This is a genomic window from Neobacillus sp. NPDC093182 (assembly GCF_044754045.1).
Genome location: NZ_JBIVOI010000024.1, coordinates 1 through 57671, shown reverse-complemented (window position 1 = coordinate 57671; position 57671 = coordinate 1). Strand labels below are relative to the sequence as shown.

Genomic DNA, 57671 nt, shown 5'->3' with positions numbered 1-57671 from the left:
AGGTTCATCTGCTATGCCTCATAAACGCAATCCAATTGGGTCTGAAAACATGACTGGTTTGGCTCGTGTGATTCGCGGCTATATGATGACAGCCTATGAAAATGTTCCACTATGGCATGAGCGCGATATTTCACACTCTTCTGCAGAGCGGATCATTTTACCAGATGCAACGATTGCCTTGAACTACATGTTAAATCGTTTCGGCAACATCATTAAAAACCTGACAGTATATCCGGAAAACATGAAACGTAACATGGACCGGACACTTGGTTTGATTTATTCACAAAGAGTCCTTCTTGCGTTGATCGACAAAGGTTTATCTCGTGAAGAGGCTTATGATACCGTACAGCCAAAAACAATGGAGTCATGGGAAAAGCAAGTTCCTTTCCGCAGCTTGGTAGAAGGAGAAGCGAAGATTACCAGCCTGCTTTCAGCAGAAGAAATTGCAGACTGCTTCGATTACAACTACCACCTGCAGCATGTCGATACCATCTTTGAACGATTAGGGTTGAACAGCTAAAAGGAAAAGCGGAAGCGCCTTGAACAGGGGCGACAGGCATAAGACGAGCCGGCATGAAGGTTGTTCTTTAACCTTCTTGACGGATTGGCTTATGACCCCGAGCCCCTAGGCGCTGGAGCTAGACAAAAAATGAATATAGGGGTGCTTTAGCGCCCCTTACCTATCTGGAAGATTCCCAATATTGCGAATTAGGAGGCATCCTTAATGAGAGAACTACTTTATGAAGGAAAAGCGAAGCGAATTTTTAAAACAGATGATGAACAGACGGTTTTAATTGAATATAAGGATTCGGCAACTGCTTTCAACGGGCAAAAGAAAGCGGATATTACTGGCAAGGGTCGTTTAAATAACGAAATTACTAGTTTGCTATTTTTAAAGCTTAAAGATCAGGGAATTGAGTCACATTTTATTGAGCGATTATCAGAAACAGAGCAGCTGGTTAAAAAGGTAGCGATTATCCCGCTTGAGGTTGTCGTTCGCAATATCGCTGCAGGAAGTCTTTCAAAGCGATTAGGAATCGAAGAAGGTAAAGAATTAACAAAGCCGCTCGTAGAGTTTTATCTAAAAAATGATGATCTTGGGGACCCATTACTAACTAGACCTCATATCTACGAATTGAACATAGCAACAAAAGAGGAACTAAACACACTAAAAGAGAAAGCACTAAAAATTAATACAGTTTTATCAAGCTTTTTTAACGAATTAGGAATTAATCTTATAGACTTTAAACTTGAGTTTGGTAAAGACGCTGAAGGCAGCATCTTATTGGCAGATGAGATTTCACCAGACACTTGCAGACTTTGGGACAAAAAGACAAATGAAAAGCTCGATAAGGATGTATTCCGTCGCGACCTTGGTAGTTTAACAGAAGCGTATGAAACCATTTTAGCCAGATTAGGGGGAAAACAGCATGTTTAAGGTAAAGGTATATGTCACGTTAAGAGAAAGTGTATTGGATCCACAAGGTAAGGCAGTAACTCATTCACTGCATTCATTAAATTATCCAGAAGTATCCGATGTACGAATCGGTAAATATATGGAACTAACGATTGAAAAGTCAGAGCGCGAACTTGATGAAGTGATCAATGAGATTTGCAGCAAGCTATTAGCAAATACAGTCATTGAAGACTACCGTTATGAAGTAGAGGAGTGTGTTCCTCAGTGAAGTTTGCAGTCATCGTTTTTCCGGGGTCTAACTGTGACGTAGATATGTACCATGCGATTAAGGATGAACTTGGTGAACAGGTTGAATATGTGTGGCATGACACTGAGAGCTTAGATGAGTTTGATGGGATCTTACTTCCTGGCGGTTTCTCATACGGTGATTATCTACGTACAGGAGCCATTGCACGTTTTAGTAAAGTCATGCAGGCAGTCGTAAAAGCAGCAAAAGCAGGGAAACCGATTCTAGGTGTCTGCAACGGATTCCAGATTTTATTAGAAGCAGGATTACTGCCTGGGGCCATGAGACGAAATGAAAGTCTATCATTTATCTGTAAACCGGTTGAATTAAAGGTAGTGAACAATCAGACGATGTTTTCTGCTGCCTACACGCAAGGTGAAACCATTTCAATCCCTGTCGCTCATGGGGAAGGAAACTACTATTGTGATGAAGAAACGCTCGCTAAGCTTAAAGAAAATAACCAAATCGTATTTACTTACCAAGATAACCCGAACGGAAGTTTAGAAGATATAGCAGGAATTATCAATGAAAAAGGAAATGTCCTTGGGATGATGCCACACCCTGAAAGAGCCGTTGATGAGTTACTAGGCGGAGCAGATGGACTAAAATTATTTCAATCGATTGTAAGAAGCTGGAGGGAAGCAAATGTTGTTAAAGCATGAACCAAGACCAGATCAAGTAAAGACAGAAAAACTTTATCAGCAAATGGGCTTATCCGATGAAGAATTCACCCAGATTGAAAACATTCTTGGCCGGACACCGAACTACACTGAAACAGGCCTTTTCTCCGTTATGTGGTCTGAGCATTGCAGTTATAAAAACTCTAAACCAGTCCTAAGAAAATTCCCAACCACAGGTGAGCGTGTTCTTCAAGGTCCTGGGGAAGGGGCAGGAATTGTCGATATCGGCGATAATCAAGCGGTTGTGTTTAAAATTGAAAGCCATAACCACCCATCAGCCATCGAGCCATATCAAGGGGCGGCTACAGGTGTTGGCGGTATCATCCGTGATATCTTTTCAATGGGTGCCCGTCCAATCGCATTGTTAAACTCACTTCGTTTCGGAGAACTTGATGAATCTGCAAGAGTACGCTACCTATTCAAAGAGGTCGTGGCCGGAATTGCTGGCTACGGTAACTGTATCGGAATTCCGACGGTTGGCGGCGAAATCCAATTTGAACCATGTTATGAAGGCAATCCGTTAGTAAATGCGATGTGTGTCGGTCTAATTGATCATAAAGATATTAAAAAAGGCCTTGCCCAAGGTGTTGGCAATACAGTGATGTATGTCGGTGCGAAAACAGGCCGTGACGGTATTCATGGAGCAACCTTTGCTTCTGAGGAATTAACAGACCAGTCCGATGAAAACCGCCCAGCGGTTCAAGTGGGCGACCCATTCATGGAAAAACTTTTACTAGAAGCCTGTCTTGAGTTGATTCAATCAGATGCCCTTGTCGGTATTCAGGATATGGGTGCTGCGGGATTAACAAGTTCTTCAGCTGAAATGGCAAGTAAGGCGGGAATGGGTATCGAAATGAATTTAGACCTCGTTCCACAGCGTGAAACAGGTATGACTGCCTATGAAATGATGCTTTCGGAATCACAAGAGCGAATGCTGATTGTTGTTACAAAGGGAAGAGAGCAGGAAATTAAAGATCTATTCACAAAATACGATCTTGAAGCAGTTGCAATCGGTACAGTAACAGATGATAAAAAACTACGTTTGCTGCACCATGGCGAAATCGTGGCAGATGTCCCAGTAGATGCGTTAGCTGAGGACGCACCTGTTTATCATAAGCCATCAAAAGAGCCAATTTATTATCAGGAATTCCAAGCACTAAAAGTAGAAGTGCCGCAGGTTGAAGATGTAAAAGATACATTGAAACAAATTCTTAGCCAGCCAACTGTGGCAAGCAAGGAATGGGTTTATAATCAATACGATTATATGGTGCGTACGAATACAGTCGTTGCACCTGGATCAGACGCCTCTGTTGTCAGAATCCGCGGAACCCGTAAAGCATTGGCGATGACGACTGATTGTAACTCACGCTATGTATTTTTAGACCCTGAAGAAGGCGGAAAAATTGCGGTTGCAGAAGCGGCACGTAATATTGTCTGCTCAGGTGGCGAGCCATTAGCGATTACGGATAACTTAAATTTTGGAAATCCTGAAAAGCCAGAAGTGTTCTGGCAGATTGAAAAAGCAGCAGATGGAATCAGCGAGGCCTGCCGAGTTCTTGAAACTCCAGTTATTGGCGGTAACGTCTCTTTATATAACGAAACAAGCGGAACAGCGATTTACCCAACACCGGTAATTGGAATGGTTGGGTTAGTAACCGATCTTGATCATATTACGACTCAGAACTTTAAAAATAGCGGCGACCTTATTTACTTAGTTGGAGAAACAAAGCCTGAGTTTGGAGGCAGTGAGTTACAGAAACTGCAAAACGGACGGATTTTCGGTAAAGCTCCGGAACTTAATATTCAACTAGAAAAAGTAAGACAGAATCAAGTGTTAGCAGCTATTCGTGCAGGAGTTGTTCAATCGGCACACGACCTTTCTGAAGGCGGGCTGGGTGTAGCGGTGGCTGAAAGTCTTTTTGGCCAAGAAAAGCTTGGTGCAGCTATCACGATTGAAGATAACCCAGTAACTGCATTATTTAGTGAAACACAATCCCGTTTCTTATTAACTGTGAAAAAAGAACACCAAACAGAGTTTGAAAGTTTAGTAGCTGCCAAATTGATTGGTGAAGTAAATGATACAGCCGTATTAAAGGTGAATGGTGAGAATAACACGATTTTAGAAGCTTCTGTAAACGAATTGAAGGATGCCTGGAAAGGAGCTATCCCATGCTTGCTGAAATCAAGGGATTAAACGAAGAGTGCGGAGTCTTTGGTGTCTTTGGACATCCAGATTCTGCACAGCTTACCTATTACGGACTCCACAGCCTGCAGCACCGCGGCCAGGAGGGTACAGGGATTGTCGTATCCAATGGAGAGAAGCTTAGAGTTGTGAAAGGTGAAGGACTAGTTTCAGAGATTTTCACTGCGAACGTGATGGAAGAATTAAAAGGTACATCTGCGATTGGGCATGTACGTTATGCGACAGCTGGGGGCGGCGGTTATGAGAACGTCCAGCCCTTGCTGTTCCATTCGCAAACTGGAAGCCTGGCACTTGCTCATAATGGGAATTTAGTAAATGCCAATTTCTTAAAACATCAGCTTGAAACACAAGGGAGTATCTTCCAAACAAGCTCTGATACAGAAGTATTAGCTCATTTAATTAGGAGAAGCGGGTATCCCCAGTTGAAGGATCAGGTGAAAAATGCGCTTTCGATGTTAAAAGGAGCCTATGCCTATTTAATTTTAACAGAGAAGGAATTAATGGTTGCTCTCGATCCTCATGGATTAAGACCACTTTCGCTTGGCTGTCTTGGAGATGCCTATGTGGTTGCTTCGGAAACCTGTGCCTTTGATGTTGTTGGAGCAGAATACATCCGCGATATCAGACCTGGAGAATTATTAATCATCAATGAAGAGGGAATAACCTCAGAACAATTTGCGTTTAATTCGACAAAGTCTATTTGTACAATGGAATATGTTTATTTTTCAAGACCTGATAGTAATATTCAAGGAATCAATGTTCATACAGCCCGTAAAAACATGGGTAAAAGATTGGCAGTAGAAGCACCAATTGAAGCAGATGTAGTGACGGGAGTTCCTGATTCTAGCATCTCTGCTGCGATTGGGTATGCCGAAGCAGCAGGTATTCCTTATGAGATGGGATTAATTAAGAACAAATATGTCGGCAGGACCTTCATTCAGCCAACCCAATCGTTACGGGAGCAGGGTGTAAAGATGAAGCTTTCTGCAGTTCGCGGTGTCGTTGAAGGTAAACGTGTCGTCATGGTCGACGATTCAATTGTTCGCGGAACGACAAGCAAACGAATTGTCACCATGTTAAAAGAGGCAGGAGCCACTGAGGTACACGTTGTCATCAGTTCACCTCCGATAAAAAATCCATGTTTTTATGGAATTGATACTTCATCGAAAGAAGAATTAATCGCTTCAGATAAATCAGTGGAAGAAATTAGACAGCTGATTGGTGCTGATTCCTTAACGTTCCTAAGTACCGAGGGGATGGTAGGAGCAATTGTCAAAACGGAAGGAACAGAAGGTTTTTGCCTCGGCTGCTTTACTGGTAACTACCCAACTGAGATTTATCCAGATACACTCCAATATTATTACCAAAAATAGGAGGGAACATCATGGCGAATGCTTATACACAGGCAGGCGTAAACATTGAAGCAGGCTACGAGGCTGTTGAAAGAATGAAAAAGCATGTACAAAAAACAGCCCGAGCGGGTGTGATTGGAAGTCTTGGCGGATTCGGCGGAATGTTCGACCTGTCAGCACTTAACCTAAAAGAGCCTGTTCTTGTATCGGGAACAGACGGAGTGGGTACCAAGCTGATGATTGCCTTTTGGATGGATCAGCATGAAACAATTGGCATTGATGCAGTAGCCATGTGTGTCAATGATATCGTTGTTCAAGGCGCAGAGCCTTTGTTCTTTTTAGACTATATTGCTACCGGGAAAGCAAAGCCTGAAAAGATTGAAGCGATTGTCAAGGGCATTGCAGATGGATGTGAGCAGGCTGGCTGTGCACTTATCGGCGGAGAAACAGCAGAAATGCCTGGATTATATAGTGAAAATGAGTATGATCTTGCTGGATTTACGGTTGGTGCTTGTGAAAAATCCCAGCTGATTACAGGGGAAAATATTAAGCCTGGCGATGTGCTAATTGGATTGGCTTCGAGCGGAATTCACAGCAATGGTTATTCGCTTGTTCGGAAGGTTTTTAATAACTGGGCGTTAACAGAATATGTTGACGAGCTCGGCTGTACCTTGGGAGAAGAGTTACTAAAACCAACGAAAATATATGTAAAGCCTATTTTATCAGCGTTGAAAAAATTCAAGATCAAAGGGATGGCTCACATTACCGGTGGCGGTTTTATTGAGAATATCCCACGGATGCTTCCTACTGGACTTGGAGCAGCCATCTTTGAAAAAAGCTGGGACATCCCGCCGATTTTTAATTTAATTACTACTGTTGGACAAATCGACCAGCAGGAAATGTATAATATCTTTAATATGGGTATCGGCATGGTGATTGCAGTTGATAAGGATATCGCGGCTGAGATGATGGATCATTTAAAACAATGCGGAGAAACTGCCTATGAAATCGGTGTTGTAACGGCAGAAGAAGGCATTAGTATCGGTGGCCGCCGATGAGAAAGATTGCTGTTTTTGCCTCAGGAAACGGAAGCAATTTTCAAGCGATTATTGATGTCGTGAAATCGGGAGAACTTGAAGCGGACATCGCACTCCTCGTTTGTGACAAACCGGGAGCCTTTGCTGCCCGGCGTGCTGATGCCGCTCGTATCCCAACCTTTGCTTTTAGTCCAAAGGAATATAGCTCCAAAGAAGCTTATGAAAAGGCAATTTTGGAGAAATTAGCAAGCTATGGCGTCGAGTTTATCGTTCTGGCCGGTTATATGAGGCTGATTGGTCCAACATTGCTCGGAGAATATGCCGGCCGTATCGTTAATATCCATCCTTCTCTTCTTCCGGCTTTTCCTGGTAAAGATGCCATTGGTCAAGCCTTGGCTGCAAAAGCGGAATGGAGCGGAGTTACCATTCACTACGTTGATGAAGGAATGGACACTGGACCCATCATCGTCCAGGAACGCGTCCGCCTTAGTGAAAAGGAAACAAGAGAGAGTCTGCAAAAGAAAATACAAAGTATCGAACATAAGCTTTATCCATCTATCCTGCAAATGCTGTTAACGAGAGGGGAAGTTCAACGTGACGAAAAAGCGCGCACTTATTAGTGTTTCTGATAAAAATGGTATTCTCGATTTTGCTAAAGAATTAGTCAGCTTAGGTTTTGAAATTATTTCAACGGGCGGAACGAAAAAAGCACTTCAAGAACAAGGTATTCCTGTTCTCGGAGTGAGTGATGTTACCGGCTTTCCAGAAATATTAGAAGGACGTGTAAAAACGTTAAATCCGTTCATTCACGGGGGATTACTAGCCAAACATGATGACGAACAACATCAAAAGCAGCTAAAAGAACATAGCATTGACCCTATTCAAATTGTTTGTGTTAACCTTTATCCTTTTCAACAAACCATTGCAAAACCAGATGTAACAACTGAGGACGCGATTGAAAATATTGATATCGGCGGTCCAGCGATGCTGCGTGCTTCAGCAAAAAATCATCAATATGTAACAGTGGTCGTTGATCCCGTTGACTATACTAAGGTGATTGAGGAATTAAAAGCAGATGGCAGCACAACACTAGAAACACGCAGAAAGCTGGCAGCAAAGGTTTTCCGCCACACTGCAGCATATGACGCATTAATCGCTGAATACATGACAGAACTTACACAAGAAGAAACTCCTGAAAAATTAACCGTTACATATGAGCTGAAGCAATCGCTCCGTTACGGGGAAAATCCACATCAAAAAGCTGCTTTTTATAAAAAGCCACTAGGTTCAACGTTTTCCATTGCTAATGCAGAGCAGCTTCATGGAAAAGAGCTTTCTTATAATAATATTAACGATGCTGACGCTGCCCTGCAGATTGTGAAAGAATTTACAGAGCCTGCAGCAGTTGCTGTGAAGCATATGAATCCATGCGGTATTGGTACTGGAACGAATATTTTTGCTGCTTTTGAAAAAGCATTTGCTGCAGATCCAGTTTCCATTTTTGGCGGTATCATTGCTTTTAATAGTGAAGTGGATGCACAGACAGCTGGCAAGCTTCATGAGGTTTTCTTAGAAATCATCATTGCACCATCGTTCTCTGAGGAAGCATTATCGATCTTAACGGCGAAAAAGAACTTACGTTTATTAACGATTCCATTTTCAGGCGCAAAAAAACCAGAGATGAAGTTAACAACAATCGAAGGCGGACTTCTTGCGCAGGAACAGGACCACTTTACATTAGAAAATGCAACAATCTCTGTACCAACAAAAAGACAGCCAACTGAGCAGGAGTGGGAAGCATTAAAGCTTGGCTGGAAGGTCGTAAAACATGTGAAATCGAATGCAATAGTCGTGACGAAAGAAGATATGACAATTGGAATTGGTGCGGGTCAAATGAACCGGGTAGGTGCCGCTGAAATCGCCTTAAAACAAGCAGGTGAAAAAGCTGCAGGTGCAGCACTCGCCTCTGATGCCTTTTTCCCAATGGATGATACTGTCGAAGCCGCGGCGAAAGCGGGAATTACGGCAATCATCCAGCCAGGCGGTTCCATTCGCGACGAAGATTCCATCAAAAAAGCGGATGAATATGGAATTGCTATGGTCTTTACCGGAGTTAGACATTTTAAACATTAAAATGAGGTGAGATGGATGAAGGTTCTAATTATTGGCCGAGGCGGAAGAGAACATGCACTGTGCCGAAAGGTAAGTGAAAGCACGCTTGTAGAAAAAGTATTTGTTGCTCCTGGTAACCACGGGATGGAAGATGTCGCAGAACGTGTTGCGATTGATGAAAGTACCCATGAACAACTTATTCAATTTGCGAAGGAACAAGGAATTGGTTTAACAATTATCGGACCAGAAGTTCCTTTACTAGAAGGGTTAGCAGATAAATTTGAAGCCGAAGGTCTAGCTGTGTTTGGACCGCGAAGATTGGCAGCAGAAATCGAAGGAAGTAAATCGTTCGCAAAGGAAATCATGAGAAAATATGAGATTCCTACTGCCGATTATGCTGTATTTACTAACTACGAGGAAGCAAAGAAGTATATTGAAGAAAAGGGCGCTCCCATTGTAATCAAGGCTGACGGATTAGCAGCGGGAAAAGGCGTTACAGTTGCATTAACACTAGAAGAGGCATTACAAAGTACAGAAGAAATGCTCGTTGGGCAAAAATTTGGTGAAGCTTCAGCACGAGTGGTAATCGAAGAGTTTTTGAGCGGTGAGGAATTTTCCCTTATGGCGTTTGTGAATGGGGAAGTGGTTATACCGCTAGAAATCGCCCAAGATCATAAACGTGCCTTTGATGGTGATAACGGTCCTAATACAGGAGGAATGGGTGCATACTCTCCTGTTCCTCATATTGCCAATGAGACAGTTGAAACAGCAATTGAAACCATCCTTAAGCCTGCAGCGAAAGCAATGGTTCAAGAAGGAAGAAGCTTCTGTGGGATTCTTTATGCAGGGTTAATTGCAAGTGAAAAAGGGCCAAAAGTTATCGAGTTTAATGCCCGCTTTGGTGACCCGGAAACACAAGTAATTTTACCAAGGTTAAAATCTGACTTAGTTCAGACCATCTTAGATGTATTAGCCGGTGAAGCCCCAGAGTTAGTTTGGGACGAACAATCGATGGTTGGGGTTGTTGTTGCAGCCAAAGGGTACCCCGAGCAATATGAAAAGGGTGCTGTTCTCAATGGTTTATCTGATTTCACTAATGAGGTCTATACTTTCCATGCAGGAACAAATAAAAATCAAAACGGTGAATTTCAAACTGCTGGAGGAAGAGTACTCTTAGTTGGTGCAAAGGCTGAAAGATTAAAGCAAGCACAAGATATTGTCTACCGAGAGCTTGAAAAATTAACTTGTGATGGAGTCTTTTATCGAAAGGATATCGGCTTCAAGGCTATCGGGCGCGTTTTCTGTTAGAGCGGCGGATAAACACAAATAAAAGAGCAACAATACCACCGATTAAACTAATAAGTACAAACGACATATCTAATAAATATTCCCAAAACATGATAGAGTACCTTCCTTTCAAGGGCTGACCAACCACGGTCAGCCCGTTTATTTTTAGTTTAGATTTATTTATAAGTTGGCTGCTAATCGTTACCGTTGGTTCCGAAAAATCGTATCGTTACCAAAAACCCAAAAAAATCAAAGAGCAGGGTACGATTCCGGAATAATCCGTTGCCCTTATTGAAAGTGCATAAATTTATGTTGGGTTATATGGCAGTACCTCATCAACATCGCCATTTTTTGACCCATCCCCGAGTGCCAAGGGTTTTTCCTGTTCCATTTCCTGATATCTTTCGAATAGCGCTGTTACAGGGCAAAAACGAACGATTCCCTCCGCCACCTTCATTGCTCCACATATGGCAATAAACAAATAGGAATCTCTCCAAGGAAACTTTACCATTTTTGCTGTACTCCAAGATAAGACAGTAAGCCCAATTGTAATCCTTATTAATGCATTCAGGATCCCGATATTTTTAGTAACGTTCACATTGTTCACTCCTTCACAATTTTTTTACAGCGATTATCCAATTCTTTAATGCGTTAAATAATAAAATATGATAGTATAGAGATAAACTAATTTTTGTAAGGGCTTTCTTTATTGAGAAATCAACATTCTTACTAGATAAATAGCTTCTGAGAAAGGGAGGGTATCGTATGCTCGAACAACGTTATCGATGGAAAAATAAACATTTACGCATGCATGTATCCGTTTTAGATGGAAAAACTTCACCAACCATTTTATTAAAAAATGCCTTGTATTTAAATCAGACATTCCGCCAGTGGATGCGCGCGAATATTTGGATATATGAAGATCGGATTGTATATGTCGGCGAGAATTTACCGCCGAAATTGGAAAACTGTGAAATTATTGACTGTACGAATGAAATTCTTGTTCCTGGGTATATCGAGCCGCATGCCCATCCTTATCAATTATATAATCCCCATACTTTGGCGGCCTATGCATCACAGTTTGGAACAACGACAATCATCAATGACAACATGTCCTTGATTATGAATTTGAAGAAAAAGGAAGCGTTTTCTTTATTAAAGGACTTACGTTCCATCCCGACCACCATGTTCTGGTGGTGCCGGTTTGATCCGCAAACGGAAATTTTAAATGAAGAAGATGTTTTTTCACATAGCAATATTAAATCGTGGTTAGAACATGACGCTGTTCTTCAAGGCGGTGAATTGACAGGCTGGCCTAAATTGTTAGACGGCGATGATATGATGCTTCATTGGATTCAAGAGGCCAAACGGATGCACAAAAAGATTGAAGGTCATTTTCCTGGTGCCTCAGAGAAAACATTAGCGAAAATGATCCTGTTAGGTGCAGATAGTGATCATGAAGCAATGACTGGCGAAGAAGTATATAACCGTCTCATGCAGGGCTATATGGTTTCATTAAGATATTCCTCTATTCGTCCTGACCTTCCAGACTTGCTGGATGATATGAAACGATTAGGAATTGAAGCCTATGATCGTTTAATGTTTAACACCGATGGTTCCACATCCACGTTTTATGAGCAAGGTATCACCGATCAAATGATTCGGATTGCCATTGATAAAGGCGTTCCGGTGATCGATGCTTATAACATGGCTACAGTGAATATTGCACGTTATTACAATATTGACCATCTACATGGCAATATTGCAACTGGCCGTGTTGCAAATATCAACTTCCTGTCTAGTATCGAAAACCCTACGCCTCATTCCGTACTGGCAAAAGGTAAATGGGTAAAACGTGACGGACAAGTGGTCGAAGCTTATCACTCGATTAATTGGGATGATTATGGTCTTAAGCCAATGGAACTGGACTGGAATTTAAGCATTGATGATTTACAATTTTCCATGCCATTCGGAATTAAGATGGAAAATTCGGTTATTACCAAGCCGTATTCCATTGCGATTGATGCCTCTTATGATGAATTGTCAACAGACCATGATGAATGTTTCTTTACTCTGCTAGATAGAAATGGCAAGTGGAGGATTAATACATTATTAAAAGGATTTGCAACAAATCTTTCGGCATTAGCAAGTTCATTTTCCAATACAGGTGATATTATCTTAATTGGAAAAAGTAAACGTGATATGCTTGCAGCCTTCGAGAGGATGAAGGAGTTAGGCGGCGGTATTGTGATGGTCGAGGAAGAACAAGTGGTATGTGAGATTCCATTAAAACTGAACGGAATTATGTCAAACCTTCCAATTAAAGAATTAATGAACGAAGAAAAGAAATTACTTGTTGAATTGAAGGATCGTGGTTATTCCTTCTCAGATCCTGTTTACAGTTTGTTATTCTTTTCGGCAACTCATTTACCCTATATTCGAATCACCCAACAGGGTATGTACGATGTAATGAACAAAACTGTTCTCTTTCCGTCGATAATGCGTTAAACTATAAAAGTAATTAATTGGATAAAGTCGCCTCGAGAAAAGACGATAGGAGTGTTTTAAAAAAATGAAGAAATGGGCTGTTGCCATAACAGCTGTTCTTTTACTGCTCTCTGGCTGCAATGATAAAGAAAAGGCTAATGGACCAAAACTGCCGGAAAAAGAAGAAGTTGAAGAAGTGATACAGGAAGAGATAGAGAACGAACTCCCTTATCACTATCCATTAACAGGGGTGGGTTCAGAGACTAAGACAGATCAAAGAGCAGTGGCGGTTATGATTAATAATCATCCAAAAGCGAGACCTCAATCTGGTTTAAACAAAGCGGATATTGTTTATGAAATTCTAGCAGAAGGTGATGTTACTCGATTCCTTGCTGTTTTCCAAAGTGAAAACCCAGATAATATGGGTCCAGTTCGAAGTGCAAGGGACTATTACATTGATTTGGCTAAAGGTCTGGATGCTCTTTTTATCGCCCACGGCTATAGTGAAGAGGCAAGAGAATTGCTCGAACGCGACTTTGTTGATAATTTAAATGGTATGGTCTATGAGGGAACATTATTTAAAAGAGTGAGCTTCCGCGTGGCACCTCATAATTCCTATATTACGTATAAGAATGTTTTAAAAGGAGCCAAGGAAAAGAATTACTCGCTGAATCAGTCTCCGCCTGAGTTTCAATTTTTATCAGAGGAAGAGAGTAAATCCGTAGCGGGAGACGAAGCGAATTCAGTGATGATTTCATATTCTGCCAGCGGTGTTTTCAATTCGACCTATGAGTATGATGAATCGGTTGGAAAATACAAGCGCTTCTCTAATGGGGATCAAACCATAGACTATGAAACGAAAGAACCTATTCTGTTAGACAATTTGTTTATCATTGAGACTACTCATCAAGTCATTGATAAGGAAGCTCATAAGGAAATTGATTTAGAATCAGGGGGATCTGGTTACTTACTGCAAAAGGGTAAGGTAATGGAAGTAGAATGGAAAAATGATAATGGTATTATTGTTCCAATAAGAGATGGAGAAGTTGTTCCGTTTGTTCAAGGCAAGACTTGGGTGAACGTGGTTCCGACGAATCCTGGACTTCAATCCAGCGTTTCATTTAATGTAAACTAATCTTTAATTAAAGGGGTAAAATAAATGCAAATTAATAAGTTACGTGGAAAAGAGCTTGATCAGTTATTTCAAGCAGTTCTTTCACTGAAGGACCTTGAAGAATGCTATCGCTTCTTTGATGATTTATGTACGATTAATGAAATTCAATCATTGGCACAGCGTTTAGATGTAGCAAGAATGCTGCGTGAAGGAAATACCTATCATAAAATTGAGACTGAAACAGGTGCAAGTACAGCAACCATCTCTCGTGTGAAGCGCTGCTTGAATTTCGGTAATGACACGTATGAAATGGTATTAGAGCGAATCAAAACAGAAAACGTAACCGAAGAGAAATAATCCAAACCGAAGAGCCTGCTCTTCGGTTTTTTTAATCCAGCTCCAGCTCCAGCGCCTAGGGGTCATAAGCTTGTCTAGTTTCGGCTCCTTGGGACTCGAGTCATAAGCCGCCCCCCTGAAGAAGGCGCTTCCGCTTTTTTATATGGTTACAATTTCTATTAAGTAATTTAGTGTTTTCTTTTTTTATCGATTGAGCTAATGCTATAATGGTGTAATGTAAGATTTGAATGGGAGGATCTTGGGATGTACGATTTTCGCGAGTGGCGCCATGTGTTTAAACTCGATCCAAATAAAGAGATAAGTGATGAACAGTTAGAAAGAATATGCGAATCTGGAACAGATGCGGTAATCGTTGGAGGAACAGATGGGGTAACCTTAGAAAAAGTCCTGGATTTAATGGCGCGAGTTCGCCGCTACACCGTTCCTTGTGTCCTCGAAGTTTCAAGTATTGATGTAGTTACCCCTGGATTTGACCTTTATTTTATTCCGACAATTTTAAATAGCAATGATTCAAAGTGGATCACTGGGCTGCACCATCAGGCAGTAAAAGAATTTGGTGAAATTATGGATTGGGAAGAAATCGTCATGGAAGGCTACTGCATTCTGAACGAAGAATGCAAAGCCGCAAAATTGACTTCTGCCAATGCAAATGCTTCAACAGAAGAAGTAAAAGCGTATGCGATGATGGCAGAGAAAATGTTTCATTTGCCAATCTTTTATCTTGAATATAGCGGCACATATGGAGATGTAGAAGTGGTAGCTGAAGTTAAGAAAACCCTTGAGGAAACGGTCCTATTTTACGGCGGGGGAATTTCAACGCTGGAACAAGCAGCCGAAATGGCTGAGCATGCGGATGTTATTGTGGTTGGAAACGCGATTTATGATGATATCGAACAAGCTTTAGCAACAGTAAAAAGCGTTCGATGAAAATTTGCTTAATTGGATAGAAAGAGTTAAAATAAGAACAAATGTTTGGTATGGTGGTGAAGGAATTGCAATACTTATCAGAAAAGCTTTTAAATGGCTTAAACCCAGAACAACAAAATGCTGTAAAAGCAACGGACGGCCCGCTTTTACTAATGGCAGGTGCGGGTAGTGGTAAAACCAGAGTACTAACGCATCGTATTGCTTATTTAATTGTTGAAAAACGTGTAAATCCTTATAACATTTTAGCGATAACCTTTACAAATAAAGCCGCTCGTGAAATGAGAGAACGTATTGGAAAAATGATGGGCGGAGCAGCAGAAGAAATTTGGATCTCCACGTTTCACTCGATGTGTGTAAGAATACTGCGCAGAGACATCGACAGAATGGGCTTTAACCGTAACTTTACGATTTTAGATACAGGCGACCAGCAATCCGTGGTGAAAGGAATCCTTAAGGATAAGAACCTTGATCCTAAAAAATATGACCCGCGTGCGATTTTAGGCGCGATCAGCTCGGCTAAAAATGAGTTAATTGACCCGGAAGAATATGCAAAAACTGCTGGAGGCTATTTCGAACAAACCGTCAGCGATGTATATACAGAATATCAAAAACGGTTGCGGAAAAATCAAGCACTCGACTTTGATGATTTGATTATGATGACCATTCAACTGTTTCAGCGTGTACCTGAGGTACTTGAATATTATCAGCGAAAATTTCAATACATTCATGTCGATGAGTATCAGGATACAAACCGAGCACAGTATATGCTAGTTAAATTTCTCGCAAACCGTTTTAAGAACCTATGCGTAGTCGGAGATTCCGACCAGTCGATTTATCGCTGGCGTGGAGCGGATATTGCCAATATCCTTTCCTTTGAAAAAGATTATCCGGATGCAAAGGTCATTTTGCTTGAGCAAAACTATCGCTCTACAAAAAGGATTCTTCTAGCAGCGAATAAGGTTATTGAAAATAATGTAACCCGTAAGGCAAAGAATCTTTGGACGGAAAACCCAGAGGGTAACAAACTTGTTTACTATCGTGCAGACAGTGAGCAGGGAGAAGCTCAGTTTGTTGCGGGTAAAATTAAAGAATTAACACGCGAAGGCAAGTACAAGCTTTCCGACGTCGCGATTCTTTACAGGACTAACGCTCAATCCCGTGTAATGGAGGAAGTGCTGTTAAAATCAAATATTGAATACAGCATTGTCGGCGGAACAAAGTTCTATGACAGAAAAGAAATCAGGGACATGTTAGCCTATTTAAGGCTCATTTCTAATCCTGATGATGATATCAGTTTACAGCGTATTATTAATGTGCCAAAACGCGGAATTGGATCAAGCTCGGTGGATAAAATGGCAGATTTCGCTGCCTTGCATGATATATCTATTTTTCAAGCGCTTGATTCCGTTGAGTTACTTGGACTAAGTCCAAAAATTACTAAAGGCGCCAGAGAATTTAGAGATTTAATTAAAAACTATACGCAAATGCAAGAGTTTTTATCTGTAACGGAACTAGTTGAGGATATTTTAGATAAGTCGGGTTATCGTGAAATGCTGAAGGCAGAGAAATCAATAGAAGCCCAAAGCAGACTAGAGAACTTAGACGAATTATTATCTGTAACAAAAAACTTTGAAGAAGTAAATGAAGATAAGAGCTTAGTTGCTTTCTTAACGGATTTGGCATTAGTAGCTGATATTGATTCGTTAGATGAAGACGGTGAAAAAACAGATGCTATTACCCTCATGACCTTGCACTCTGCAAAAGGGTTGGAATTTCCAGTCGTATTCTTAATTGGATTGGAAGAAGGAGTATTCCCTCACAGCCGTTCATTAATGGAAGAAGCTGAGATGGAAGAAGAGCGCCGATTGGCCTATGTAGGAATAACTCGAGCTGAGCAGACCCTATTCCTGACAAATGCTCAGATGAGAACGTTATTTGGGCGCACCAGCATGAACCCTGCATCCCGGTTTATCCGTGAAATCCCGGAAGAACTTTTAGAAGGCGTGGAAAAAGAGGAACGCAGGAATACTCCGTTTGGTTCAAGAGGAGGGACCTCTTTTGGACGAAGTGCTTCGGGTTCAACCGGAACCTCTTTCGGACGAAGCACATCTGGTACAACCGGAACCTCTTTCGGTACACCAGTAACCAGAAAACCAGTCATGAGACCTATAGCTGCTTCCACTGGCGGGGATACTGTCGGCTGGAGAGTCGGCGATAAAGCTGAGCATGGTAAATGGGGCATTGGAACAGTAGTAAGTGTTAAAGGAGAAGGCGAAGGAACAGAGCTCGACATTGCATTCCCTAGCCCAACCGGAATTAAACGCCTGCTGGCTAAATTCGCGCCTATAAAAAAAGTATAGGAAGTTATCAAAGTTCAGTGTTGATTGGTGCGGAAGGTGAAGTTCTCGTGACAGGCAAAGACCGCCTGTCCCTGCGGTAATTATTCAAAGAAACTATCCTTTGTAGAGCGCAAATCAACACGGCCAAATTATAAAAAGAATTGCCCCTGTTATGGGGCTATTCTCGTATAATTTTACAATGAAAGGGCTGGATGTATGGACCTTCAAACAGCGGAACTGAAAATCAATGAACTAAGAAGCCTATTAAATCAATATGGCTACGAATATTATGTGCTTGATCAACCTTCAGTACCTGATGCAGAATATGATCGTTTAATGCAGGAACTCTTAGAATTAGAGTCAGCATTTCCAGAATTAAAATCACCAGATTCACCATCTGTTCGTATTGGCGGAGAGGTGCTGGATTTATTTGAAAAAGTAGAGCACCGAACACCAATGTTAAGCTTGGGTAATGCCTTTAACGAACAGGATTTAAAAGATTTCGACCGCCGCGTTCGTCAGGCAGTTGGAGATAATGTCTCCTATGTCTGTGAATTAAAAATTGATGGCCTAGCCGTTTCTTTACGCTATGAAAATGGCTTGTTTATCCAAGGAGCAACAAGAGGAGACGGAACCATTGGCGAAGATATTACCGCAAACTTAAAGACAATCAAATCCATCCCTCTGCGCCTGCGTGAGAATGCAACATTAGAAGTGCGCGGTGAGGCTTACATGCCAAAGCGTTCCTTTGAAGCGTTAAATAAAGCCAAGGAAGAACGCGGGGAAGAGTTAGCTGCAAATCCACGAAATGCGGCAGCAGGTTCATTAAGACAGCTAGATCCAAAAATTGCTGCAACAAGGAATCTTGATGTCTTTCTATATGGAATTGGCGGCGGTGATGTTAACGCAGCATCCCACAGTGAAGGATTAGATTACTTAGACCATCTTGGCTTTAAAACAAATAAAGAGCGCCGAAAATGCCCTGCGATAAACGAGGTTATTGAGTATGTAAATGGCTGGGTCGATAAGCGCCCGCATTTACCATATGAAATAGATGGCATTGTGATTAAGGTAGATTCGTATGAGCACCAGAGTAAGCTTGGAACAACAGCGAAAAGCCCGCGCTGGGCAATTGCCTATAAATTCCCCGCTGAAGAAGTCGTTACAACTCTTTTAGATATTGAATTAAGTGTTGGCAGGACCGGTGTTGTCACACCAACGGCCATTCTTAAACCGGTAAAGGTAGCTGGTACCACCGTCCAGCGTGCCTCTTTGCATAATGAAGACTTAATCCGCGAAAAGGATATTAAGATTGGCGACCAAGTCGTGGTTAAAAAAGCAGGAGACATCATTCCAGAAGTAGTCAATGTTCTTGCAGAACAACGAACTGGAGATGAACGTGACTTCCAAATGCCAACGCATTGTCCAGAATGTGAAAGCGAGCTTGTTCGATTTGAAGGAGAAGTTGCATTACGTTGTATTAATCCGAAATGCCCGGCGCAAATCCGTGAAGGTTTGATTCACTTTGTATCACGCGACGCAATGAATATTGAGGGTCTTGGTGAAAAAGTAATCAGCCAGCTTTTTGCGGAAAAACTAATCTCGGATGTTGCTGATATTTATAAGCTCACACGCGATCAGCTAATAGCCCTTGAACGCATGGGGGAAAAATCTGTTACCAATCTTTTAAAAGCGATAGAGGCTTCCAAAGGAAATTCGCTGGAAAAACTATTATTTGGTCTTGGAATTCGCCACGTGGGTGCAAAAGCGGCGAAAACACTTGCTCAAAGCTTCGATACAATGGAAAAACTGGCTAATGCCAAAAAAGAAGACTTATTGGCGATCAATGAAATTGGTGATAAGATGGCAGATTCTATTGTTGCTTTTTTCGAGCAGGAAGAGGCTGAGGAACTGTTGAAGGAACTAGTTTCTGTCGGAGTCAATATGGAATATAAAGGTGCTAAACCGGTTTCTGTTGAGGAATCAGACAGCATTTTTGCTGGAAAGACAGTAGTTTTAACAGGGAAACTGGAGCAGCTCTCTCGAAATGAAGCCAAGGAGAAGATTGAAGCACTCGGAGGGAATGTATCAGGAAGCGTCAGCAAGAAAACGCACCTTGTTATTGCTGGCGAAGACGCTGGCTCAAAACTTACCAAGGCGCAGGAGCTGGGAATTGAAGTATGGGACGAGGAGAAGCTTGTACTAGAATTAAATAAATAAGAGGTGTATCGACGTGAGAAAACTCTCATTGCTCGCTCTTTCCCTTATCTTACTGCTTAGTGGATGTGCACCAAATTTTCAAAAGCAGGAGAACGTTGTCCAAACAAAAGAAGAGGCGGAAGAGAAAGCAATTATTCCGAAATATAATATTTCCGACAACTATTATCGGACGATTTTACCGTTCGAGCCTGGGGAAGCACGCGGTTTAATAGTTGGAAATATTAATACTAGATATGACATTAATGAATTTGAAACAGGATTGATGAGGATTGCTCAGCATCAATTTGACCCCAAAACCTATTTGTTCCGTGAAGGACAGGAGTTAAAGCGTAATACCGTGAGATTGTGGCTGAACCGCAAATTTACACCAGCTCAATTAACTGAAGAGGGTTTAAAGGAAAGTGAAAACATTGGTTTAAACCCGCTTATGGAAGACGGGGCAGATTTTAGGGAAGGGAATACTAACAGTCCTATTTACTTAGCCCATATCTTAGAACATAATTACCTGATTAAAGGAGAAAACGATACTGTAAAATTAGGCGGTGTCGTGATTGGATTGGCATTAAATTCCGTTCATTATTACCGTACAGCAGTGGGTGAACCTTATTTTGAGAGGGAAATCGATTTTGCTGAAATGGAACGGGAAGGAAAGAAGATTGCCGAGGAAGTCCTTAAGCGCCTGCGGGCCATGAAAAATCTAAAGGATGTTCCGATTACCATTGCTCTGTTTGAACAGCAAAGCAGGTCATCTGTGGTGCCTGGCACCTTTTTTACCTATACCAATGTCGATAAAGGAAGCTCAACCATTAATACCTGGGAGCCGGTGGCTGAAAAGTATTTCCTATTTCCATCTACAGAGGCACAAGAGGCACACCGTGATGACGTAACTGCATTTTTAAACTTTAAGCAGGATGTGGAGGAGTATTTTCCAAACTTTAATGGTGTAATTGGCCGCGCCTTTTATATTGGGGATCAATTTACTGATTTAGATATCACCATTCCGATTCAGTTCTATGGGAAATCTGAAGCCATTGGTTTTACTCAATATGTAACAGGGCTTGTCCTAGAGCATTTTCCAGATTATATATCCGTTTCGGTAAGTGTCACCTCTGTTGACGGACCTGAGGCATTAATCGTCCGCAAGGCAAATGAGGCTGAACCGTTTGTGCATATATATTAACCTGGCGAAAATTATCAAGACGTAACTTAAAAATTCTTTATAAATAAAGGACAATACATATTTTAGTATCACTAATATGTGTTGTCCTTTTGTTTATTTATTTGCACAGCACTCCACTTGTGGGCCAGTATTGTCGAAAAAATATCTAAAGGAATGTCCTTTTATTTAAGTAATTGAAGATAGACAACCTTGCCTCTTTTAAAAAGATAATAGTAAGGCAAGGTTTCTTTTAATATTTTTTTAGCCTTCCACTGCTAATAATATAAAACATTTACTTTATTACACTTGATACATGTTTCATAATATAGATTGATTTTAAAATGATGATCACAATTTTGTTGTATTTCTACTAAACGTTTTTCCAAAAAGGCAAGATGAATTTTCAACTGAGTAATTTCCTCTTCAATTTTTTGGATCTTCACCGAAATAGCCTCCCAAGAAAGTTATTGATAAATGTTACCCCCAGATTGTTTAAACTCTGTAGCTTTTTCCTTCATACCCTTTTCGATAGCTTCATTCGCCTCAAGCTTGTTTTCTTTCGCGTAATTACGAATATCTTGAGAAATTCTCATGCTGCAAAACTTCGGTCCACACATTGAACAGAAATGTGCCGTTTTTGCACCTTCTGCAGGTAACGTCTCATCATGATATTCCAAAGCTCGTTCAGGATCCAATGATAAATTAAACTGATCTCTCCAACGGAATTCAAAACGAGCTTTTGATAAGGCGTCATCTCTTTTGTGTGCACCTGGATGTCCTTTTGCTAAATCAGCAGCATGTGCAGCTATTTTATAAGTTATAACACCTTCACGTACATCATCTCGGTTTGGTAGACCTAAATGTTCTTTTGGTGTTACATAACAAAGCATAGCCGTACCAAACCAACCAATCATGGCTGCACCAATCGCGGATGTAATATGATCATAGCCAGGAGCTATGTCAGTTGTAAGTGGACCTAGAGTATAGAAAGGAGCTTCCTTACAAATCTCCAGTTGTTTGTCCATGTTTTCTTTTATAAGGTGCATAGGTACGTGTCCTGGACCTTCAACCATTACCTGTACATCATGCTCCCAAGCAATTTTTGTTAATTCTCCAAGAGTTTCTAATTCCGCAAATTGTGCTTCATCATTGGCATCCGCAATTGAACCAGGGCGTAGACCATCTCCTAAGGAGAATGAAACATCATAAGTTTTCATAATCTCACAGATTTCTTCAAAGTGAGTATATAAAAAGTTTTCTTTGTGGTGGTGAAGACACCATTGTGCCATAATAGATCCACCTCGAGATACAATACCTGTTAAACGCTTTGCTGTTAACGGAACATATCGCAAAAGAACACCAGCATGAATGGTGAAGTAATCCACGCCTTGCTCGGCTTGTTCAATTAAGGTATCACGATAAACCTCCCATGTTAGATCTTCGGCAACACCATTTACTTTTTCAAGCGCTTGGTAGATAGGAACGGTTCCTACAGGAACAGCCGAATTACGAATAATCCATTCCCTTGTGGTATGAATGTTTTTACCTGTTGATAGGTCCATAATATTATCAGCACCCCACCGTGTGGCCCATGTCATTTTTTCGACCTCTTCTTCGATGGATGATGAAACAGCAGAATTCCCAATATTTGCGTTGATTTTAACATGGAAATTACGTCCAATAATCATAGGCTCTGCCTCTGGATGATTGATATTAGAAGGAATAATTGCTCGCCCTTTTGCAACTTCTTCACGCACAAATTCAGGTTTCATATTTTCCCTTAATGCGATAAATTCCATCTCAGGAGTGATGATGCCCTTCCTTGCATAATGAAGCTGTGTGACGTTTCTTCCTTTTTTTGCACGTAATGGTTTACGCTTTAAACCCGGGAAAACATTATGATTAGCACGAGGATCTTTCTCATCCTTATATCCATTGTCTTCAGCCTTAATTTCTCTTCCTTCATATTCCTCAACATCTCCTCGTTCATGAATCCATGAGCTTCGAAGAGAAGGAAGACCTTTTGTAATATCAACTGAATAATCAGTATCCGTATATGGCCCACTTGTATCATAGACCCGAATTGGCGGATTTTCTTCTTCACCAAAGGTGCCTGTTGTCGGACTAAGTTCAATTTCACGCATTGGTACCTTGATATCGGGTCTTGAGCCTTCAACATAAACCTTTTTACTACCTGAAAAGCTAGACATGATGGAAATGCGTTTTTCGTTTAATGAAGTTGTTGACATAAAGTAAATCTCTCCCTGTTTTTAAAATTAAAGGTCGAGATCTAGAACAAAACGAGTGGATGAAAAGTAATGAAGTACATAAAAAAAGCCGAGTCCAAAAAGGATGGACCGGCTTTATATGTAGAAGTTTATTCAATACATGATGACTTTTTCTAACTTCCCCACGCTAGTATGATCTAGATCAGGTCCGAAGGGTCAAGAAACTTCAACGTGTTTCTCTCTCAGCCCACCTTATTGGACTCCCCTAGTTATTACTATTCAATTTGGTTTTAGTATACATGAGTCTTAAGTAAAATAAAAGGAACATTAAAAAAATAAAAAATATAAAAACCGTATCTACTTGGAAATAATATCCTCATCTGAGTATAGTAGGGTTAACCATACGCCAGGTTTTTTTTGCCAAAATATGCCTTAATGGCTATCCATTGATACGTGTAAAAGAAACATGTTAGAATGTACGAGGATGTAATGTTTTTTAATACATAGGAGGTTTTAAGACATGGTACAACCTTATAAGCATGAACCATTCACAGATTTTACAATTGAAGAAAACCGTCAGGCCTATCTTAACGGGATAAAGACAGTTGAGAGTTATTTAGGCAAAGATTACCCACTTGTAATCGGCGGAGAAAAAATTACAACAGAAGATAAAATCGTTTCTTATAATCCCTCAAATAAAGAAGAAATAATTGGAACCGTTTCAAAAGCTAGCAGAGATCTTGCGGAACAAGCAATGCAGGCAGCCGTTGAAGCGTTCAAAACTTGGAAAAAAGTGAAAGCAGAAGTACGTGCAGATGTATTATTTAAAGCAGCGACCATTATTCGCCGCCGTAAGCACGAGTTCTCTGCCCTTTTAACAAAGGAAGCAGGTAAACCATGGAAGGAAGCGGATGCAGATACTGCAGAAGCAATTGACTTTCTTGAATATTATGGCCGCCAAATGCTGGAACTTAAAGATGGTGTTCCCGTTAATAGCCGTCCAAACGAATTTAACCGTTATAACTATATTCCACTAGGTGTGGGAATCATCATCTCACCTTGGAATTTCCCATTAGCAATTATGGCTGGTACAACAGTAGCAGCGATTGTTACAGGTAATACCGTTTTATTAAAACCAGCTTCTACCACTCCAATTGTTGCAGCGAAATTCGTTGAAGTAATGGAAGAAGCAGGTCTGCCTAAAGGTGTATTAAACTTCGTACCAGGAAGCGGTGCTGAAGTGGGCGACTACTTAGTAGACCATAAAGATACTCGTTTCATCAGCTTCACAGGTTCACGCGACGTTGGACTTCGTATTTTCGAACGCTCTTCTAAAGTGAATCCAGGTCAAGTTTGGATGAAGCGTTTGATTGCTGAAATGGGCGGTAAAGATACGATTGTGGTTGACTCCGAAGCAGATTTAGAGCTGGCTGCACAATCAATCGTTGCAGGCGCATTTGGCTTCTCTGGTCAAAAATGTTCAGCATGTTCTCGTGCGGTAATCGTTGAGGATGTTTATGATACGGTTTTAAACCGTGTTGTTGAATTAACCAACCAATTAACTGTAGGTGACCCAACTGAGCAAGGAACTTTCATGGGACCAGTTACCGACAACAATGCTTTCAAGAAAATCATGGAATATGTTGAAATCGGCAAGCAAGAAGGAAGACTAATGACTGGCGGAGAAGGAGACAATTCAAAAGGCTATTTCATTCAACCGACTGTAATTGCAGACCTTTCTCCAGGTGCACGCATCATGCAGGAAGAGATTTTTGGTCCAGTAGTTGGTTTTACGAAGGCGAAGGATTTTACGGAAGCCATTGAAATTGCGAACAATACCGAGTATGGCTTAACAGGTGCGGTTATCACCACTAATCGTGAACACTTAGAGCAGGCTCGTGAAGACTTCCATGTTGGTAACCTATATTTCAACCGTTCATGTACGGGAGCAATTGTTGGCTATCAGCCGTTCGGCGGTTTCAACATGTCTGGAACGGACTCCAAAGCAGGCGGTCCTGACTACCTCTTGCTGCACATGCAAGCAAAGACTACATCTGAAATGTATTAATATCCAATTTTTCAAGCCCAATTCATATGAATTGGGCTTTTTTGATAGTGAAGTACTTGAACGAATGATAAAAGGTTTGTATTAATTGATGGATCAAATCAATTATGGCTGCATTATTTCCTCTTCATCTGCAATTAAAGGTGACGCGTATTCATTAATAAAAAGTATGTAGACCGGAAACAGAAGGCTAGACCCAAATATCAAAAGACTAAATCTTGGAAAAAGTGTAACTCCTGAACTAAGAGGAACTAAAACAGTGAAACAAGATAATAAAAGAATGAAATACGGTACCCACAGAATGAGTAACCAATAGCTGTTTTTTCTACCTAACTTCCATTTTTTTGTTAAGTAAATAAATAGTATTGTTGAAAGTAGAAGTCCAAGTACATTAATAACAGCAACAAGAATGTAAATATTATCCCATCTCCAGCCAGTTAAACTACTTATACGCGTTACATTTATTATGAGTTCAATTGCTATAAACAAAGCTAAAGCGTATAAGGCGCTAATAGTATTTATTTTTATGAAAAACTTCATCATAACCTCCGTAATTAAGAAACAGCATTGAACAACTCCGTGAAAAGTTCATTATTCAATTATACACCTTCTTAACAGAAATTCCTTTTTTATGACACTAGACTATTTACCATTTACTGGCTGATATCGGACCGATCTATTTTAATTTGACGGACGTTAACCAATGTTAACGTCCGACAACCAAGGTTATATTTTATAAAAATCTGCAATTGTAAAAGCGTTAGATATAATCATACATAGAAATTCGCTGGACTTTATTATTCTCATACATTTTTTCAACCACTTCTTGGTGGATAGCTTCTTCAATACTTATCTTTCGTTTTTCGACCATAATGGTAAAGAACAAAATATTGACGGTCATTGAAATCCCTCCTCTAATTAACCAATTATTAATGATAATTTCTCCCTAAACTTTTATAGGTATAGTATATATAGTGTGTGAACGAAAGAAATCGTGACTATGGAGTATTGTTTATTACTGCTTTAGTCTGATATATTTCTTCAAGTTTTGATGTATATAAACCTAGAATAGTCAGAGTCATTTACAACTCCCCCTTCAAAATATCTCTTTGATCTATAAACGTTTTGAATGCTGATCAAAGATACGGGGCAATAAATTAAATTGTTGTAAACAATGGTGCAGGTTCGTTGCACAAGTGTATTAATTAAATCGTTTAAGCAAAAAAGCATTTCCCTGTGTGACAGAGAAGTGCTTTTTCCGTATCTAAACTGAAATGAAAAATCATTTAACAATAATTTTATTATAATAATCGACATTTATTTATTGTAAAACAATAAATTATGTGTTAAAGTCAAATCGAGAATAAATAGGTAAGGTGCTATTTATAAAACAAGGTTCACCGATTCATATAAAATAGTTGTTTTGCTTTTGGGACTTCCTATCCTTGCTAAGTGAATCTCAAAAGTGATGAAGTAATTCATGGAGTAAAGATATTTTACATGGTGAACGAAAGGACGAAATGTCCAAATCTATCATTAACGGAGGAAAATATGAGTAACGAACCTATCATCAGCTTGAGTCATGTGACCAAACGGATTGGCCGAACTACCATCATCGACGATCTTACATTTGACGTACCGCAAGGCGAAATTTTCGGTTTTCTTGGTCCGAATGGGGCCGGTAAAACAACAACTATCCGCATGATCGTAGGTCTGATGTCAATCACGAAGGGCCAGATTGTGATTAAGGGTAAAAATATCAAAACTGAATTCGAGCAAGCAATCCGCCACGTCGGCGCTATCGTGGAAAGTCCAGAAATGTACAAGTATTTGAGCGGGTACCAAAACCTCGTTCACTACGCCCGAATGGTGCCTGGGGTAACCAAGGAACGGATTGACGAAGTGGTATCGCTAGTCAAGCTAGAAAACCGAATCCATGACAAAGTCAAAAAATACTCACTCGGCATGCGCCAGCGTCTCGGAGTCGCTCAAGCCCTGCTGCATCGGCCGTCCCTGCTCATTCTGGACGAACCGACAAACGGTCTTGACCCGGCTGGGATTCGTGAGCTGCGCGATTATTTGCGGCATTTAACCCGTACAGAAGGAATCAGCGTAGTCGTCTCCAGCCATCTGTTGTCCGAAATGGAGCTTATGTGCGACCGGGTCGCCATCCTCCAGCAGGGCAAGCTGATTGAGGTAATGCCGGTTCAGAGTTTTACCCGGAGAGAAGATCAAATTCAAACGTATCATATTCAAGCACAGGCGCCGGAACAGGCGTTGCTGACCATAAGACAGATGGAAGGTGTCCAGGATGTCAAACTGGTTGAGGATGGACTCTTCGAAGTTACTACTGAGCGAGAGCGCATCCCGGACATTCTAGCAGGGCTGATGAAGAACAATATTCGTATCTATGGCGTCCAAATGGTTAGCCAGTCTCTAGAAGAACGATTCTTGGAAATTACGGGAGGTAGACAAATTGGTTAATCTAGTACTCAATGAAAATATGAAGATTTACCGACGGGTGCGAACGTGGATCCTGGTCGGACTTATGGCCGCTTTTGTGCTTTTTGTTAATTTCATTGAATGGCATTCCGATGGAAAAAAGGCGGAAGGCGAAGGCTGGCGGGCAGCACTGCAGCAGGAGAATCAGCAATATAGCGAAATTCTGAAGCAGCCTAAGCTGGGTGAAGATGATCGAATGTTCTACGAGCAGCAGATTGCACTCAATGACTATCACTTGGAACAGAATATTCGCTCGACCGACGGCACCATGTGGGATGGCGTGAACGGTTCGGCCAATCTGATGATCGTGATTACTATTTTCACCATTATCATTGCGGGAGACAGCTTGGCGGGAGAATTTTCGTCCGGAACGATCAAGCTTCTGCTCATCAGGCCTGCTAGCAGGGTCAAGATTCTTGTCTCTAAGTATATCTCTTTTCTGTTGTTCGGCATGCTGTTGTTACTCACTCTGTTTGTCATTTCCGTCGTGATGAATGGAATCTTATACGGCTTTGGATACATGGATCTCCCATTAATTAGCATGACTGCGGAGGGGGAAATCGTCGAAAGGAATATGGTCCTCAATTTGTGGAAAACGTATATGCTTAACGGTGTATCTACGGTCATGTACGTAACGATGGCCTTTACGATTTCGTCCGCCTTCCGAAGCAGCGCGATGGCCATCGGGTTTTCCATCGGCGCCTTGTTTGCGGGTAATATTGTTTTGGAGGCACTGCAGCGGTTTGATTGGAGTAAGTACCTGTTGTTCGCCAACACGGATCTTACCCAGTACCTGAACGGACATCCTTTCCAAGAGGGAATGACATTGTCCTTTTCCATCGGAGTGCTCGCTGTCTATTTTCTCGTGTTCAATCTGATATCCTGGCTCCTTTTTACACGCAGAGACGTGGCGGCCTAACCTTGCCGACAAAGTCGATATAAACATCTTTCCATCAATCATGGGTGTGCTCTTTGTTCCACTTGCCTTAGTGGAGGGAAGGCTCACCCATGATTTTTTTGTTCTTTTTTAGGTATTTGGAGTGACCGAGATTGAAAATGAAAAGGTAATTGGGTAACTCCAGAAAAGCTACAGTGACCAAATAGTAAAATTAATCACATCAGGGTCTTTCTATTATAATTTTTTCATGACAATAATGTGAAATTGTTCGCAATGTTGCTTCATATGCAAGCTTAAACTACATCTGAGATGTATTAATATTACATTTTGTATCCCTTCTTGGTTGAGAAGGGGTTTTTGTTTCTTGAATTTATGGAAAAAAATGTCTAAATATACAAAACACCTTGAAAAATGTACAAAACCTCTGGAAAAATGTCCAAAACACCTAAAAAAGTGTTCAAAACCCTCAATAAAGTGTCCATAAATCTTCAACTAAACAATTCACCCCTTAGTTTATGACAATAATGTGAAATAGTTTACAAACTACTAATGATTTGTGACGTACCTCACAATTTTTCAAGACCTCAGCATTTACAATGTATCTATAGAGAAAAACTTAAATAACGTAAATTCATAGATTATCAAATATAAGGGAGCGATCCAACATGAAAAAACTAGTTATGATTGGAAACGGGATGGCCGGGGTTAGAACGATTGAGGAAATACTTAAACTTTCACCAAATCAATTTGAAATTACTGTTTTTGGACAGGAACCACATCCAAACTACAACCGCATAAAATTATCGAATATTCTTCAAGGTGATACAAGCTTTGAAGAAATCATCATTAATCCGCTAGACTGGTATAAAGAAAATAATATTCAATTATACACTAGAGAAGCAGTAACGAAGATCGATGTAGAAGCAAAGAAGGTAATTTCCGACCAAGGCCGTGAAGTAGAGTATGATGAATTAATTATTGCTACAGGTTCGAACTCATTCATTCTGCCCATTCCAGGTGCGGACAAAATAGGCGTTACAGGTTTTCGTGATATAAAAGATTGTGAAATGATGATCAAGTCAGCGGAAGATTATAAAAAAGCTGTTGTAATTGGAGGAGGGCTTCTTGGACTTGAAGCCGCACGAGGATTAATTAACCTTGGAATGAAGGTTGATGTTGTACACTTAATGCCGAATTTAATGGAACGCCAGTTAGACCCAATTGCATCTAGTCTCCTAAAAGCAGAGCTCGAATCCCAAGGCATGAAATTTTTGATGGAAAAGGAAACCGTTGAAATCATAGGAGATGAACGTGTTGCTGGTCTTCGTTTTAAAGATGGGTCTTTTGCGAGAGCGGATCTAGTTGTAATGGCAATCGGGATTAAGTCTAACACAATGGTTGCTAATGAAAGCGGAATTTATGTCAATCGTGGAATTGTCGTGAACGATTTTATGGAAACAAGTGCACCAAATGTGTATGCAGTGGGTGAGTGTGCTGAGCACAGAGAGATTGTATACGGGCTAGTTGCACCATTATACGAACAAGGGAAAATCCTTGCAGAAAGAATTTGTGGGAAAGAAGCTGCACCATATGAAGGCTCGGTAACTGGAACTCAACTTAAAGTCGCTGGAGTGGACCTTTACTCAGCTGGTGAGATTTTTGAAGATGGTACAACAAAATCAATTATGGTTTATAACGAATTTGATGGTATCTATAAGCGGGTTTTAGTCCGTGATAACAAGATTGTTGGGATTGTCCTTTATGGTGATACCAAAGATAGTACCAGATTGTTCAGAATGCTTTCAAAAAAAGAAGATATCACAGGAATCTCCATTTTTGAATCACAATGTTCAGCTGAAGGCATTAGCGGTGATATAGCTTCCATGCCGAATGATGAATTGGTATGCGGCTGTAATGGCGTGACAAAAGGAGCCATTGTTGAAGCGATTAAAACACAAGGTCTGACAACTCTTGATCAAGTAAGTCACTGCACAAATGCCGGACGTTCTTGCGGGCGCTGTAAGCCAATGGTAAATGACATTTTAGCTTATACACTAGGTGATCAATTTGACGCTGCCGCTGCACAGAAAACCAGCATTTGCGGATGTACAACCATCAGCCGTGAAGAGTTAGTTGCTGAAATTAAAGAAAAGGGCTTAACGAGCGTTAAAGAAGTGATGAACGTTCTAGAGTGGAATAACGAGGAAGGCTGTACGAAATGCCGTCCTGCTATTAACTACTACCTAGGTATGATTCACATGGATGAATATAAGGATGATCGTGACTCCCGTCTTGTAAACGAGAAAATGCACGCCAATATCCAAAAGGATGGAACATACTCAGTCGTTCCAAGGATGTATGGCGGAGTTACGACTGCTGCCGACTTGAAAAAGATAGCCGAAGTGGCAGAAAAATATGAGGTTCCACTTGTAAAACTAACTGGCGGACAGCGGATTGGCTTGTTCGGAGTCAAAAAAGAAGATTTGCCAAGTATGTGGGAAGAGCTGGATATGCCATCTGGCTATGCATATGGAAAAACACTTCGCACTGTAAAAACGTGTGTGGGAGCACAGTTCTGTCGCTACGGAACACAGGATTCTATGTCATTGGGAATTGAACTTGAGAAGAAATTTGAACGTCTTGATACTCCTCATAAAGTGAAAATGGGTGTGTCAGCCTGCCCAAGAAACTGCTCAGAAGCAGGAATTAAGGACATTGGCTTTGTTGGAATTGATGGAGGCTGGGAAATTTATGTGGCTGGTAACGGAGGAGTGGATCTCCGTGCTGGTGACCTATTGGCAACAGTAAAAACTGAAGCGGAAGTAATGGAAATCACTGGTGCGTACCTTCAATACTACCGTGAAACAGCTAATTATTTAGAACGTACTTCTAAATGGGTAGAACGTGTCGGCCTAGAGCATGTAAAAGAAGTCTTGGCAAACGAAGACACTAGAAAAGAATTAAATGAGCGTATGGATCAAACGTTGAAGAAATACATTGAGCCTTGGAATGAGGCTATTGAAAGTGAAGAAATTAAAGACAAATATTACGCAGTACACACTGTTAAGGCTGGAGAGTGATTATAAATGATCGTAATAAAAACTCGGACTCTAGTTGCTGCTTATTCTGACCTTCCAATAAGGTCTGGATATTCTGTGAATATGGATGATAAGGAAATCGCCTTATTTAAAGTAACAAATGGTAAAGTATATGGTATTGAAAATCGCAGTCCGCATCCAAAAGGCGGAGTTTTAACGGAAGGTCTAGTAAGTGGTGAATATGTTTTCTGCCCAGTCTATGATTGGAAGATTTCCTTGAGTGACGGAAAAGTACAGGCACCAGACGAAGGCCAAGTAAAAACGTATGAAGTGGAAGTCGAAGCAGATAAAGTTTATATTATTATTTAAAGTAGAGTTTGGAAGGATGGCTGCAGGATGGAATCAGGAAAAGTATTTTTAGTAGGAGCAGGGCCAGGTGACGTTCGATTAATTACAGTAAAAGGATTGGAAGCAATTAAGCAGGCTGAAGTCATTTTATATGACCGGCTTGCCAACCCAAAGCTTTTGGAATTTGCTCCAGCTGATTGCGAGCTCATTTACTGCGGAAAATTACCAGACCGCCATATATTACGCCAAGAGAATATCAACGACCTTTTAGTAGAAAAGGCGCTGGAAGGTAAAATGGTCGTCCGGTTAAAAGGCGGCGATCCTGGTGTTTTTGGCCGGGTTGGAGAAGAAGCAGCGGCCCTCGCTCTCTATCAAATTCCATTTGAAATTGTACCTGGCATTTCATCGGGGATTGCAGCCCCCCTTTATGCAGGAATTCCAGTTACCCATCGCGAGCATGCTGAATCGTTTGCCGTCGTAACAGCGCATGATAAATCTACTGATGGCAAACCCATGCTTGATTGGGAAGGGCTTGTCCGCGGAGTCGATACGATAGCTTTTTACATGGGTGTAGCTAATCTGCCGTTTATCTGTGAAAATCTGATTGCTCACGGAAAGCCTTCTGACACTCCGGTTATTTTAATTCAGTGGGGCACATTTGGCCGCCAGAAAACCCTTCAGGGAACCTTAAGTGATATCTCTAAAAAAGTCATAGAAGCTAAGTTTCGCAACCCGTCGATCATACTTGTGGGAGAGGTCATTTCCCTTCGTGAAAAAATTAGCTGGTTTGAAAAAATGCCATTATACGGCAGACAGATTCTACTAGCCCGTACAGGGGAAGGTGCCAGCGGCTTGGCAAAGGGATTAATGGAACATGGTGCGGATGTAATCGAATTTCCAAAATGGAAAAAGACAATTTTACCTGTAGAGGTAGGGAATGTTCCAAATTACGATAAAATTTTGTTCACATCCCCTCAGAGTGTCGGAGAATTCTTTCATGCCGTCATTGAAAAGGGAATTGATATTCGAAAAATAAAAGCTGATTTCTATGCAGGCTCCAGCAAATCTATTAATGCCTTAAAAGAACGTGGATTTATTGCAAGCCTCATCAAGGACATGCCACAAGAAGGAAGCTTGCTGGTAGTCGGTGACAATCGTAACTATGAGGTTGAAAATGCTGATTTTTTAGTTACAAGTAAAAAAGAGCTCGACCAGCAGTTCCTGCCAATTTTTCAACGAATGCTTGAGGAAGCTGAAGTGAATACGATGGTATTTCCAAGCGGGGCATCGGTGGGCGTATTTATCGAAGGCTTAAAGAAATGCGGTATTGACGTTTTCGACCTTTTAAAAGATGTCCAAGTGGTTTGTATGGGGCAGCATACTAAAGAACAAGTTGAACATGTAGGTCTAGTATCAGTTGGAATTCCGGTTTCTCCAACCAGGGAAGCGTTGGTTGAATACTTAATCCAGTGTCCGAATGTTTAGGAAAGGCAGGGTGTATGCTTGAATTCGAATTATCCGATTATGTTAAAACTCGAGGGTAAAAAGGCAGTCGTCGTAGGCGGCGGAAAGGTGGCAGAACGGAAAGTTACCGGACTGCTTGGTACGGGCTCACTGATCACTGTGATTAGCCCCAATGCGACAGATGAACTTAAAAAGTTAGCTGGCTGCAGAAGGATAGAGTGGCATGAAAAATCCTTTTCAAAAGAAGACATGGATGGTGCCTTCTTGGTCTTTGCCGCAACGAACGACAATAAATTAAATCAGTCTATAAAAATGGCTGCGAGTGACCAACAGCTTGTCACCATTGCCGATGACCCGGAAGAATCGGATTTCCATGTTCCCTCACATATTCAGCGGGGACGATTGAGTATTGCGGTATCAACAGGCGGAGCCAGTCCAACATTGGCAAGGAAAATAAGGGAACAGCTGGAACAGCAATTTGATGAAGGATTCGAAGAGTATCTAGAATTTTTATTTTCAGCCCGGCAGCGAGTTTTGAAAGAAGTGCAAGATGCCTCAAGAAAACGAAAAATATTATCAGCAATTGCCAGTGAAGAGTTCTTGAACAGTCAAGATCGTGAAGCTGCCTTTTTACGGTTATTGCAAAACACAACAAATGACGTGTGAACCCCACACGTCATTTTTTTACAAATTTATCACGTCGTTATCGTACTCTTCTAATTGTTCTTGTAGATTTATAATGTAATTCATCATCGCTATTCTTACGATCGAAGGGTAATATCGATTATTAAGTTCGTGTTCACATTCCTCTAAATCCATCTTTTTTACAGCAATAATTTTGTTTAATTCATCAATGCTCATGAATAATCACTCCCCATTTTGATTTTTCCTTCCCTAGTCTCCTAATCTATTTCTATAGCTTCAGCATGGGCAATTTTTTACTAGTTTATACATCATTTTTCTTGTATAAAAAGTTCATCAAATGGCTAGAAAGATAGAAAAAAGCTGCGAGGGTGAAATAATATGAACGAAAAAATAAGCAATAGTTATCAAATCCTAGATCAGTTACGTTTACCGCATGGTTTGTATTTAGCTTCTTCGTCCCAGGACTATCAATATGTTTGGTTACGGGATTCTTTTTATATGTCACTGCCTTATTTAAAGCAAAACAATCAAATTTATGAAATGACCTATCATCGAATTCTGGACTTATTTAGAGAGTACGAATGGAAGCTGGATATTCATACCGTTCAAAGACCCAGAGAGCAATGGGAATACATCCATTCCAGGTATTCTGCATCCGAAGTAAGGGAAATGGATACCCCATGGGGACATGCTCAGCATGATGCAATTGGAGCCATACTATGGGGGATTGGGATGGGGCAGCAGAATGGAAAAAAGATTATTAGAGATGCAAAGGACCATGAAATTGTTCAAAAGCTGGTTGGCTATTTAGGCTGCGTCCGGTACTGGGAGGACGAGGATAATGGAATGTGGGAGGAATGGAGAGAGGTCCATTCAAGCTCAGTCGGTGCCTGTGCTGCAGGCCTTCAAGCAGTAAGAGATATCGTATTTGTTCCCGGTGAATGGATTACCAATGGGTATCAAACCCTGTCGAATATCTACCCGCATGAAAGTAACCAGCGCCCTTTTGATTTAGCTCAATTGAGTTTGATCTATCCATACCGTGTTTTGGCAGGAGAAGAAGCAAAAGTGGTTGTGGACCAAATTGAAACGAACCTTTTGCGGGAACGAGGGGTAATCCGCTACAAAGGAGATTCCTATTATTCAACCATTGAACATATGGGAAGGCATCACGATTTATCTCTTTATTATGGTACTGAGGCAGAGTGGACATTTGGATTGCCCTGGCTGGCATTATGTCATTTAGAATTAGGTAATGTCAAAAAGGCTAAACAGTATATAACGCAAACCGAAAATGTAATGCTTCCTGATGGCAGCTTACCCGAATTGTATTTTGCTCAATCTGAAAAGTACAACTCTAATACCCCATTAGGATGGGGAAGCGCTATGTATATCCTGGCTAAAGAGCGATATGAAGGATTAATGTAATAAGAAGGGACTGTTGAGATTATCAACAGTCTCTTTTATTCTGATGGCTGTGTTAAAGGTAAATGTTGTTTTTCGAACCTGTTGATTTGTGCGGAAGGCACGAGACTCCTGCAGGAGGACGGGACAGGGGAGACCCCGCAGGCGCTTTAGCGCCGAGGAGGCTTCCCGAACCGCCTGCGGAAAGCGAAGTGCCTGGAGCACAAATCAATAGCCAATTTTAACACAGCCAGTCAAATAAATAGGACTTATGTATTATTTTACCTATTTTTATAAAATTTTCTGAAAACTAGTTCCATTTTCAAAAATTGTGTTATATAATACAACACATAGAAAGGTACTGTAGTATAACAAAGGGGTGAATCGTTCATGTCGACGCAAACAACAGGTATTGAAGTAGTTGTAACCCTCAAAGCGCACTACGATGAGATTTTAACACCCGAAGCGCTGAAATTTATTGAGGAGCTGGAACAAAAATTTGGAGCAAGGCGAATTGAACTGTTACAGTACAGGGAAAAACGCCAAGAAGAAATCAATAACGGGTATCTTCCGGACTTCCTTCCTGAAACAAAGCAAATTCGTAATGGTGACTGGACAATTGCGCCATTACCAAAAGACCTTCAGGATCGCCGAGTAGAGATTACCGGACCAACCGATAGAAAAATGGTCATCAATGCTCTAAATTCGGGCGCAAAGGTTTTTATGGCAGATTGTGAAGATGCTACTTCACCAACCTGGGAAAATATCGTCGAAGGACAAATCAACTTAAGAGATGCAGTAAATCGGACGATTTCCTATGAAAATCGAAATGGAAAAAGATATGTACTGAATGAGGAAACGGCTGTCCTGTTTGTAAGACCGCGCGGACTTCATTTAGAAGAAAAACATGTGCTGCTTAATGGCAAGCCTATTTCTGGGAGCTTTTTTGATTTTGGAATGTACTTTTTCCATAATGTAAAAAATCTGCTGGCAAGACGAACTGGTCCTTATTTTTACCTGCCAAAGCTTGAAAGTCATTTAGAAGCACGGCTATGGAATGATGTATTTATTTTTGCGCAGAACAGGCTTGGAATTGCTCAAGGTACAATCAAAGCAACTGTTTTACTGGAAACGATTATGGCAGCTTTTGAAATGAATGAAATTCTATTTGAATTAAAGGAACATTCAGCAGGATTGAACTGTGGCAGATGGGATTATATTTTTAGTTACTTAAAAAAGCTGCGTAACCATGAAACGATCATTCTTCCAGATCGATCCCAGGTAACCATGACTGTACCGTTTATGCGTTCCTATTCATTGCTCACTATTCAAACCTGTCACCGCCGAAAGGCACCAGCGATTGGAGGGATGGCAGCGCAAATACCTATTCGTGACAATCCACAGGCAAACGCAGAAGCATTTTCGAAGGTTCGTGCTGATAAAGAGCGAGAAGCAAGGGATGGTCATGATGGTACATGGGTAGCACACCCCGGTTTGGTGCCAGTAGCGCTTGAAGTCTTTGATAGAGAAATGCCGGTAGCAAACCAGATTCATACAACCAAACAGCAAAAGATTACGATAACAGCACGTGATTTACTCGAGTCACCAGGCGGTAAGATTACCGAAGATGGTGTCCGCGTTAATATCAATGTGGGGATTCAATACATTGCTTCCTGGTTATCGGGAAGAGGCGCTGCACCCATCCATAACTTAATGGAGGACGCAGCAACTGCTGAAATTTCTAGGGCTCAGTTATGGCAGTGGATCCGCCATCCGAAGGGTGTGTTAGCGGATGGAAGAAAAGTAACGTTCGAAATGTATGAGCAATTTAAGGCTGAAGAATTAGAAAAAATAAAGCAGGAAATTGGCGATGAAGCCTATAAAAATGGATGTTTTATGGAAGCAGTTGAGCTGTTTGACAGCTTGATTATAAATGATGAATTTGTAGAGTTTTTAACGTTACCTGGATATAAGCTTTTATAAAAAATTTTTAATAGATTAATAGGAGGAATTTAAAATGACAAATTCAAGAGCTGTGGAATTACAAGAAAGCTGGGAAATGGATAAGCGCTGGAATGGGATTACTAGACCATATACAGCTGAAGATGTTATCAAGCTTCGTGGATCGATTGATATTGAACATACATTGGCTAGACGTGGAGCAGAAAAGCTTTGGAAGCAAATGAATGAAGAGGATTACATTAATGCACTAGGGGCACTAACCGGGAATCAAGCTGTTCAGCAGGTCAAAGCGGGATTAAAAGCCATTTATCTAAGCGGATGGCAGGTTGCAGCGGACGCCAACCTTTCAGGACATATGTATCCGGACCAAAGCTTATATCCAGCAAACAGCGTACCAAGTGTTGTAAAGCGAATTAACCAAGCACTTCAACGTGCAGACCAAATCACTCATTCCGAAGGCGATCATTCGATTGACTGGTTTGTTCCGATTGTTGCGGATGCTGAAGCAGGCTTCGGCGGTCAGTTAAACTGTTTCGAATTAATGAAGGGTATGATTGAAGCAGGAGCAGCAGGTGTACACTTTGAAGATCAGCTGTCGTCTGAGAAAAAGTGTGGACATTTGGGAGGTAAAGTATTATTGCCGACACAAACGGCGGTTCGTAACTTAATTGCTGCTCGTTTGGCCGCTGATGTAATGGGGGTTCCAACTGTATTAGTTGCCCGTACTGACGCCAATGCTGCTGATTTGATTACAAGTGATATTGATATGAACGACGCACCGTTTATTACAGGTGAGCGGACTGCGGAAGGCTTTTTCCGGACAAAAGCAGGACTTGACCAGGCGATTGCCCGCGGCTTAGCTTATGCACCATATGCAGATTTAATCTGGTGTGAAACATCTGAGCCAAATATTGAGGAAGCTAGACGTTTTGCTGAAGCGATTCATGAGAAGTTCCCTGGCAAAATGCTTGCTTACAACTGCTCGCCATCCTTCAACTGGAAGAAGAAACTTGATCAGGCTACGATTGCAAAATTCCAGCAAGAGCTTGGAAAAATGGGTTACAAGTTCCAATTCGTTACCCTTGCTGGCTTCCATGCCCTGAACCACAGCATGTTTGAACTGGCCCGCGGCTACAAAGAGCGCGGTATGGCGGCATACTCCGAATTGCAACAAGCTGAGTTCGACAGCGAGCAATACGGCTACACAGCAACAAGACACCAGCGTGAAGTAGGAACAGGATACTTTGACCAAGTATCCATGGTGATTACAGGCGGAACATCCTCCACAACCGCGTTAAAAGGGTCAACAGAGGAAGAGCAATTTACAAAATAGTTGAAGGAGTGTGACCCCTTCTCCGATGGGAGAGGGGGTTTTTGCATGCTTAAGAGGCGGATTACTGGCGGATAGCAAGAAACACTGGCGGATAGCGAGAAATACTGGCGGATAGCGAGAAACACTCTCGGATAACCACAGCAGACAAGCTTTTTTGGAAATGAACACTTTTTAGGGTATTATCATACATAATAATAGCCCTTTTATTGGAGTTGATCTTTTTGAAAAAGCAGAGTGTGGAGGAAGTCCTGCAACAGGGAATTCATGGCGCTTTGGAAACGAAGCCGGATGAAAGAAGGCAATTTTTAGGAACCTTACGAGAACGCATTATTCTTGCTCTAAAGAAAAACCAAGTGACGGAAGCAACGATTTACCCTCAAGTGGAGAGGGAGATGAAAAAAAATCCTCAGGCCAATCTCTTATTAAATGGAAATATCGAGTACACAGCTTTATCCAAATATGTAAAGCTGGCCGCCAAATACAAGATTGAGCATAAAATTGTAACCAATAAGGAACACGATACGGATATCGGACTGCTGCTGGCAATGGACCATGCAATCGATAAGGAAGATATTTATATCACTCAAAAAGAAATCAGCCAGCCTGAACCCCCAAAAAGCAAAGGACTTTTTGCGAAATTATTTAAAAGATAATAGGCAAACAACAAGGCAGTCAAAAGGGACTGCTTTTTATTTTTGAATAGGATAATTGGAGGAGGGAGTTCGACCTATATTTGGGTATAACTGGAATTATATAATGAATTAGAATATTATATTTTATAAGGAGACTACTATTTAGATCCATTTATATAAGGGGGACGGGAAGGACTCATAATGGAAACGAAAAGAAAAATGGTCAAGTAGAAAGTGGGGATTAGTGTTCCTTATTACTTTTTACTAGAGATTACTAGATTACTAACATAACAACTGGCCAAAATCTAGGAGGAGAGAATTATGAGAAAAAGTAAAGTTCTTTTTATCGCGGTTGTTCTAATGCTTACTCTCACGGGGTGCGAATATCCAACACTAGAAAAAGCGATTGCTGAAACGATTCCCTTTGAAGTTCAAGAGGTTTTGTACAAGACAAAAAGTGATGGAATGACGATCGTACTTTACACTACGAAGGCAGAAGGAAAAGAAGTAAGACATATAAAAGAGCCGGTTCTGGGTGTCTCTTTCTTTGAAGGGAATGATGAAGAGGGATGGAAAAATGATGGTCCAAATGGCTGGGAGCATGCAGAGAGCGAAACCTATTCCATTTACCATGAAAATTATACAAAGTATGACGACAAAGGGAATGTCCTTAAAGATATTTATGTTGTGTTTGGAGAAATCAATAATGAGAATATCAGTGCCATTGAAATAGCCGATCAGGATACGGAGAATTATAAAAAAGCAAAGATGATTGAGAAAGATGGAAAACGCTATTATGTGGGAATAGGCTTCCGCCCACAGGTTAGGGCTTTAAATAGTAAGGGTGAGGTTATTCCGCAACAATAAACAAATACATAATTCAGGGAGCAAAATGCTCCTTTTTTTTGTGTCTGGCAATCTAAAAGTACTTAATATGTCTATACTGATGAGGGAATCATTGCGGTGAAGCGGAAAAGTTTGGTATTATCAATAGTAAATTAACTAAGACATAAGGGAATGGGGGATTGAAAAATGACACGAATCTCAAACGAGCAGGTTAAGCATGTAGCCAACCTAGCAAGGTTAGAAATATCGGAGGATGAGGCTGAAAGGTTCACGAAGCAGCTAGACGCTATTATTACATTTGCAGAACAGCTGAATGAGCTGGATACGACAAATGTTGAACCAACTTACCATGTACTCGATATGAAAAATGTATTCCGTGAGGACATTAAGGAAAAGGGTTTGCCGCGTGAAGAGGTGCTAAAAAATGCACCTGATCATCAGGATGGCCAAATCAAAGTTCCAGCAATAATAGGGGAGTAGAGCCTTTTTGCTAGAGCTAAATAAAGGAGGGAAAAAATGAGCTTATTTGATTATAAAATTTCAGATATTCATGAACTTTTACATAAAAAGGAATTAAAAGTTACTGATCTAGTCGATGAGTCATATAAACGTATTGCACAAGTAGAGGGCAAGGTTCAGGCATTTTTAACATTGGATGAAGAGAAAGCTCGGCAAACAGCCAGTTCCCTTGATGACAAGCTTGCCTCTGACTCCAAAAGAGGTTTGTTGTTTGGGATGCCAATTGGCATAAAGGACAATATTGTCACAAAAGGACTTCGGACAACCTGTGCGAGTAAAATTCTAGAAAACTTTAATCCCATCTACGATGCTACCGTAGTTCAAAAGCTGCAACTGCAAGAAACAGTAACGATTGGAAAGTTAAACATGGATGAGTTTGCGATGGGCTCTTCAAACGAAAATTCCCACTACCAAAAGACGCGCAATCCGTGGGATCTTGATAGAGTACCAGGCGGTTCATCAGGCGGTTCTGCTGCTTCCGTTGCGGCAGGTGAAGTACTGTTTTCATTAGGTTCCGATACAGGGGGATCCATCCGGCAACCAGCAGCTTTTTGCGGAGTAGTAGGGTTAAAGCCGACTTATGGACGAGTATCCCGCTTCGGACTAGTTGCATTTGCATCGTCCCTTGATCAAATTGGTCCTATTACAAGAACAGTTGAAGATAATGCCTATCTCCTGCAAGCTATATCAGGGTTAGATCCAATGGATTCCACATCAGCAAATGTTCAAGTACCGAATTTTGTGTCTGCTTTAACTGGTGATGTAAAAGGGTTAAAAATAGCGGTGCCAAAAGAGTATCTTGGCGAAGGTGTGAATGAAACTGTACGTCAGTCTGTGCTAGATGCCTTAAAAGTGCTTGAAAAACAAGGAGCTGTTTGGGAAGAGGTTTCCTTGCCGCATTCTAAATATGCATTAGCAGCCTATTATTTGCTTTCTTCTTCGGAAGCGTCTGCCAATCTAGCTCGTTTTGATGGCGTCCGCTATGGCTACCGGACACCAAATGCAGATAATTTACTTGATTTATATAAGAAATCAAGAGCGGAAGGTTTTGGTGATGAGGTAAAACGCCGTATTATGCTCGGTACCTTTGCATTAAGTTCTGGTTATTACGATGCCTATTATAAAAAAGCACAGCAAGTCCGTACCTTAATTAAAAAGGACTTCGAAGATGTATTTGAAAAATATGATGTCATCATTGGGCCAACAACTCCAACTCCTGCGTTTAAAATCGGTGAAAATATTGATGATCCGTTAACAATGTACGTGAATGATATTTTAACGATTCCGGTAAATCTAGCAGGAGTACCGGGAATCTCCGTACCATGTGGTTTTGATAATGGATTGCCGCTTGGATTACAAATCATCGGCAAGCATTTTGATGAAGAGACCATTTACCGTGTCGCACATGCATTTGAACAGGCAACAGATTATCATAAACAAAAACCAGGAATATAGGGGGTGAAGAAGAATGGAATTTGAAACTGTCATTGGTCTAGAAGTTCATGTGGAGTTAAAAACGGATTCGAAAATCTTTTCAGCAAGCCCGAACCATTTTGGGGCTGAGCCTAATACGAATACAAGTGTTATTGACTTGGGCTATCCCGGTGTGCTGCCGGTCCTAAATAAAAAAGCCGTTGAGTACGGAATGAAGGCAGCTATGGCCTTAAATTGCCAGGTAGCTACTCATACGAAATTTGACCGTAAGAACTATTTTTATCCAGATAATCCGAAGGCGTATCAGATCTCTCAATTTGATAAGCCAATCGGGGAGCATGGCTGGATTGAAATCGAAGTAAATGGCTATACAAAACGAATTGGAATTACAAGGATTCACTTAGAAGAAGATGCAGGGAAGCTCAGTCACGGGAATGGCTATTCGTTAGTCGATTATAACCGCCAGGGGACACCGCTTGTGGAAATCGTTTCTGAACCTGATATCCGTACACCTGATGAAGCCTATGCTTATCTTGAAAAATTAAAATCGATTATCCAATATACTGGAGTATCTGATTGTAAGATGGAAGAAGGATCGCTTCGCTGTGATGCCAATATTTCCATTCGTCCAGTTGGACAAGAAGAGTTTGGAACGAAGACAGAATTAAAGAACTTAAACTCTTTCAATTTTGTTCGGAAAGGGCTGGAATTTGAAGAGAAAAGACAGCGTGAAGTTGTCTCCAACGGCGGGAAAATCGATCAGGAAACACGTCGTTTTGATGAAGCGACAGGCGCTACATTACTTATGCGTGTAAAAGAAGGATCGGATGATTATCGTTACTTTCCGGAACCAGACTTACTAGATATCTTTATTGATGAGGAATGGAAAGCTAGTATTGCGGCTGAAATACCAGAGCTTCCAGACCAGCGGCAAAAACGCTATGTAGAAGAGCTGGGATTACCTGTCTATGATGCCAAGGTTTTAACTGTAACGAAAGAAATGGCTGATTTCTTTGAAGGTACAGTAGCTGCAGGTGCAGAGGCGAAATTGGCTTCCAACTGGATTATGGGAGATGTTTCTGCTTACCTGAATGCTGAGGGGAAAGAACTTCATCAAATCGCTTTAACACCTGAAGGCTTAGCTAGTATGATTAAGCTTATCGAAAACGGAACCATTTCTTCCAAAATCGCAAAGACTGTTTTCAAAGAGTTGATAGAAAACGGCGGCGATGCTGAGAAAATCGTTAAGGACAAAGGGCTTGTACAAATTTCAGATGAAGGAACATTGTTGAAAATCATTTCTGAAGTGCTCGACGCAAATCCACAATCGGTTGAAGATTTTAAAAATGGTAAAAATAAGGCAGTAGGTTTCCTCGTCGGACAGCTAATGAAGGCGACAAAGGGGCAGGCAAACCCACAATTAGTAAACCAATTATTGAATCAGGAATTAAGCAAACGATAAATATCCTAGGCTGGCAGATACCATTCTGCCAGTTTTTTTGTCGAAAATATCTCGACAAATAATATTTAAAGATTTCCCAGGAAACTCATTAAACATAGGGGATTGCATCAAACTAATCAAACGTTTGATTAGTCGACATCATTCAGCCCTATTTTTAGGGAGAAGCTTTTAATAATAAGGTTGAAGCCTATTTTAATCAAACGTTTGATTAGTATGGACGCTGGGGAACAATGTCGAATGGGTCCCAACTCGTCAGCCAACATGATAATCTATTAGATTTGGGCTGATAAATCGACAATATGTTTATTAGTATTTGAGCAGAAAGCCCTTCGTTTAGGCATTTCCCTGCTATTTAATCAAATGATTAATTAAATGACATAATTCTACCGTTTTTCAAGGTAAAAACCTTTAATAGTAAGTGTTAAATTAAAACTAATCAAACGTTTAATTAACAAGGAAAAAGGAGAAATTGTCAAACTGATAGATAAAAAATACCTGGATTTTGCTATCCAGGCATTTCAGAAAAGTTCTATTCCTTTTTTAATAAGCTGACACTTTCATCAAATTCTTTTTCAATGACCTCATTTTTCTTATACGTGATTAAGCTAACGATATAAGCAACAATTAAGTTGAAAACAAAGCCAGGTACGATTTCGTAAAGTGTTTCTCCGAGTCCAACGTTTTTCCAAACGATAACGGTAACAGCTCCTACAATCATACCAAAAAGAGCGCCCCAGTTAGTCATCTTCTTCCAGAATAAGCTTAGTAAAATGGTTGGTCCGAAAGCGGCACCGAAGCCTGCCCATGCATATGCGACAAGGTCTAGAATGGTGCTGTTTTGATCAAGAGCCAGGATGGCAGCAACAACTGCTACTAAAAGAACAGCCATTCTTCCTAAGAAAACAAGGTGTTTGTCTGTGGCCTTTTTGTTCATGACTACTTTGTATAAGTCTTCCACTAGTGCACTCGATGTAACGATTAATTGTGATGAAATGGTACTCATGATGGCTGCAAGTATGGCTGCTAAAGCAAATCCAGCGAATAAGGGATGGAAAAGAATCTGACTTAATTCAATAAATACCGCCTCTGGATTCTCTAATACATGCTGTGGATTATTATGGAAGTAGGCAATTCCAATGAATCCAGTAAAGATGGTACCTAACAGCGAGAATATCATCCAGCCCATTCCAATGCGGCGGGCGCTTTTTGTTTCTTTTATAGTCGTAATGGCCATGAAACGCACAATGATATGCGGCTGGCCAAAATAACCAAGTCCCCAAGCCATTGCAGAAATAATTCCTAATGTTGTTGTACCTTTAAAGAAATCAAGGTAAGCAGGGTCAATAGCTCGAATCGTATCAAACGTTTCTGCAGGACCGCCAACTGTGAAAATTCCAATTGCCGGAACAAGAAGCAGGGCAATCAGCATCATTAATCCTTGAATAAAGTCGGTGTAACTAACAGCAAGAAATCCGCCGAATAATGTATAGGCGATGGTAACACCACCAACAATTAATAGACCTGTAAGGTAGCTTGTTCCAAAGGAACTCTCAAAAAAGACTGCTCCGGATACTAAACCTGAAGAAACATAGAACGTAAAGAAAATCAGAATTACGATACCGGACACAATCCGCAAAAGTTTGGTGTTGTCTTTAAAACGGTTTTCTAGGTAACTTGGAATCGTTATAGAATCATTGGCAACCTGAGTATAGGAGCGAAGACGAGGTGCAACCAATAACCAATTAAGGTATGCTCCAATGGTTAAACCAATAGCAATCCATGCGTCTGCTAAACCAGTTACATAAATTCCTCCTGGCAATCCCATTAATAGCCAGCCGCTCATATCTGCAGCTCCAGCGCTTAATGCTGTGACAGCAGGTCCTAGTGACCTTCCTCCAAGCATATAGTCTGTTAGATTGGTAGTTTTACGATAAGAATACCAGCCGATAAAAAGCATCATCGCAAGGTAAATTCCAATCGAAACAAGCTGTAGTGTTTCATTGGACATACTTTTTCCCCCTTTATTATGTTAGAAAAAATTTAAAATAATTTTTTTTATATATAAAATATTCTATCAACTCTATATAACTATATCCACTAGTATTTTTTTACTTTTCTAAAATAGGTTAAAGTGCTCTTGGAATATCAGTACAAAAGATGTAAATCCTTTGATTTGTAACTAAGAAATGAAAGGGCTATGATTAAAGAAATAGAAGGGAGTGTTTAATTTGGAATTAAATTCTTGGTTTCAAAAGGGGTTAACGAAAGAAGAGTACATAAGCTCGATGACTCGGAATAAAGAAGAAATGACTTCTATTTATGATCGCTTTGAGTTAACAGAAGGTGATAAAAAGAAACTTGAAGCAGTTCAGTCCAAAAAATTACGCGCCATTGTTCTAACAGAGGATTGGTGCGGTGACGCTATGCTTAACAATCCAGTATTGCTTAGATTGGCTGAAGCCGCTGGAATGGAGGTCCGGTTTGTTCTGCGGGACCAGAACCTTGAACTAATGGACCAATATTTAACGAATGGCACCTCGAGAGCGATTCCTATTTTTGTTTTTATTGATCAAGAAGGAAATGAAGTTGGAGTATGGGGACCACGTGCACCTGAAATGCAAGCCCTTGTAGAAAAAGGCCGTGCAGAGCTGCCTGGCAAGGACGCTCCTGATTTCCAAGAGAAGCAGATGACATTATATAAACGTCTCGGTCAATCTTATCAGACTGACTCATCAATTTGGCAAACTGTTGCAAGCAGTATTATGACTGCCTTTTTGTAAAAGTTAAGAATCCCTAGCCAATGGCTAGGGATTTCTTTTACATTTTCAAGTTGCCATTTTTGGGAGGAATGCGGTCATTGATTAAATTTTTGTCATTTATTTTTGGTTCAATTCCTAGGATGAGGTTACGAATATTTGAGCGGTGAAGATAAATTAAAAATAAAGTAAAAAAAATAAAAATAAGTTCAAAGTCAATTTCAGTTGAAATGAATGAATAAATCATCAGGCTGGCACCAACTGAGATGGAGCCTAAGAATACATACTTTGATAAGAAAATTACCAAAAAGAAGGTTGCATAAGCGATCAAGGCTAATGGTAAGCTTGCTACTGCTAAGGTTCCAGCAGTGGTGGCAATGGCTTTACCCCCGCGAAAACCAGCAAATATAGGATAACAATGTCCTATTACAGCCAACAGACCAAAGTAAAGTGGTTCAACATCAAGGTTGAAGTATAAGGGAAGGTAAGCAGCGAGTGCACCTTTACCTATATCAACAAGTACCACGATAATAGCAGATCCTTTACCAAGTACCCTTAATGTGTTGGTGGCGCCAGGATTTTTACTTCCGTGGTCGCGAATATCAATCCCGTAAACCAGCTTGCCCACAATTAGCGCAGTCGGAATGCTTCCAATTAAATAGGAGGAAAGGAGCAGCAACCAGAGCATATCATCATTCCTTTGTCAAAGTATCTTCTATAACAATAGCATTTTACCATACTTCAATGGTATTATTTTAATAATTCCTAAAATAGGAAATATTAAAGGGGCGACTAGAATGGAACAGATAGATTTTGGTCAAGTTGCTAAAAGTTATGCGAAAGCAAGAGAAGATATACCCGTAAGTTTAATGGATAGTCTTTATGTGCGAGGTATTTTTTTTGATGGGAAAAAGATGGCGGATATTGGCTGTGGGACAGGAGCCTTAACAAGAAAAATCGCTATGAGGAGAGCAGATGTTACTGGGGTCGATCCATCTAAAGAATTACTCCAGCATGCAGCAGCGTTAAATAAGTCGAAAAACTATAAAATTCCCTATCTGCAAGGTACTGCTGAAAATACTGGTTTAGATGATTCTCAGTTTGATATGGTAACGGTTATGCGTGCCTGGCACTGGTTTGACCGTGAAAAGGCAATGGCAGAAATAAAGCGGATATTAAAAGCAAAAGGGACACTAATTGTTATAGATTCTGGGTTTCTTGCAGGACCATCAGTGGTTGAAAAGACATTACAAGTCTTATCAAAACATGTAAGTGGAGGACTTAAACCAGCAGGGACAAAGGCTGAATCCAGCCAGAGGATTAACGGCTTTCCGGCTGAGTGGTTCGATGAATGGCAGACCAATGGATTCAAGTTAAGTGACTTTTATAGCCTTAACTATAACGTTACCTTTACAAAGGAGACATGGGTAGAAAGAGTGGAATCTATCTCCTGGCTTGCAGGGTTAGAGAAGAATGATAGGAATAAGGCACTTCTGGACTTAACTAGTACCTTATCTGAACAAGATACTTTTGTAATTCCGCACGAATGTAATGTTTGTATATTAAGGCTGCTAGAATAAAGTTAATTCTTGGACGTGCGACTAGCTCGCACGTTTTTTTATGCTAGTATTTTATTTGGATAAAAAAATTTTTTAAAAAAACTGTAGGGGTTTGTAAATATCATCTCGTCTATTAAGGTGAAGGTCAGTTAGAAAGGGGGAGAGTGCGATTAGTGATGCAGCCTTAATACAAAAAGTGATGGACGGCAGTGACAATGCCTTTCGACTTTTGGTTGAGAAGTACCGTAATGACGTGTTCCGGACTGTCTTTGCTGTACTTCGTGATCAAAAGGAAGCAGAGGATGCCGCTCAAGAAGTATTTATGAAAATATATTCCTCTCTCTCCCAATATGAAAATCAAGGCTTTAAGACTTGGATGACCAGAATAGCTGTTAATCATGCAATCGATATAAAAAGAAAGCAGGCCCGAAGAAAAGAAGAAGTGATAGAGGCTTTGGAGCAGCAGGCACTTGGCACTCCAAAGGATGGTGTGGAGAAAGAACTGATCGTTAATGAAAAACGAAGGCTCGTAAGAAAAAGACTTGATGAGCTTCCTGAAAATTATCGGGATGTCATCTATGGTTTCTATATAGCGGAAAAAAGTTATCAGCAGATGGCGGAAGAACAGAATGTCCAGGTGAAAACAATTGAAACAAAGCTTTACAGGGCACGTGTCTGGATGAAAAAGAATTGGAAGGAGGACGATTTTTCATGAAGCATTACAGTTATGATGAGTGGTTGAGCTATGTTAAAGACGAAGTAAGCGGCAAGACCCGTGAGGAACTGGAAAGTCATTTATATACTTGCGACCAATGTCTAGAGCATTATTTACAGGCTGTCTCAGAACATGAATCATCACTTCCAGTTCTTTCAAACGAGAACAGCTTTACAGACCTGGTAATGGCGGAGGTTTCTAAACAAAAAGAGTTTATTGAAAAACCGGCAGCACTGAGGCAGCCAGTAAAAACGAAAAAGCCATTCTATCAACAGGCAGCTTTCCACTATTTAATTGCAGCTGCTGCAACACTATTGCTTACTTTTTCAGGAGTATTTCAATCACTTGCCACCTATGCAAGTGCGGTAGAGGTACCACAGCATAGTAAGGAAAAAAAGCCAACGGTGACAGAGGGCGTTATTGATAAAACATTTGCATGGATGGACTCACTAGAAAAAAAGGAGGCAAATAAGAAATGAAAAGTTCAACAAAAGCTTTAACCTTATCGCTTTTCCCAGGCCTCGGTCATATTTATTACGGCAACATGATTCGGGGTGTGCTTTATTTAATGTCTGTGGTGGGTTTAGCATTCATTACGGTCATTGGGTTAGCTACCAACAATATTGAAGTAGCTGTACTATGCTTTATGGTGGGTATCTTCATTTATTTAGTTAGTTTTATTGATTTGGGCTTAAAAATTTCAAAACAAAAGAGGGTATTGGCGGCGGCTAATCCTGATGTTCCTCCCGCACAGGCTACACAGGATTCAGAGCGGTTTTATACGATTGTGCTTTCGTTTGTCCCAGGCTTAGGTCATTTCCAGCTTGGATTGATGAACCGAGGACTTACCTTGTTAGCAGCATTTTTAGGCCTTGGTGTTATGGTGATCTTCATAACTGCTCTTAGCAGTCGTTCAGAGTTTCTCGTTTTCTTAGCGGGCTTGCCAATCATCTGGGTGTATGGTTTTTTTGATTCCGTACAGCAATTAAACAATAAACAGCGTGGCCAGGAACTTGTGGACCGCACCATTTTCGAAGACTTTGAAACACGAAGAGAAGATGGAAAGAAGAGCAAATCGATTGCCACCTTCCTTTCGATTTTCCCTGGTGCAGGCCACCTCTATCTAGGTTTACAAAGACGCGGCATTCAGTTAATGGCAGCCTTTCTGTTTTCAATCTATATTTTAGATATTTTACGACTTGGAATCTTTTTGTTCCTGATTCCAATCATCTGGTTTTACAGCTTTTTTGACGCTATGCAAAAGGTTTCCAAATACGGTGAGGAAGAAATCGAAGATGTTCCGATTATCTCTTACTTAATTAATCATCAAAAGTGGGTTGGAATCGGTCTAGTGGTGCTGGGAGTTTATTACCTATTCATGAATGTGGTCATTCCTGTCTTTGCCCCAATGCTATCGAATCTAATCCAAATCGATTTAATGTATTGGGTTCAAAGTTATTTTCAAACGGGGATTGTCTGTGTGCTGTTAATTGGTGGCGGCATTAAGCTTTTAGCCGGCAGCAAGCATAAAAGGGAGGAGAAAAAATCATGAAAAGGTGGAAAAACACACTAACAGGGGTACTCTTAATCGGAGCTGGAATTGGGTTCCTTTTTAAAAAAAGAAAGGAGGATCAGGCATGAGAACATGGCGTGTTGGTACGTTTTCGATGGGGGCCTCACTTGTCTTCCTAGGCCTCTTCCTTTTTCTCTCAAGGTTCATGGGGTTTGATCTTGTCCATGTGATGTCGGCATGGTGGCCGATTCTGTTAATCGTTCTCGGGATTGAAGTTCTACTCTACTTATTTTTCTCAAAACAGGAGAAGCCAATTTTAAAATATGATTTTGTCAGCATTCTCTTTGTCGGTTTGCTGGGAATGGTAGGAATATTGTTTGCGACACTTAGTGCTGCCGGTATTATGGGAAAGGTCGAGGAAGTAGTAGCTAGAGAAGAACGTTCCTTTGAGCTGCCGGACTTCTCCTATCAAATGGATGATAGTATCAAACGAGTTGTCCTTAGAACGACAGCCTACCAAACGATGATTGAAGCAACTGAAGAAAAAGAGGTGTCAATGTTTGGGACATACAGGACCCAGACCACGAAAAAGGAGAAGCTTTTAGCGAGCGCAGATGATTATGTGTATGCGAACAGAAAGGGAGACACCCTTTATGTAAATGTTAAGACACTTCCGAACGAATTGGGCCCTTTTTATAGTCATCGAGAAGTGGCTTCAACCATTCTTATTCCAAAGGGTGTGGAGCTTGAAGTCATTAGCACCGGAGCAGACATTACATTAAACCCGAGGGAACTTGAGAATGATTGGAGTATTAAAGGTGCCGCATCATTAGGTGTAGAGGCTGCTGAAACAAGCAATTTGAATATTCAAGCGGTTGACGTATACGGAGTTACTGGTGTTGATGGAGCTTGGAATATAACCAAAAAAGGTGATCCAAATCAGGGTGATCGTGTAGACGCTGTTCACCAGTCTGGTGAGGGTAAGTACCAGATTACCATTTCGAATACAGATTATGTACATTTAGATAAAAAATAATTCATGTTTTATTTTTTGCAAAAAAATAAAAAAAAGGTATGATAGTAGACGGCAGAGTTATGGATAGAATAATATTTGTTGCTTGGGTTAATAATTGTAAGCCAAGGAGTAAATTGGTAGAATATAGACGGATCCATCGAGTGCCATTTATTGATTTCAAAAAATAGGATGATGAATGATGAAACGAGCACGATTAATATATAATCCTACTTCAGGGCGGGAAATCCTTAAGCGCCATCTAGCAGAGATACTAGAGAAACTTGAGATTGCCGGGTATGAGGCATCTTGCCATGCAACAACGGGTGCAGGTGATGCAACGGCTGCCGCTCGGATAGCAGTAGAACGACAATATGATGTTGTCATCGCTGCTGGAGGGGACGGGACCATAAATGAAGTCGTCAATGGGCTTGCGGAGCAGGAGTTCCGGCCGAAATTAGGAATTATTCCATCAGGTACAACAAATGATTTTGCAAGGGCTCTCCATATACCAAGGGATATTGGCGCAGCGGTTGATATTATTACAAAAGGTGATCGAATTCCGGTGGATATTGGCCGGATCAATGACCGTTATTTTATTAATATTGCCGGCGGCGGGAGAATCACGGAGCTTACATACGAAGTTCCAAGTAAACTAAAGACGATGCTTGGGCAGCTAGCATACTATCTTAAGGGCATGGAAATGCTCCCTTCCATTAAGGCATCGGATATAAGTATTGAATATGACGGCAAGCTTTTTGAAGGGGAAGCCATGTTATTCCTTGTGGGGCTGACGAATTCAATCGGCGGCTTTGAAAAGATTGCTCCGGATTCATCGATTAATGATGGTCTATTTTCATTGCTTATCTTGAAAAAAATTAACTTGGCCGAATTTATTCGAGTTGCAACATTGGCCATCCGCGGTGAGCATGTGAATGATCCCAATGTGATTTATGCAAAAGCGAGCCGGATCAAAGTACATTCTAATGAAAAGGTACAACTGAATCTTGATGGTGAATTTGGCGGATTGCTGCCTGCTGAGTTTGCAAACTTGTACAGGCATTTAGAAGTATTTGTACCACTTGATGACATTCGACCACTCGATAAACCAACCGATTGGGTACCGGGACAGAGATATAGCTGAAAAAGTTCGTTCCATTGCGGAGCGGGCTTTTCTGTTTAGAGGAAATAATTTTTTCGTACAGAATATAAATAAGATGGCTGTGTTAAAGCTAAATCTTGAAATCAACAGACAAGGTTAACACAGCCAATAAGATAAATAAAAAAGAGGAGGCAGTGGAATGGAAAAGAAGGCACTCATTAATATTGATTATACATATGATTTTGTTGCAGATGCGGGAGCGTTAACCTGCGGTGAACCGGGGCAGAACATTGAAAAGAAGATTGTTCAATTGACTCGTGAATTTATTGATAATGGTGATTTTGTTGTTTTTGCCATTGATGTTCATGATAAAGAGGATTCCTATCATCCAGAAACAAAACTATTTCCGCCGCATAATATTCGTGGAACCTCGGGAAGGGATTTGTTTGGCGGTCTGCAAACTCTTTATGAAGAGAATAAAGTTCGTGAGAATGTTTATTACATGGATAAAACAAGATACTCTGCTTTTGCAGGCACCAATCTTGAAATCAAGCTGCGGGAGCGGGGAATTACGGAGGTGCACCTTGTTGGGGTTTGTACGGATATTTGCGTTCTTCACACAGCTGTAGACGCCTACAATAAGGGATTTAAAATCGTGGTGTATAAAGAAGCTGTTGCTTCATTTAACCAAATGGGACATGAGTGGGCATTAGGGCACTTTGAACAATCGCTTGGAGCGCTGGTTAAATAGATTTTATAATGGTAAAATTATTTAATATGTTGAAAAAGTGGTTGTACGGAGGATTAGGATGAAAAACATTTATCAGGATGATAGCTTAGCACTGCATACTGATCTATACCAGATCAATATGGTAGAAACGTATTGGAGAGACGGCAGATATAATAAACGCGCAGTGTTCGAACTGTTTTTCCGCAAGCTCCCATTTGGGAATGGATATGCTGTATTCGCCGGTTTAGAAAAGGTCATTCAGTTTATCCAGGGCTTCCGCTTTTCAGAAGATGATCTGGAGTATTTAAAAAGTGAAGTAGGCTACCAGGATGACTTTTTAGAATATTTAAGGGACTTGCGCTTTACAGGTACCATTCGCTGTATGAAAGAAGGCGAGCTTGTTTTTGGAAATGAGCCGATATTAAGCGTAGATGCCCCGCTTTGTGAAGCTCAGCTGATTGAAACGGCACTATTGAACATCATTAACTATCAAACATTAATTGCGACAAAAGCTTCTCGGATTAAGCAGGTTCTTGGAAGTGAAATTGCAATGGAATTCGGTACTCGCCGGGCTCAGGAAATGGACGCGGCCATTTGGGGTACGCGGGCGGCTTACCTAGCCGGTTTTGATGGGACAAGTAATGTTCGAGCGGGCAAATTATTTCAAATTCCCGTTTCTGGTACACACGCTCACTCGATGGTCCAAGCCTATAAAGACGAATATATCGCATTCAAAAAATATGCTGAGTCTCATAAGGATTGTGTCTTTTTGGTTGATACATATGATACACTCCGTTTGGGTGTTCCGAATGCAATTAAAGTCGCAAAGGAAATGGGCGATTCTATTAATTTCATAGGAATCCGTTTAGACAGCGGTGACCTTGCCTATCTTTCAAAGGAAGCACGAAAAATGCTCGATGAAGCAGGGCTTAAGGATGCAAAAATCTTTGCTTCAAGTGATCTCGACGAGTATACCATTCTTAACTTGAAGGCACAGGGTGCAAAAATTGATAGCTGGGGAATTGGGACTAAGCTTATTACCGCTTACGAGCAAGCGGCACTAGGGGCTGTCTACAAGATTGTTTCCATAGAAGACGAGAACGGTAAAATGGAGGATACGATTAAAATCTCTTCCAACCCGGTAAAAGTAACGACCCCTGGGATTAAGAAAATTTACCGCATTATTAATAATAAGAATAACCATGCGGAAGGGGACTACATTGCGCTCGAGGATGAAAAATTGCCGGAGAAGCGCCTGAGAATGTTCCACCCAACGCATACCTATATGAATAAGATCGTGACAAACTTTACCGCAAAAGAGCTTCATGAAGTGATTTTCTCCAAAGGTGAGCTTGTCTATGAAATGCCTTGTCTGGAAGAATCGCGTGAATATGTAAAGCAAAATCTTGCTGCCCTCTGGGATGAGTATAAGCGTACAATGAATCCTGAGGAATATCCGGTCGACCTAAGCCAAAAATGCTGGGATAACAAAATGAGGAATATTGAAGAAGTAAAAGAAAAAGTGGCTGAAATGAAGGCAGAATAGATTTTGGAAGGCATCCTTATTGGGGTGTCTTTCTTTATTTCGGAGGGGGTTTGCGGGATTATCGCGTTGAAGACAGCGGGATCTCGAGAATAGTCGCAGGAGTATTATAAAAATATTAGACAAATAAGATTCATGATGATCACTTTTCAAAATTTATTTGGATTATGGCAGCTATTGTGACCATTTTTATGAATAACCTTGGTTAATGGTCATCATGGAAGTTTCATGGTGACCACTTTTCAGAAATTCCATGGATAATGGTCATCATGACAGCTTCATGGTGACCACTTTTCAGAAATTCCGTGAATAATGGTCATCATGACAGCTTCATGGTGACCGCTTTTCAGAAATTCCATGGATAATGGTCACCATGATTGCTTCATAATGACGATTTTTCAATTTAAAATTATGGTCAGCATAACAGTTGTTCTAAAAAAATAGATGACCTTAACATTTTGTGTTTAGGTCATCTATTGATCCTGTTTATATATGAATACTCTACTTATTCTTAAAGAAATCCATGAAAGCATGGTAAATTTCTATGCCTTGATACGTAAGCATCCCTGCTGCTGTTAATGAAAAAACACCAATCATTAAGAAGCGAATCCACATTTTATTTTCCTCCCTTTTTGTAAGGTTTACCTTATCAACGAGGAGGAGAGATCACATAATTCGATTGATGGAAAACAGGGGTTAGGAAAATGAATATCTTATGGTGTATCCCTGAAAAGAATTTGTGAAGGATGACTACGATTAATGAAATTAAAACAAGTACGCCCATAAAGTGAAAATGAAATAAATGTTTTTCTTCATCGTCGCTTTGGGATTTGATAATCCAATCATCAATCATCAGCACTGCTTTATCAACATGATGGGAATGCGTTAATACATTGGAATGATGAAGAACAGTGAAGGATAAGAAGGTAAGGAGAAACGCAATGGGTAGAAAATTTAACTTCTTGATCGTAACCACCTCCTTTAAACGGGATTGTTATCATTATAAACACATTAGCTGTATTGTTAAATTAAAATGCTCCGACATTTTACGCAATAGTAAATGGTATACAATCAAATTATGGCTGATTTCGCAATTAGACTGGGTTTATGATACAATCTTGCTAGTCAAATCGGAGTAAAGGAAGTAAAAAATGACAAAAACAATACCGGTTAAAAAGAATGATTATATAGATGTGGTATTTGAGGATTTAACTCATGATGGTGCTGGAGTAGCAAAGGTGGATGGCTACCCATTGTTCATACCAAACGGTCTGCCCGGTGAAAAGGCACAGGTTAAAGTGATCAAAGTAAACAAAGGCTACGGGTTCGGGCGCTTAATTGAAATCTATGAAAAAAGCCCCTACCGCGTAGAAGTTCCCAGCAGTGAGATTCACAAGTACGGCGGCTGCCAACTTGAGCACATCAGCTATGAAGGACAGCTAAAATATAAGGAAAATCAAGTCAAGCAAGTACTTGCCCGTATCGGTAAACTTGAGGATGTTATCGTACATCCGATTTTAGGGATGGACCACCCATGGCATTATCGAAATAAAGCACAGGTCCCAGTCGGTGAAAAAGATGGTAAGCTGATTGCTGGATTTTTTAAGCCTAGAAGTCATGAAATCGTTGATACAGATGAGAGTCTGATTCAGCTGCCAGAAATTAATGAAGCTGTTCAAGCTGTTAAGGAAATTTGCAGCGGGTTAGGGATTTCAGCTTATCAAGAAGAGACACATAAAGGTGTTCTTCGCCATATAATGGCTCGTTATGGACAGCAAACAGGTGAGTTGATGGTCGTACTGATTACCAGAACCAATGACATACCAAACAAAAACAAAGTAGTAGAGGAAATCATCTCCCGCCTCCCGAAAGTAAAATCGATTGTACATAATGTGAATTCAAAGCGTACAAATGTCATTCTTGGCGAAAAAACAACGGTCCTTTGGGGCAATGAAGTGATTTATGACTTAATAGGTGACGTTAAGTTTGCGATATCAGCTCTTTCCTTTTATCAGGTAAATCCTGTTCAAACGAAGGTACTTTATGATAAGGCACTTGAATATGCAGGGCTAAGCGGGGAAGAGTCCGTGATCGACGCCTATTGTGGGATCGGAACGATTTCCTTATTTTTAGCACAAAAGGCATACAAGGTTTTCGGTGTAGAAGTCGTTCCAGAAGCAATTGAAGATGCAAAACGAAATGCGGAGCTTAATGGTATGACCAATGTAGAGTTTGCAGCTGGGGAAGCAGAGGTTGTAATTCCGAAGTGGTATAAAGAAGGAAATTCAGCGGATGTCCTGGTTGTTGACCCACCGCGCAAGGGCTGTGATGAAACATTCTTGCAAACCATTATTGAAATGAAACCTAAAAAGGTGGTTTATGTCTCCTGCAACCCAGCCACACTTGCAAGGGATTTACGGATATTAGAAGATGGCGGATATAAAACAGTGGAAGTCCAGCCCGTAGACATGTTTCCACAGACTACACATGTGGAGTGTTGTTCACTACTAGTATTAAAAGACCCAAAAAAATATAATTGAGATGTTCCGTGTGCTACAGCCTTCCTTTTTGGAAGGTTTTTTATTTTGTATCAAACGATAGGAACGTATATTCGTATATAATGTATGTGAGGTGATTTCATGTCATATCACATTATGTTGACAAAAAAGGTTTTCGATATAAAAGGACAATCGCAAATACAGGTCCAAGTAATGGATACAGCGACTCCTCAGATTATTAATTTCACGCTAGATGAGTTGGTGAAGGATAGCTGCCAGAAGAGTTAAAAGAGTACATAGGGGGCATTTTGCCCGACATTGAAGCTGGTAGATGGCATTATGGAGGAAAGGGATAAATTTGTGAATGATTGCACTTAAACTAACGGGCAGTTTAGCATTCCTGTAGATCGTTAAATATCAGGTTTGAAAAAAATAGAGCCCCTCAGTAAGATACGAGTATAGAGTCCAATCTAACTCAGAGTCTTA

Annotated in this window: 51 protein-coding genes and 1 riboswitch (1 of these 52 running past the window's edge); of the genes, 44 read left to right on the top strand and 7 right to left on the bottom strand. The window is 40.7% G+C overall.

Going from position 1 to position 57671, the window contains the following annotated elements; translation table 11 throughout:
• The 10 genes from purB to purD all read left to right on the top strand — a co-directional run.
• A protein-coding gene (gene purB / locus ACIQAA_RS29755; RefSeq protein WP_402626823.1) for an adenylosuccinate lyase crosses the window boundary here: on the top strand, window positions 1-520 show its 3' end. The gene continues 779 nt to the left of window position 1, outside the view; only the last 520 of its 1299 coding nucleotides appear in the window; the start codon falls outside the window, past its left edge; its stop codon occupies window positions 518-520.
• A 204-nt stretch (window positions 521-724) separates the two neighbouring features.
• On the top strand, window positions 725-1438 hold the full coding sequence (purC, locus tag ACIQAA_RS29750) for a phosphoribosylaminoimidazolesuccinocarboxamide synthase (RefSeq protein WP_402626820.1): 714 nt from the start codon (window positions 725-727) through the stop codon (window positions 1436-1438).
• A complete protein-coding gene (gene purS / locus ACIQAA_RS29745; protein WP_402626818.1) occupies window positions 1431-1685 on the top strand; it encodes a phosphoribosylformylglycinamidine synthase subunit PurS in 255 nt (84 codons plus the stop codon). Before purC ends, purS begins: the two co-directional genes overlap by 8 nt.
• Window positions 1682-2365: a phosphoribosylformylglycinamidine synthase subunit PurQ gene (purQ, locus tag ACIQAA_RS29740; protein WP_402626816.1), complete on the top strand. Its 684-nt coding sequence runs from the start codon at window positions 1682-1684 to the stop codon at window positions 2363-2365. Before purS ends, purQ begins: the two co-directional genes overlap by 4 nt.
• Window positions 2349-4577 carry a phosphoribosylformylglycinamidine synthase subunit PurL gene (purL, locus tag ACIQAA_RS29735; RefSeq protein ID WP_402626813.1) on the top strand — a complete coding sequence of 743 codons (2229 nt, stop codon included), beginning with the start codon at window positions 2349-2351 and terminating at the stop codon, window positions 4575-4577. The genes purQ and purL overlap by 17 nt, the downstream gene beginning before the upstream one ends.
• On the top strand, window positions 4553-5959 hold the full coding sequence (gene purF, locus ACIQAA_RS29730) for an amidophosphoribosyltransferase (RefSeq protein WP_402626811.1): 1407 nt from the start codon (window positions 4553-4555) through the stop codon (window positions 5957-5959). Before purL ends, purF begins: the two co-directional genes overlap by 25 nt.
• 11 nt (window positions 5960-5970) lie before the next feature.
• Window positions 5971-6996, top strand: coding sequence for a phosphoribosylformylglycinamidine cyclo-ligase (gene purM / locus ACIQAA_RS29725; RefSeq protein WP_402626808.1), 1026 nt, complete (start codon window positions 5971-5973; stop codon window positions 6994-6996).
• Entirely contained in the window at window positions 6993-7595 is a 603-nt protein-coding gene (purN, locus tag ACIQAA_RS29720; RefSeq protein ID WP_402626805.1) for a phosphoribosylglycinamide formyltransferase, read from the top strand. The genes purM and purN overlap by 4 nt, the downstream gene beginning before the upstream one ends.
• On the top strand, window positions 7570-9108 hold the full coding sequence (purH, locus tag ACIQAA_RS29715; RefSeq protein ID WP_402626803.1) for a bifunctional phosphoribosylaminoimidazolecarboxamide formyltransferase/IMP cyclohydrolase: 1539 nt from the start codon (window positions 7570-7572) through the stop codon (window positions 9106-9108). Before purN ends, purH begins: the two co-directional genes overlap by 26 nt.
• Window positions 9109-9123: 15 nt before the next feature.
• Window positions 9124-10395 (top strand): phosphoribosylamine--glycine ligase, encoded by a 1272-nt coding sequence (gene purD, locus ACIQAA_RS29710; RefSeq protein WP_402626800.1) that lies wholly within the window; start codon window positions 9124-9126, stop codon window positions 10393-10395.
• Here the strand turns inward: purD and ACIQAA_RS29705 are convergent.
• Entirely contained in the window at window positions 10373-10462 is a 90-nt protein-coding gene (locus ACIQAA_RS29705) for an EYxxD motif small membrane protein (protein ID WP_402626861.1), read from the bottom strand. The genes purD and ACIQAA_RS29705 overlap by 23 nt on opposite strands.
• A gap of 219 nt (window positions 10463-10681) precedes the next feature.
• The gene (locus tag ACIQAA_RS29700) at window positions 10682-10972 is read right to left on the bottom strand and encodes a YgaP family membrane protein (RefSeq protein WP_402626797.1); all 291 of its coding nucleotides are present in this window, start codon (window positions 10970-10972) and stop codon (window positions 10682-10684) included.
• A 167-nt stretch (window positions 10973-11139) separates the two neighbouring features.
• Between ACIQAA_RS29700 and ACIQAA_RS29695 the strand changes: the two genes are divergently transcribed.
• From ACIQAA_RS29695 to ACIQAA_RS29665, 7 genes are all read left to right on the top strand, one after another.
• Window positions 11140-12882, top strand: a complete 1743-nt coding sequence (locus ACIQAA_RS29695; RefSeq protein WP_402626794.1) for an adenine deaminase C-terminal domain-containing protein — start codon at window positions 11140-11142, stop codon at window positions 12880-12882.
• A 64-nt stretch (window positions 12883-12946) separates the two neighbouring features.
• On the top strand, window positions 12947-13996 hold the full coding sequence (locus tag ACIQAA_RS29690; RefSeq protein ID WP_402626791.1) for a DUF3048 domain-containing protein: 1050 nt from the start codon (window positions 12947-12949) through the stop codon (window positions 13994-13996).
• A 24-nt stretch (window positions 13997-14020) separates the two neighbouring features.
• Entirely contained in the window at window positions 14021-14332 is a 312-nt protein-coding gene (locus tag ACIQAA_RS29685; protein WP_179603101.1) for a YerC/YecD family TrpR-related protein, read from the top strand.
• A gap of 243 nt (window positions 14333-14575) precedes the next feature.
• On the top strand, window positions 14576-15259 hold the full coding sequence (gene pcrB / locus ACIQAA_RS29680) for a heptaprenylglyceryl phosphate synthase (protein WP_402626787.1): 684 nt from the start codon (window positions 14576-14578) through the stop codon (window positions 15257-15259).
• Window positions 15260-15324: 65 nt separating this feature from the next.
• Window positions 15325-17619: a DNA helicase PcrA gene (gene pcrA / locus ACIQAA_RS29675; RefSeq protein ID WP_402626785.1), complete on the top strand. Its 2295-nt coding sequence runs from the start codon at window positions 15325-15327 to the stop codon at window positions 17617-17619.
• Between the two features lie 195 nt (window positions 17620-17814).
• Entirely contained in the window at window positions 17815-19818 is a 2004-nt protein-coding gene (ligA, locus tag ACIQAA_RS29670; protein ID WP_402626782.1) for an NAD-dependent DNA ligase LigA, read from the top strand.
• 13 nt (window positions 19819-19831) lie between these two features.
• Complete coding sequence (locus tag ACIQAA_RS29665) at window positions 19832-20998, top strand: CamS family sex pheromone protein (protein ID WP_402626779.1); 1167 nt, start codon at window positions 19832-19834, stop codon at window positions 20996-20998.
• Between the two features lie 443 nt (window positions 20999-21441).
• Here the strand turns inward: ACIQAA_RS29665 and thiC are convergent, their stop codons facing one another.
• Complete coding sequence (gene thiC, locus ACIQAA_RS29660; protein WP_402626776.1) at window positions 21442-23226, bottom strand: phosphomethylpyrimidine synthase ThiC; 1785 nt, start codon at window positions 23224-23226, stop codon at window positions 21442-21444.
• 141 nt (window positions 23227-23367) lie between these two features.
• Window positions 23368-23482, bottom strand: a riboswitch (TPP riboswitch).
• Window positions 23483-23725: 243 nt separating this feature from the next.
• Between thiC and pruA the strand changes: the two genes are divergently transcribed.
• A complete protein-coding gene (gene pruA / locus ACIQAA_RS29655) occupies window positions 23726-25273 on the top strand; it encodes an L-glutamate gamma-semialdehyde dehydrogenase (protein ID WP_402626774.1) in 1548 nt (515 codons plus the stop codon).
• 757 nt (window positions 25274-26030) lie between these two features.
• Here the strand turns inward: pruA and ACIQAA_RS29650 are convergent.
• Window positions 26031-26171 carry a YrzI family small protein gene (locus ACIQAA_RS29650; protein ID WP_402626771.1) on the bottom strand — a complete coding sequence of 47 codons (141 nt, stop codon included), beginning with the start codon at window positions 26169-26171 and terminating at the stop codon, window positions 26031-26033.
• 650 nt (window positions 26172-26821) lie between these two features.
• Between ACIQAA_RS29650 and ACIQAA_RS29645 the strand changes: the two genes are divergently transcribed.
• The 6 genes from ACIQAA_RS29645 to ACIQAA_RS29620 all read left to right on the top strand — a co-directional run bounded on the left by ACIQAA_RS29645 (window position 26822) and on the right by ACIQAA_RS29620 (window position 34186).
• A complete protein-coding gene (locus ACIQAA_RS29645) occupies window positions 26822-27754 on the top strand; it encodes an ABC transporter ATP-binding protein (RefSeq protein ID WP_402626768.1) in 933 nt (310 codons plus the stop codon).
• Entirely contained in the window at window positions 27747-28691 is a 945-nt protein-coding gene (locus ACIQAA_RS29640; protein WP_402626766.1) for an ABC transporter permease, read from the top strand. Before ACIQAA_RS29645 ends, ACIQAA_RS29640 begins: the two co-directional genes overlap by 8 nt.
• A gap of 644 nt (window positions 28692-29335) precedes the next feature.
• On the top strand, window positions 29336-31750 hold the full coding sequence (nirB, locus tag ACIQAA_RS29635) for a nitrite reductase large subunit NirB (RefSeq protein WP_402626763.1): 2415 nt from the start codon (window positions 29336-29338) through the stop codon (window positions 31748-31750).
• 6 nt (window positions 31751-31756) lie between these two features.
• Entirely contained in the window at window positions 31757-32077 is a 321-nt protein-coding gene (gene nirD / locus ACIQAA_RS29630) for a nitrite reductase small subunit NirD (protein ID WP_402626761.1), read from the top strand.
• A 27-nt stretch (window positions 32078-32104) separates the two neighbouring features.
• Window positions 32105-33541 (top strand): uroporphyrinogen-III C-methyltransferase, encoded by a 1437-nt coding sequence (gene cobA, locus ACIQAA_RS29625; RefSeq protein WP_402626758.1) that lies wholly within the window; start codon window positions 32105-32107, stop codon window positions 33539-33541.
• An 18-nt stretch (window positions 33542-33559) separates the two neighbouring features.
• Complete coding sequence (locus ACIQAA_RS29620; RefSeq protein ID WP_402626755.1) at window positions 33560-34186, top strand: NAD(P)-binding protein; 627 nt, start codon at window positions 33560-33562, stop codon at window positions 34184-34186.
• Window positions 34187-34204: 18 nt separating this feature from the next.
• Here ACIQAA_RS29620 and ACIQAA_RS29615 read toward each other — a convergent pair whose 3' ends face one another.
• Entirely contained in the window at window positions 34205-34381 is a 177-nt protein-coding gene (locus tag ACIQAA_RS29615; protein ID WP_402626753.1) for a hypothetical protein, read from the bottom strand.
• Between the two features lie 162 nt (window positions 34382-34543).
• On the opposite strand from ACIQAA_RS29615, the gene ACIQAA_RS29610 reads away from it, so the two are divergent.
• The 8 genes from ACIQAA_RS29610 to gatB all read left to right on the top strand — a co-directional run bounded on the left by ACIQAA_RS29610 (window position 34544) and on the right by gatB (window position 43757).
• On the top strand, window positions 34544-35593 hold the full coding sequence (locus ACIQAA_RS29610; RefSeq protein WP_402626750.1) for a glycoside hydrolase family 15 protein: 1050 nt from the start codon (window positions 34544-34546) through the stop codon (window positions 35591-35593).
• A 366-nt stretch (window positions 35594-35959) separates the two neighbouring features.
• Complete coding sequence (gene aceB / locus ACIQAA_RS29605) at window positions 35960-37552, top strand: malate synthase A (protein WP_402626747.1); 1593 nt, start codon at window positions 35960-35962, stop codon at window positions 37550-37552.
• Window positions 37553-37586: 34 nt separating this feature from the next.
• The gene (aceA, locus tag ACIQAA_RS29600) at window positions 37587-38864 is read left to right on the top strand and encodes an isocitrate lyase (protein WP_402626745.1); all 1278 of its coding nucleotides are present in this window, start codon (window positions 37587-37589) and stop codon (window positions 38862-38864) included.
• Window positions 38865-39085: 221 nt separating this feature from the next.
• Window positions 39086-39517 carry a YueI family protein gene (locus ACIQAA_RS29595; protein ID WP_402626743.1) on the top strand — a complete coding sequence of 144 codons (432 nt, stop codon included), beginning with the start codon at window positions 39086-39088 and terminating at the stop codon, window positions 39515-39517.
• 300 nt (window positions 39518-39817) lie between these two features.
• Window positions 39818-40363 (top strand): hypothetical protein, encoded by a 546-nt coding sequence (locus tag ACIQAA_RS29590; protein WP_402626740.1) that lies wholly within the window; start codon window positions 39818-39820, stop codon window positions 40361-40363.
• A gap of 165 nt (window positions 40364-40528) precedes the next feature.
• The gene (gene gatC / locus ACIQAA_RS29585) at window positions 40529-40822 is read left to right on the top strand and encodes an Asp-tRNA(Asn)/Glu-tRNA(Gln) amidotransferase subunit GatC (protein ID WP_402626737.1); all 294 of its coding nucleotides are present in this window, start codon (window positions 40529-40531) and stop codon (window positions 40820-40822) included.
• Window positions 40823-40858: 36 nt separating this feature from the next.
• Window positions 40859-42316: an Asp-tRNA(Asn)/Glu-tRNA(Gln) amidotransferase subunit GatA gene (gene gatA / locus ACIQAA_RS29580; RefSeq protein ID WP_402626734.1), complete on the top strand. Its 1458-nt coding sequence runs from the start codon at window positions 40859-40861 to the stop codon at window positions 42314-42316.
• Between the two features lie 13 nt (window positions 42317-42329).
• Window positions 42330-43757: an Asp-tRNA(Asn)/Glu-tRNA(Gln) amidotransferase subunit GatB gene (gene gatB, locus ACIQAA_RS29575; protein WP_402626731.1), complete on the top strand. Its 1428-nt coding sequence runs from the start codon at window positions 42330-42332 to the stop codon at window positions 43755-43757.
• Between the two features lie 529 nt (window positions 43758-44286).
• Here the strand turns inward: gatB and putP are convergent.
• Window positions 44287-45765 carry a sodium/proline symporter PutP gene (putP, locus tag ACIQAA_RS29570; RefSeq protein ID WP_402626730.1) on the bottom strand — a complete coding sequence of 493 codons (1479 nt, stop codon included), beginning with the start codon at window positions 45763-45765 and terminating at the stop codon, window positions 44287-44289.
• Between the two features lie 220 nt (window positions 45766-45985).
• Between putP and ACIQAA_RS29565 the strand changes: the two genes are divergently transcribed.
• Window positions 45986-46537 carry a thioredoxin family protein gene (locus ACIQAA_RS29565; RefSeq protein ID WP_402626728.1) on the top strand — a complete coding sequence of 184 codons (552 nt, stop codon included), beginning with the start codon at window positions 45986-45988 and terminating at the stop codon, window positions 46535-46537.
• 37 nt (window positions 46538-46574) lie between these two features.
• Here ACIQAA_RS29565 and plsY read toward each other — a convergent pair whose 3' ends face one another.
• The gene (gene plsY / locus ACIQAA_RS29560) at window positions 46575-47201 is read right to left on the bottom strand and encodes a glycerol-3-phosphate 1-O-acyltransferase PlsY (protein ID WP_402626726.1); all 627 of its coding nucleotides are present in this window, start codon (window positions 47199-47201) and stop codon (window positions 46575-46577) included.
• Between the two features lie 109 nt (window positions 47202-47310).
• Between plsY and ACIQAA_RS29555 the strand changes: the two genes are divergently transcribed.
• From ACIQAA_RS29555 to ACIQAA_RS29505, 11 genes are all read left to right on the top strand, one after another.
• The gene (locus ACIQAA_RS29555) at window positions 47311-48093 is read left to right on the top strand and encodes a class I SAM-dependent methyltransferase (RefSeq protein WP_402626725.1); all 783 of its coding nucleotides are present in this window, start codon (window positions 47311-47313) and stop codon (window positions 48091-48093) included.
• A 178-nt stretch (window positions 48094-48271) separates the two neighbouring features.
• The gene (locus ACIQAA_RS29550) at window positions 48272-48787 is read left to right on the top strand and encodes a sigma-70 family RNA polymerase sigma factor (RefSeq protein WP_402626724.1); all 516 of its coding nucleotides are present in this window, start codon (window positions 48272-48274) and stop codon (window positions 48785-48787) included.
• Entirely contained in the window at window positions 48784-49266 is a 483-nt protein-coding gene (locus ACIQAA_RS29545; RefSeq protein WP_402626722.1) for an anti-sigma factor family protein, read from the top strand. Before ACIQAA_RS29550 ends, ACIQAA_RS29545 begins: the two co-directional genes overlap by 4 nt.
• On the top strand, window positions 49263-50339 hold the full coding sequence (locus ACIQAA_RS29540; protein ID WP_402626720.1) for a DUF6677 family protein: 1077 nt from the start codon (window positions 49263-49265) through the stop codon (window positions 50337-50339). The genes ACIQAA_RS29545 and ACIQAA_RS29540 overlap by 4 nt, the downstream gene beginning before the upstream one ends.
• Entirely contained in the window at window positions 50336-50428 is a 93-nt protein-coding gene (locus ACIQAA_RS29535) for an LPXTG cell wall anchor domain-containing protein (RefSeq protein ID WP_402626719.1), read from the top strand. Before ACIQAA_RS29540 ends, ACIQAA_RS29535 begins: the two co-directional genes overlap by 4 nt.
• On the top strand, window positions 50425-51336 hold the full coding sequence (locus ACIQAA_RS29530) for a hypothetical protein (protein ID WP_402626717.1): 912 nt from the start codon (window positions 50425-50427) through the stop codon (window positions 51334-51336). Before ACIQAA_RS29535 ends, ACIQAA_RS29530 begins: the two co-directional genes overlap by 4 nt.
• Before the next feature lie 178 nt (window positions 51337-51514).
• Entirely contained in the window at window positions 51515-52456 is a 942-nt protein-coding gene (locus ACIQAA_RS29525) for a diacylglycerol kinase (RefSeq protein ID WP_402626716.1), read from the top strand.
• Window positions 52457-52613: 157 nt separating this feature from the next.
• Window positions 52614-53165: a cysteine hydrolase family protein gene (locus ACIQAA_RS29520; RefSeq protein ID WP_402626714.1), complete on the top strand. Its 552-nt coding sequence runs from the start codon at window positions 52614-52616 to the stop codon at window positions 53163-53165.
• 58 nt (window positions 53166-53223) lie between these two features.
• Window positions 53224-54690 (top strand): nicotinate phosphoribosyltransferase, encoded by a 1467-nt coding sequence (locus tag ACIQAA_RS29515; RefSeq protein ID WP_402626712.1) that lies wholly within the window; start codon window positions 53224-53226, stop codon window positions 54688-54690.
• A gap of 1148 nt (window positions 54691-55838) precedes the next feature.
• Window positions 55839-57227 (top strand): 23S rRNA (uracil(1939)-C(5))-methyltransferase RlmD, encoded by a 1389-nt coding sequence (rlmD, locus tag ACIQAA_RS29510; RefSeq protein ID WP_402626710.1) that lies wholly within the window; start codon window positions 55839-55841, stop codon window positions 57225-57227.
• Between the two features lie 99 nt (window positions 57228-57326).
• A complete protein-coding gene (locus ACIQAA_RS29505; RefSeq protein ID WP_402626709.1) occupies window positions 57327-57473 on the top strand; it encodes a hypothetical protein in 147 nt (48 codons plus the stop codon).
• Window positions 57474-57671 lie beyond the last annotated feature (198 nt).

Bases quoted from the DNA above. Each gene is read 5' to 3' on its own strand.
- gatC (WP_402626737.1), top strand. From the start codon at position 40,529: ATGACACGAATCTCAAACGAGCAGGTTAAGCATGTAGCCAACCTAGCA.
- plsY (WP_402626726.1), bottom strand. From the start codon at position 47,201: ATGCTCTGGTTGCTGCTCCTTTCCTCCTATTTAATTGGAAGCATTCCG.
- ACIQAA_RS29690 (WP_402626791.1), top strand. From the start codon at position 12,947: ATGAAGAAATGGGCTGTTGCCATAACAGCTGTTCTTTTACTGCTCTCT.
- nirD (WP_402626761.1), top strand. From the start codon at position 31,757: ATGATCGTAATAAAAACTCGGACTCTAGTTGCTGCTTATTCTGACCTT.
- nirB (WP_402626763.1), top strand. From the start codon at position 29,336: ATGAAAAAACTAGTTATGATTGGAAACGGGATGGCCGGGGTTAGAACG.
- putP (WP_402626730.1), bottom strand. From the start codon at position 45,765: ATGTCCAATGAAACACTACAGCTTGTTTCGATTGGAATTTACCTTGCG.
- ACIQAA_RS29550 (WP_402626724.1), top strand. From the start codon at position 48,272: ATGGACGGCAGTGACAATGCCTTTCGACTTTTGGTTGAGAAGTACCGT.
- pcrB (WP_402626787.1), top strand. From the start codon at position 14,576: ATGTACGATTTTCGCGAGTGGCGCCATGTGTTTAAACTCGATCCAAAT.
- gatB (WP_402626731.1), top strand. From the start codon at position 42,330: ATGGAATTTGAAACTGTCATTGGTCTAGAAGTTCATGTGGAGTTAAAA.
- purS (WP_402626818.1), top strand. From the start codon at position 1,431: ATGTTTAAGGTAAAGGTATATGTCACGTTAAGAGAAAGTGTATTGGAT.
- ACIQAA_RS29540 (WP_402626720.1), top strand. From the start codon at position 49,263: ATGAAAAGTTCAACAAAAGCTTTAACCTTATCGCTTTTCCCAGGCCTC.
- thiC (WP_402626776.1), bottom strand. From the start codon at position 23,226: ATGTCAACAACTTCATTAAACGAAAAACGCATTTCCATCATGTCTAGC.
- aceB (WP_402626747.1), top strand. From the start codon at position 35,960: ATGTCGACGCAAACAACAGGTATTGAAGTAGTTGTAACCCTCAAAGCG.
- ACIQAA_RS29615 (WP_402626753.1), bottom strand. From the start codon at position 34,381: ATGAGCATTGATGAATTAAACAAAATTATTGCTGTAAAAAAGATGGAT.
- ACIQAA_RS29515 (WP_402626712.1), top strand. From the start codon at position 53,224: ATGAAAAACATTTATCAGGATGATAGCTTAGCACTGCATACTGATCTA.
- gatA (WP_402626734.1), top strand. From the start codon at position 40,859: ATGAGCTTATTTGATTATAAAATTTCAGATATTCATGAACTTTTACAT.
- ACIQAA_RS29520 (WP_402626714.1), top strand. From the start codon at position 52,614: ATGGAAAAGAAGGCACTCATTAATATTGATTATACATATGATTTTGTT.
- ACIQAA_RS29685 (WP_179603101.1), top strand. From the start codon at position 14,021: ATGCAAATTAATAAGTTACGTGGAAAAGAGCTTGATCAGTTATTTCAA.
- ACIQAA_RS29530 (WP_402626717.1), top strand. From the start codon at position 50,425: ATGAGAACATGGCGTGTTGGTACGTTTTCGATGGGGGCCTCACTTGTC.
- ACIQAA_RS29705 (WP_402626861.1), bottom strand. From the start codon at position 10,462: ATGTCGTTTGTACTTATTAGTTTAATCGGTGGTATTGTTGCTCTTTTA.
- ACIQAA_RS29505 (WP_402626709.1), top strand. From the start codon at position 57,327: ATGTCATATCACATTATGTTGACAAAAAAGGTTTTCGATATAAAAGGA.
- ACIQAA_RS29610 (WP_402626750.1), top strand. From the start codon at position 34,544: ATGAACGAAAAAATAAGCAATAGTTATCAAATCCTAGATCAGTTACGT.
- pruA (WP_402626774.1), top strand. From the start codon at position 23,726: ATGGTACAACCTTATAAGCATGAACCATTCACAGATTTTACAATTGAA.
- purN (WP_402626805.1), top strand. From the start codon at position 6,993: ATGAGAAAGATTGCTGTTTTTGCCTCAGGAAACGGAAGCAATTTTCAA.
- cobA (WP_402626758.1), top strand. From the start codon at position 32,105: ATGGAATCAGGAAAAGTATTTTTAGTAGGAGCAGGGCCAGGTGACGTT.
- purL (WP_402626813.1), top strand. From the start codon at position 2,349: ATGTTGTTAAAGCATGAACCAAGACCAGATCAAGTAAAGACAGAAAAA.
- rlmD (WP_402626710.1), top strand. From the start codon at position 55,839: ATGACAAAAACAATACCGGTTAAAAAGAATGATTATATAGATGTGGTA.
- aceA (WP_402626745.1), top strand. From the start codon at position 37,587: ATGACAAATTCAAGAGCTGTGGAATTACAAGAAAGCTGGGAAATGGAT.
- purC (WP_402626820.1), top strand. From the start codon at position 725: ATGAGAGAACTACTTTATGAAGGAAAAGCGAAGCGAATTTTTAAAACA.
- ACIQAA_RS29695 (WP_402626794.1), top strand. From the start codon at position 11,140: ATGCTCGAACAACGTTATCGATGGAAAAATAAACATTTACGCATGCAT.
- ACIQAA_RS29645 (WP_402626768.1), top strand. From the start codon at position 26,822: ATGAGTAACGAACCTATCATCAGCTTGAGTCATGTGACCAAACGGATT.
- ACIQAA_RS29535 (WP_402626719.1), top strand. From the start codon at position 50,336: ATGAAAAGGTGGAAAAACACACTAACAGGGGTACTCTTAATCGGAGCT.
- ACIQAA_RS29555 (WP_402626725.1), top strand. From the start codon at position 47,311: ATGGAACAGATAGATTTTGGTCAAGTTGCTAAAAGTTATGCGAAAGCA.
- purF (WP_402626811.1), top strand. From the start codon at position 4,553: ATGCTTGCTGAAATCAAGGGATTAAACGAAGAGTGCGGAGTCTTTGGT.
- ACIQAA_RS29545 (WP_402626722.1), top strand. From the start codon at position 48,784: ATGAAGCATTACAGTTATGATGAGTGGTTGAGCTATGTTAAAGACGAA.
- purM (WP_402626808.1), top strand. From the start codon at position 5,971: ATGGCGAATGCTTATACACAGGCAGGCGTAAACATTGAAGCAGGCTAC.
- ligA (WP_402626782.1), top strand. From the start codon at position 17,815: ATGGACCTTCAAACAGCGGAACTGAAAATCAATGAACTAAGAAGCCTA.
- ACIQAA_RS29590 (WP_402626740.1), top strand. From the start codon at position 39,818: ATGAGAAAAAGTAAAGTTCTTTTTATCGCGGTTGTTCTAATGCTTACT.
- ACIQAA_RS29650 (WP_402626771.1), bottom strand. From the start codon at position 26,171: ATGACCGTCAATATTTTGTTCTTTACCATTATGGTCGAAAAACGAAAG.
- ACIQAA_RS29525 (WP_402626716.1), top strand. From the start codon at position 51,515: ATGAAACGAGCACGATTAATATATAATCCTACTTCAGGGCGGGAAATC.
- purD (WP_402626800.1), top strand. From the start codon at position 9,124: ATGAAGGTTCTAATTATTGGCCGAGGCGGAAGAGAACATGCACTGTGC.